Source organism: Undibacterium sp. Ji50W (assembly GCF_049340445.1).
GTDB lineage: Bacteria > Pseudomonadota > Gammaproteobacteria > Burkholderiales > Burkholderiaceae_D > Undibacterium.
On record NZ_JBMPOX010000031.1, the window covers coordinates 1 to 54,293 of the forward strand.

The following is a 54,293-nucleotide window of genomic DNA, read 5'->3' on the forward strand; positions in this document are numbered from 1 at the left end:
TCTCAATCCAGAGAAGGCTCGTGTAGAAGAAAAGGCGTACATGAAGGCTGCTTAATTTAAATTGAGGCGACAACTACCTTGACACACACCGCTTCGCCAAAGAACGTATTCAAAGAAAGGCGACCGCGGACTCGCCCTTCGGGTGCTTACGCTGCGCTTCAGCATAATTTGTGCATCACAAAAAATGGGAAGATCCGCAACTCGCTTCGCTCAAACATCGGATCTTCTTTTTCCATTTTCTGTGACGCACAAATTACATCGTCCCGAGCGGATTGAAGTCAAGAACAGAAGCAACAGCAACGTCAATGCAACCGAAACTTAAACTGCGTTGAATACCGTTAATTAACCTGGGTTTTGGGGTTGTCGTTGTTTTTGATGTTGCAGTTGTTTTTGACTTTTGTAGTTCCGCTGTGGCGATGCCGTTTGTGCGGTACAGAAAATGGAAAAAGAAGGGCCGATGTTTGAGCCGCAGGCGAGTTTCGGACCTTCCCATTTTTTGTACCGCACAAACGGGAACCCGAAGGGCATCGACGCCGCGGGCGCCTTCTTTGGCTTACTTTTCTTGGCAAGACCCTCCATGTCAGGATAGATGTCGGGCTACCCCGACCAGCAATCGTAATGCAGTGACAGAAGTGAATAAATGGGTTAGCGTACAAACACGAAAATCATACCGTAATGATGAAAGCTTGATTTAACTAGCGCAAACCTTTAAACCACTATTTCTGACACCCAACCCGGAGCTCCCCATGTTATCCATGCAAACCCTCTGCCCCCACCCCATCATCCAGGCCCCCATGGCCGGTGGTGCCACCACGCCCGAACTGGTGGCCGCAGTGTCGAATGCAGGCGGGCTGGGCTCCCTCGCGGCTCCCTTGCTGACCCCACTGGCCATCATAGAACAGGCCGAGCATATTCGTCGCCTGACGGACAAACCCTTTGCCATCAACCTGTTTGTACAAACCCGGCCACAAATCGATTTTGCAGCACTGGAAGCGGCCAAGCTGTTATTGCAGCCGGTGTGCCAGGAACTGGGCTGGGATAACCTGCCGACACCGACACGCTGGTGTGAAGATTTTGAAGCACAGCTGGATGCCCTGATCACGGCGCGGCCGGCGGTGGCCAGCTTTACCTTTGATGTATTGCATGGCAGCCAGCTACAACGTCTGCATGATGCCGGCATCCTGGTGGTCGGTACGGCCACCAATCTGCAGGAAGCCATCGTCTGGCAAGCTATGGGGGCGGATGCGGTATGCCTGCAAGGGGTGGAAGCAGGCGGGCACCGCGGGACTTTCATCGGCGCACAAAAGGATTCGACTCTGGGTCTGTTCGCCTTGTTGGAAGCCTGTAAGCCGCATATCGAGGTGCCATTGATTGCCGCTGGCGGCATCATGGATGGCAGGCAGATCAAACAGGCTTTGCAGGCGGGCGCGCAGTTGGTGCAGATGGGGACGGCGTTTTTGACGAGCAGGGAATCGGCCATCCACCCTGCCTATAAACAACGCCTGCTGGAAAGCAGCAGCGACACCACACGCCAGACCCGTGCTTTTTCCGGGCGTATTGCGCGTGGTCTGGATAATCATTACATGCAGGCCATGGCGGCAGTGGCCGACAAGGTGCCGGCTTACCCGATACAGAATGCACTCACTGGTGCCATACGGGCAGCAGCGGCAAAAGCCGGCAATACCGGCCTGATGTCTATGTGGGCCGGGCAGGGCGTGGCAGCAGCAAGGGATTTGACGGTCAGTGAGTTGATGGCCGTACTCGTCGCAGAAATGCAGGATTCATGAACCATAAGGAAAACGGTATGGAAGCAGCAGGACAATATGATTACATCGTTATCGGTGCCGGTACGGCGGGCTGCGTACTGGCGAACCGTCTTAGCAAGAACCCTGACAACAGGGTCTTGCTGATCGAGGCGGGTGGCAAGGATGACTATGTGTGGATACATATCCCGGTTGGCTACCTGTACTGCATCAACAACCCGCGTACCGACTGGATGTTACGTACCGAGGCAGAAGCCGGCCTGAATGGACGCAGCCTGATTTATCCGCGTGGCAAGGTGCTGGGCGGCAGTTCATCCATCAATGGCATGATCTACATGCGTGGCCAGGACAGGGATTACCAGCAATGGGCGGACCTGACAGGTGATGACAGTTGGCGCTGGGATCAGGTCTTGCCCTTGTTTAAGCAAAGCGAAGACCACTACAGCGGCAATACAGAATTCCATGGCAGCGGTGGTGAATGGCGGGTGGAAAAACAAAGACTGTCATGGGAAATCCTGGATGCTTTCCGTGAGGCGGCGGCTGAAGTCGGCATACCCAAGAGCGATGATTTCAACCGTGGCAATAATGAAGGCTGTGGTTATTTCGACGTTAACCAGAAACGCGGTGTACGCTGGAATGCCTCCAAGGCTTTTTTGAAACCGGCAGCAGCCCGGCCCAACCTGACCATCATGACCGGCTGCCAGGTGCAAAAGCTGTGCATCAAGGATACCGGACAGGGCAAGCGTTGTATGGGGGTGGAATTTATCGGTGGTGGCCGCAGTTGGTTTGCCGAATCCATGAAAGAAACGGTGCTGGCGGCAGGGGCGATCGGTTCTCCGCAGATACTGCAATTGTCAGGCATAGGGGATGGGGCACATTTACAACAGGCCGGTGTTGCTGTGGTGCATGACCTGTCGGGTGTCGGTGGCAATCTGCAAGACCATTTGCAGATCCGTTCAGCGTTTAAAATCAGCGGTGCCAAGACCCTCAACAAGATGGCCAATAGCTTGCTGGGCAAGGCGCGCATAGGTTTGGAATATGCGTTGTTCCAGAGCGGCCCGATGTCGATGGCACCATCGCAACTGGGGGCGTTTACCCGTTCGGATGCCAGCCAGGTGACACCTAACCTGCAATACCATGTACAACCTTTGTCACTGGAAAAATTTGGTGACCCCCTGCATGATTTCCCGGCCTTCACCGCCAGTGTGTGCAATTTGCGCCCGACTTCACGCGGCCATGTGCGCATCGCCAGCAATGATGCCTCTGCGGCACCGAAAATCGTACCTAACTACCTGACCACGCCGGAAGACCGCAAGATAGCAGCAGATTCGCTGACGCTGACGCGCAAGATCATCGCTGCACCCTCCCTGCAAAAATATAGGCCTGAAGAAATGAAACCAGGTGCACAGTTCCAGACGGAAGAAGAACTGGCCAGGGCGGCTGGTGACATAGGCACGACGATTTTCCACCCGGTAGGTACTTGCAAAATGGGCCGTATCAACGATACTGGGGCGGTAGTCGACAGTGCTTTACGCGTAATAGGCATCGCTGGCCTACGCGTGGCGGATGCTTCTATCATGCCGACTATAACCTCAGGTAATACCAACTCACCTACTCTGATGATTGCAGAGAAGGCGGCCAGGAGTATATTGGGCATTTAAGGGGTAAGAATGCTTGCAAACCGGTAAGTAATTTTCTGCGTGGAATTACTTACAGTAGTTATACCGTATTGTTTAGAAATTGATTTGCTGGTTACTATAAAAAGCTAATATAAAAACTTCCACTTAAATAAAGGAAGCGTTGTCGCATTGGACGTAGTGGATTAAACACCATAAGCCAGACAATAAGGAGAAGAGATGACCGACGTCATCCTGGAGACAAAGCGCTTGACCAAAGAGTTCAAGGGCTTCACTGCTGTAAGCGATGTGAATTTGCAGGTGCAGCGTGGGCATATCCACGCCCTGATCGGCCCCAATGGTGCCGGCAAGACCACCTGTTTTAATTTGCTGACCAAATTTCTTGTCCCGACTTCGGGACAAATCCTGTTCAATGGCCGCGATATCACCTCGGCCAAACCAGCCCAGATTGCCCGGCAGGGCATCATACGTTCATTCCAGATTTCTGCCGTGTTCCCGCACCTGACGGTAATGGAAAACGTGCGCATAGGCTTGCAAAGGAAGCTGGGCACGTCCTTTCATTTCTGGAAAAGCGAACAATCGCTGAACCAGTTGAATGCGCGCGCCATGGAATTGCTGGCCGAAGTTGATCTGACTGCTTTCGCCGATACCGTCACCGTGGATTTGCCATATGGCCGCAAGCGCGCGCTGGAAATCGCCACTACGCTGGCCATGCAACCCGAGATGATGTTGCTGGATGAACCCACGCAAGGCATGGGGCATGAAGATGTGCACAGGGTGACCGAACTCATCAAGAAGGTATCGGCTGGCCGCACTATCCTCATGGTGGAACACAATATGAATGTGGTGTCGGGTATCTGCGACAAGATTTCGGTCTTGCAGCGTGGTGCCATGTTGGCCGAAGGTACTTATAAAGAAGTATCCACCAATCCCAAAGTTATGGAAGCCTATATGGGCAGCACCAGCGGCGAACTGGAAGGAGCGCACGCATGAGCGCTGCAAATGCTGCTACAAATATTGCTGCACTGGAAATTACTGGCCTGCAAGCCTGGTATGGTGAATCCCATATCCTGCATGACGTGAACCTGAAGGTGAACCAGGGCGAAGTCGTAACCATACTCGGGCGCAATGGCGCTGGCCGCACCACCACCATGCGTGCCATTGTTGGCCTGACAGGTGCACGCAAGGGCTCGATCAAGATCAACGGGCAAGAGGCCATCCACCTGCCTACCCACAAGGTGGCGCATCTGGGCGTTGGCTATTGCCCGGAAGAGCGGGGGATATTTTCATCCTTGTCCACAGAAGAAAACCTGATGCTGCCGCCTGTGGTATCGAAAGACCACAAGGGCATGTCAGTTGCCGAGATTTACCAGATGTTCCCCAATCTGGCCGAACGTAAAAACAGCCAGGGCACGCGTCTGTCCGGTGGTGAACAGCAGATGCTGGCCGTGGCGCGCATCTTGCGCACGGGTGCCCGTCTGTTGCTGCTGGATGAAATTTCCGAAGGCCTGGCACCGGTCATCGTGCAGGCCCTGGCACGCATGATCATGACCCTGAAAGCCAAGGGCTATACCATCGTTATGGTGGAACAGAATTTCCGCTTTGCTGCTCCGCTGGCGGACAGGTTTTACGTCATGGAGCACGGACAGATCGTAGAGAATTTTGCGGCTGCCCAATTGCAGGAAAAAATGCCGGTCTTGAATGAGTTGTTGGGTGTGTAGTCAAACCGTAGAGAAGCTGAAAACCTGTAGTGCCGTCCCGGTGCCGCAGATCAAATAATAAGTGATTGGAGAAGACGCATGAAGATAAAATTCGCAAGCTCAGCAAAATTGAAAGTGACAAGTCTTGCTGTATCCGCCGCACTGGCCGGCTTTGCGCTGAATGCCAATGCGCAGGTTTCTGGTGATGTGGTCAAAATCGGTTTCATCACCGATATTTCTGGCCTGTATTCTGATATCGATGGCAAAGGCGGTGCCGAAGCCATACGCATGGCGATTGCCGATTTTGGCGGTACGGTACTGGGCAAAAAAATTGAACTGGTCACTGCTGATCATCAAAACAAATCGGATATCGCTTCTGCCAAAGCACAGGAATGGTTTGACCGCGATGGCGTTGATATGCTGATAGGCGGTACCAATTCTGGTACGTCTTTATCCATGTCCAAAGTGGCCAATGATAAGAAGAAAGTTTTTATCTCGATCGGTGCCGGCTCTGCTCGCCTCACCAATGAAGAGTGCACGCCCCATACTCTTCACTATGCATATGATACGGTGGCGCTGGCCAAGGGCACCGGTTCTGCGGTTGTCAAACAGGGCGGCAAGAGCTGGTATTTCCTGACTGCCGATTACGCGTTTGGCGCATCGCTGGAAAGTGATACCGCCAATGTGGTGAAAGCCAATGGTGGTACGGTGGCAGGTTCGGTCAAACATCCTTTGTCGGCATCTGATTTTTCTTCTTTCCTGTTGCAGGCGCAGGCATCCAAGGCGCAGATTCTGGGTCTGGCCAATGCCGGTGGTGACACCATCAATGCAGTCAAGGCGGCGAATGAATTCGGTATCACCAAGACCATGAAGCTGGCTGGCTTGCTGATGTTTATCAATGACATCCATTCCCTGGGTTTGAACGCTACCCAAGGCATGTACCTGACCGATAGCTGGTACTGGAACCAGAGCGAAGAAGCACGCAAATGGTCACGCCGCTATTTCGAAAAAATGAAGAAAATGCCTTCCAGCCTGCAGGCGGCAGATTATTCAGCCACCCTGACTTACCTGAATGCAGTCAAGGCTGCCGGTACTGACGACACCAACAAAGTGCTGGCACAACTGAAGAGCATGAAGATCAATGACATGTATGCCAAAAACGGCTACATCCGTGGCGACGGCAGCATGATTCATGACATGTATCTGATGCAGGTGAAGTCGAATGCCGAATCCAAAGAACCTTGGGATTACTACAAAGTGGCGCAGACTATTCCGGGTGAACAGGCATTCACCACCAAATCAGAATCCAAATGCGTCCTCTGGAAATAAAATTCAATTGCCGGGCGCTTAGCTGCGTTGCAAAGCCTCGCAATACTAAAGTATTGCTGTGTTTTGCGCCTTGCTCTGCATCCCGGTAATTGAATTTTATGATTGCCGTTGGTTTACGTTAAGCATCCTTTAAAAAGGATGCTTCAACTTTGTAGAAATTACAGTTCTCTTAGCCAGATGGACAGGAAGAATGAACAGAGTTTGCCAATAAGATTTGCTCTTCTCTTTGACTTTCTCTGTGCCTCCGTGTCTCTGTGTTGAGAGGTCTTAGTCCTTTTCACCCACCCGCGCATCATCGGGTCATTTTATTTAGAGTGCCATGGAAATATTTGGTATTCCGCTACAGGCGATGCTAAGCCAGCTTTTGCTGGGCTTGGTCAACGGCTCGTTTTACGCGATGCTGTCTCTGGGGCTGGCTGTGATTTTCGGCTTGCTGAATGTGATTAACTTTGCCCATGGTGCGCTGTACATGATGGGGGCCTTCCTCGCATGGATGGGCATGAATTATTTCGGCATCAATTACTGGGTGATGCTGATCGCTGCGCCTGTGCTGGTCGGCCTGTTTGGCATCATCATAGAAAAGACCATGCTGCGCTGGCTGTACAAGCTGGATCACCTGTATGGCTTGTTGTTGACTTTTGGTATCACCCTGTTGCTGGAAGGCTTGTTTCGCTCGGTGTATGGCGTATCTGGCCAGCAGTATTCAGTACCTGAAGCCTTGTCCGGTGCAACCGACCTTGGTTTCATGATCTTGCCGAATTACCGTGCCTGGGTAGTGCTGGCATCGCTGGTGGTCTGTTTTGCGACCTGGTTTGTGATTGAAAAAACCAAGCTCGGTGCCTACCTGCGTGCCGGCACCGAGAACCCCAAACTAGTGGAAGCCTTTGGTGTCAATGTGCCCCTGATGGTGACCCTGACTTATGGCTTTGGTGTGGCGCTGGCAGCCTTTGCCGGCGTGTTGGCAGCACCAGTGATACAGGTGTCGCCACTGATGGGGTCCAACCTCATCATCACTGTCTTTGCCGTGGTGGTGATCGGTGGCATGGGGTCGATTCTGGGTTCTATCCTGACTGGTCTTGGCCTGGGCATTATCGAAGGGCTGACGCGGGTGTTTTATCCTGAACTGTCGGCCACTGTGGTGTTTATCGTCATGACGATCGTGCTCATGATCCGCCCTGCCGGATTATTCGGTAAAGAAAAATAAGGGAGCACCTATGATGAATAGAAAAATTGGATACGGTATCGTTTTTGCCCTGCTGCTGGCAGCGCCGTTTGTGGTGTATCCCGTGTTTTTGATGAAGCTATTGTGCTTCGCCCTGTTTGCCTGCGCCTTTAATTTACTGATTGGTTTTACCGGCCTGCTGTCGTTTGGCCATGCAGCGTTTTTTGGTGGTGCCGGGTACATCACCGGCTGGGCATTGCGTGATGCTGGTTTGCCGACCGAACTGGGCATCCTGCTGGGGGTAGGGGCGGCAGCGCTGATCGGTTGGGTGATGGGTATGCTGGCGATACGGCGTCAGGGTATTTACTTCACCATGATCACGCTGGCACTGGCGCAGATGCTGTACTTCGTATTTTTACAGGCCAAGTTCACCGGTGGCGAAGATGGCTTGCAAGGCATACCGCGTGGCAAGCTGCTGGGCATGATCGATCTGAGCGTGGACCTGAATCTGTATTACCTGGTGCTGGCCATTGCCATTGCCGGTTTCGCTATCATCATGCGCACCGTGCAGTCACCGTTTGGCCAGGTATTGAAGGCGGTCAAGGAAAATGAACCGCGTGCCATCTCGCTTGGTTATGACGTCGATAAATACAAATTGCTTGCCTTTGTCTTGTCAGCCGCGCTGGCCGGTTTGGCAGGTGCCACCAAAACGCTGATATTTAGCTCAGAGACGTTGACCGACGCGCACTGGTCCATGTCTGGCCTGGTGGTGTTGATGACCCTGGTGGGTGGTCTCGGTACACTGGTGGGCCCTATCGTCGGTGCCGTCATCATCATCGCCCTGGAAAACAAGCTGGGCGAACTGGGTAACCTGCTGGCTGATATGACGTCGGTAGAATGGTTCCGCGGTATTGGTGATTCTGTCACTATCGTCACCGGCCTGATTTTCATCGTCTGCGTACTGGCTTTCCGACGCGGCATCGTGGGTGAACTGATTGCCTTTGTTGGACGTTCGGGTAAGGTCAAAGCCGGTTAATCGTTGCGCTTTGCGAACAAGCCCCGTAGCTGATGCTGCGGGGCTTTTTGTTTTTTGCGGGCAGTTTGATTTGTGCCAGAATACGCTTTCCCAGCATTCACCTATTTCGACTATGAACCAAGCTACGTGGTCTGCTGTTGATAATTATTTCTGTGACACCCTGATCCCCACCGACACTGCTCTGACGCAGGCGCTGCTGGACAGTGATGCTGCCGGTTTGCCACAACACCATGTTGCACCTAACCAGGGTAAGTTTTTGCACCTGCTGGTAAAGATGCAGGGCGCACGCAAGATACTGGAGTTTGGTACCCTGGGTGGCTACAGCACCATCTGGTTGGCGCGTGCCTTGCCTGAAGGCGGACGTGTCATCACGCTGGAAGCGAATCCGCAAGCAGCCGCAATTGCTGCGGCAAATATCGCCAGGGCAGAGGTGTCGCATCTGGTGGATATCCGTATTGGCAAGGCGCTTGATACCTTGCCCTTGCTGGAACAGGAAGGCCTTGGCCCTTTCGACTTTATTTTTATTGATGCCGACAAACCGAATAATCCACATTATCTGGAATGGTCGCTGAAACTGTCACGCCCCGGTACCGTCATCATCGGTGACAACGTGGTGCGCAATGGCGCGGTGGCAGATGCTGATAGCGAGGATGCGAATGTCCAAGGCGTGCGTCTTTTCTTTGAACTGATATCGGCTAACCCGCGTTTGTCAGCGACCGCTATACAGACCGTTGGCAGCAAAGGGTTTGATGGTTTTTCCATGGTGCTTGTTACGGCCTGAACTAGTAGCTAGCGAAAGTCTATATTGCAAAATTATTCCTATCTCCTTGCCCTGCAAATTTGGCATCCCAACATCGACCCTTCATTCATCACCAAGCGCTTGGGTATTACGCCCAAACACGCCAAAATGTTTGGGATGCAGCGCCAGACTCTCAAGGGGCAATTATTGGATGGTACCTATTCTGAAAGCTATTGGTCAGCTGATCCATTTGAGCGTGGTGAATATCTTTCGACCGATGAATTGCTGGAAGACGCCATGGCAGAGGTATTCGATGTGCTGACGCCACATACGCAATTCTTATTGATGCTGAGAGAGCAGGGCGCACGCATACATTTGAAAGCCAGTTCATATGGCAGTCGCAATTATGCTCTGGAACTGAGCCCACAGTTCATGCTGCGTTGTGCCGGATTGGGCATAAGTTTTGTGATGGATATTTATCCACATGCATAAACCTGACAAATCTATTTTATTGTTGCACCTGGAAATTGCAGTGTGAAACAGATGGTATTTTCCTGCGCAAGATAAGTCACACTGGCCGTGCCATGATGCAGATGCATGATGGCGCGGACGATGGATAAACCCAAGCCATTCGATTCTGTGTACGCGCTGCGCGAGGCGTCACATTGATTGATGACAGAGATGTGCGGCCAACTGACGGCAAATGCCGTGTTGCTTGATTGAGAAATTGAAATCGTTGTGAAATCGTCGGCAGATAAATACTGATCCCAGTTTTTGGGGCAGACTTTCTTTTTACAATTTGGGCAGAATGACTGGAGCGATGTATGTATCGGTCATTCGCATGGCAATCTTTGTTGTAACCGGGAGCGCCTTCCCCTTCAAGGGGAAGGTTGGGATGGGGATAGGTTTCCCGCGTAAAGTCATTTATCGTTAATTGACCGAAACCCATCCCCACCCTGTCCCTCCCCTTGAAAGGGAGGGGATTTAAAAGTTATTCTGTTTTAAGCAAATTATTCTGGTCGCTATGCGTAGCATATTGTATTTTCAATTATGTTGATTTACAAAGCCGCTGCGTAAATTGCCCGCGCATCTTCCTTCGTCACTTCACGTGGATTATTCCCCAGCAGGCGCGTTTGCAACATGGCGTCGCTGGCGAGTTGATCCAGGTCTTTTTCGGCGATGCCTACCTGGCTCAGGCGGGTTTCTATTCCTACCCGCACTGCCAGGTCTTCCATGGCTTTGATCAGGGAATGGCAACGCTGGGCTGCTGTGCCTGTGGCTTCTGGTGCAATGATGGCAGCCAGTTCGGCATACAGGTCTGCTGCGTGGCTGGCATTGAAGCGCAGTACGTGCGGCAAGACCAGCGAGTTCGACAAACCATGCGGTACATGGAAAATGCCGCCTACCGGATAGGCCAGTGCATGCGCGGCGGCACAAGGCGCATTGGCAAAGGATTGTCCAGCCAGCATGGCACCCAGCAACATGGCTTGTCTTGCTGCCAGGTTATTGCCATTGGTGCAGGCTTCATCGATGTTGTTCCACAGTAATTTCAGAGCTTGCACCGCCAGCATGTCAGACAGTGGATTCTTTTTATGCTTTGTCGTATAGGCTTCTATCGCATGCACCATGGCGTCGATGCCGGTCGCTGCGGTGACCTTGGGCGGCAGGCCTGTGGTCAGTTGCGCATCGAGGATGGCGATGTCGGCATACAGTTGTGGCGCGACTACGCCCATCTTGGTGGTGGCACCAGTGGTGACGATGGAGATAGGCGTCACTTCGGAACCTGTGCCTGCCGTGGTCGGGATTTGTATCAGTGGCAAACGCTGGCCTTTGACATTGCCTATGCCATACATGGTGGACAGGTTTTGCTCACTGCCGGCCAGGATGGCGATGAGTTTGGCCACATCCATGGAACTGCCACCACCCAGGCCGACCACCAGTTCGACCTGCAAGTCACGGGCATTACCCACCGCTTGCAAGACAATCGCTTCTGGTGGGTCGGCAATCACGTCGGAGAAAATGCTGACTTTGAGTTGTTCCGTTTCCAGGCTGTCAATCACGGGCTGTACCAGACCAGTCCGCAGGAAACCGGCATCGGTCACCAACAGGACGTGCTGAATCGCTGGAAATTCCTGGCGTATGATTTTGCCCAGGCGCGTTGCTGCACCGGTTTGGCTGATCAGGCTGGGGACGGTTCTGAATTCAAAGTCGTTCATCTTTATCTCATTTTCACTTAGCTAGTTGTAGGGATGTCTACCTTAGCACATGCTGGCATTTTCTATTTATCCAGTAGCTTGAGATCACGCATCCAGTCTGCGTACAGACTGGTCCAGTTGCGTACGCTACCGCTGGTGGGCGTCATGCCAAAGCCATGGTCGCCGCGACGGAAGGCATGCAACTCAGCCGGGGCACTGGCTTCCAGCAATTGCTGATAGATTTTGGCGGCAACCACCGGCACTGCCTTGGGGTCATCCGATGCATGGACAATAAATACGGGAGGTGTGTTCTTGCTCATCTTTGGCATTTTATTGCCAGGCAGGCCGGTGTAGACCAGGGCGATAAAGTCAGCCCGGTTACCCAATTTTTCTGCGGCGTCGGCAGCGCTTGAGTCACCTTCATCCTGATCCATCAACAATTGCAGGGCCATGATGCCACCGGCTGAAAAGCCGAGTATGCCTATCTTCTTGCTGTCGATTTTCAATTCACTCGCATGCTGGCGCAGCTGGTGTCCACCGTCAGCGGCCGGATTTGCATGTTGTCTGATTTGTAGCTGCTAGTCAAACAGGCGGCGTGGCTTTGCAACTGTTATGGCATGGGCTGTACCTTGTTGACTACAGCAGGCTTCTGTATAACTTATCTGTGCTGCATTTACTCATCTTGTCTTGCTTGTCTGCAATGGTGCAATCTCTAAAACAAATCAAATAAACTCAATATGGATATTTTTCTGTTGGCACTGGCAGCTTTTTTTGCTGGTTTTGTGGATTCTATAGTCGGTGGTGGTGGCTTGATACAGGTACCAGCCTTGTTCTCTTTCATGCCGGGAACCGTACCTGCGACACTATTGGGCACCAATAAAATGGCCGGTATCTGGGGGACGACGGTAGCGGCAGCGCGCTATATGAGGACAGTCAGTCTGCGCTGGAGCATGGTTGGTCCGGCTGCCTTAATGGCGTTTACGTTTTCTTTCGCCGGGGCTTTCCTGGTGACACATATCCCACCTACCTATTTGCGCAAGGCTTTGCCTTTGATCTTGCTGGGTGTCGCCATCTATACCTTCAAGAAAAAAGAATTCGGTGCAGATAATAGGCCGGTGTTTGCTGGCAGCAAAGAGACTTATATGGCCATGTTGGTAGGCGTGGGGATAGGTTTTTACGATGGTTTCTTTGGCCCAGGGACTGGTAGCTTCTTCATGTTTTTGTTTGTACGCTTCTTTGGGTATGACTTCCTGCGAGCTTCTGCCGTTGCCAAGGTATTGAATGTGGCATGCAATACTGCGGCCCTGATCTGGTTTGGATATAGCGGCCATGTACTCTGGATGCTGGGTTTGACGATGGCGGTATGTGGCGTAGGCGGTTCGATTTTAGGTAGTCATTTAGCAATAAAGCACGGCACCTCCTTTGTCCGCAAAATGTTCCTTGGCGTGGTTGTGGCCTTGATCTGCAAGACTACTTATGACGGTTTTTTCAAATGAACTGTTTCACGTGAAACAATCCGGTAGGTAAGAATGGGACTTCGGTCCCATTTTTTATGCCTTGATGTCTACGTTTCACGTGAAACATAGATCTAAATAAAAAGAGAATCTTTAGTCGGCTAAAGCTTTGCCCGCAAAACAAACTATAATCGTGCCTCCCAGATTCAAGTTTCTCAGAAATCCACCATGTTTTATCCTAAAGAATTCGATGTTATCGTCGTCGGCGGCGGTCATGCCGGTACCGAAGCTGCCCTGGCTGCCGCCCGTATGGGGCAAACCACCCTATTGTTGACCCACAATATTGAGACCCTGGGTCAGATGTCCTGCAACCCATCCATAGGTGGGATAGGCAAGGGTCATCTGGTTAAAGAGGTCGATGCCATGGGCGGTGCCATGGCGATTGCCACGGATGAAGCTGGCATACAATTCCGCATCCTGAATTCATCCAAGGGGCCGGCAGTACGCGCTACCCGGGCCCAGGCTGACCGTATCTTGTATAAGCAAGCGATACGCAGTCGTCTGGAAAATCAGCCTAATCTGTGGTTGTTCCAGCAGGCCGTTGACGATTTGCTGGTCGAGGGTAATCGCGTGGTCGGGGCTGTCACCCAGGTTGGTATCAAGTTTCGCGCCCGCGCAGTGGTGCTGACTGCGGGTACTTTCCTGGACGGGAAGATCCATGTTGGCCTGAATAATTATTCGGCGGGCCGTGCCGGTGACCCGCCAGCGATATCCCTGTCTGCCCGTTTGAAGGAATTGGCGCTGCCACAAGGCAGGTTGAAGACCGGTACGCCACCACGTATTGATGGTCGCAGCATTGATTTTTCAATGATGCAAGAGCAGCCTGGTGATCTGGACCCGGTGCCGGTATTCTCATACATGGGTAATACCAGCATGCATCCAAGGCAGTTGCCATGCTGGATTACCCATACCAATGAAAAAACCCACGATATTATTCGTGCCGGTCTGGACCGCAGCCCCATGTACACCGGTGTCATTGAAGGGGTAGGGCCACGTTATTGCCCTTCGATAGAAGACAAGATACATCGCTTCGCCAGCAAGGAATCGCACCAGATTTTCCTGGAGCCAGAAGGCCTGACCACAAACGAGTTTTACCCCAACGGTATCTCCACCAGCCTGCCATTTGATGTGCAGTTAGACCTGGTGCGTTCCATGCGCGGCATGGAAAACGCCTACATCCTGCGCCCTGGCTATGCGATTGAATATGATTATTTCGACCCGCGTGGTTTGAAGTCTTCGCTGGAAACCCGCCAGATCGAAGGCCTGTTTTTTGCCGGCCAGATCAATGGTACGACCGGCTACGAAGAAGCGGCAGCACAAGGCATGCTGGCTGGCCTGAATGCGGCACTGAAAACCCAGGGCAAAGAAGCCTGGGTGCCACGCCGTGACGAAGCTTATCTGGGTGTGCTGGTAGATGACCTGATCACCAAGGGGGTACAGGAACCTTATCGTATGTTCACCAGCCGTGCTGAATTCCGCCTCAGTCTGCGTGAAGACAATGCCGATATGCGACTGACAGAGATAGGCCGCAAGCTGGGGGGTGTCAGCGATGCGCAGTGGCAGCAGTTTGAAACAAAGCGCGAAAGTGTTTCACGTGAAATGGAAAGGCTGCGCTCGACCTGGGTCAACCCGCGCATTTTGGCCGATGTTGAAGCAGAGCGTGTGATAGGCAAGGCTTTGGAGCGTGAATATTCCCTGGCCGATTTATTGCGTCGCCCGCAGGTGACCTACGAAAGCTTGATGAGTTTGCAGGGTGTAGAAGGACAGGCACTGGCCGGGCCAGGTGTGGTCGATCCGCATGTGCGCGAGCAGGTAGAGATACAGGTCAAATACGCAGGCTATATCGACAGGCAGGCCAAAGAGGTTGAGCGCCATGTGCATTTTGAAAACCTCAAAATGCCAGTCGCTTTTGACTATATGGAAGTGAATGGTCTTTCCATCGAAGTCAGGCAAAAACTGAATAAACACCAGCCCGAAAGTCTGGGTCAGTGTGGCCGTATTTCGGGTGTGACACCCGCAGCGATTTCCCTGCTTTTGGTACACCTAAAAAAACGTGGCTTTAAAGAGTTCATGGTAAATACCGATGTGGTAGTCGAGGGCCAGGCAGAATGATTCACGTGGAACATGCACTGACAGACATGCTTAAAAACGGTATCCAGGAATTACCGCTGGATATCTCAGACGCCCAGATAGATAAGATGATTGCATATTTAACATTATTATCAAAATGGAACTATGTTTATAATTTAACATCGATCCGTGACCCCAGGGAAATGGTCAGGCAACATCTGCTGGATTCGCTGTCAGCAGCTCCAGCCTTCAAGGATGCCAGGAATGTGCTGGATGTCGGGGCCGGTGGTGGTTTGCCAGGTATGATGCTGGCCATCACTTATCCGGATATCAAGATTTCCATGATCGATACCGTCAGCAAAAAGACGGCTTTCCTGACTCAGGCCAAAACCGAGCTGGGCCTGAAAAACGTGACCGTGCATACCGGCAGGGTCGAAGCGCTGCAGGTGAAAACAGCTTTTGATGTCATCACTTCGCGGGCTTTTTCTGAGCTCTGTAATTTCATCAACTGGTCGGGTCATTTGCTGGCAGATGGCGGCCAGTTTATTGCCATGAAAGGCGTGGCCCCGAATCAGGAAATTGAACGTCTGCCGACAGGCTGGCAGGTAGAAAAAATACAACCCTTGACGGTGCCCGGCTTGCAGGCCGAACGCCACCTCATCTTTATCAAGAAAACCCTGGCCCCGGCTTGAATCCACGGAAACCCCTATGGCAAAAATCTTTTGTATTGCAAATCAAAAAGGTGGCGTTGGCAAAACCACGACCACTGTCAATCTCGCCGCAGGGCTGGCGCAACTCGATAAACGTGTCTTATTGGTTGATCTGGATCCCCAGGGGAATGCCACCATGGGGACTGGCATTAACAAGTCAAAATTGACTGCTTCGATTTATGAAGTTTTGCTCGGTCTGTCTGACGTGACAACGGCTAAATTGCGTTCCGAATCGGGTGGTTTCGATGTCTTGCCAGCCAACCGTGAGCTGGCTGGTGCCGAAGTTGAAATGGTGTCCCTGGATAACCGCGATAAACGCCTGCGTGAAGCACTGTCCAAGGTGGATGCAGACTATGACTTCATTCTCATTGATTGTCCGCCGGCCCTGTCCTTGCTGACACTGAATGGCTTGTGCGCTGCGCATGGCGTGATTATTCCCATGCAGTGTGAATACTATGCGCTGGAGGGCTTGTCCGACCTCGCCAATACCATCAAGAAAGTCTCGGCCAACCTCAACCCTGACCTGAAAATCGTTGGTCTGCTGCGCGTGATGTTTGACCCGCGCATGACCTTGTCGCAGCAAGTGTCTGACCAGCTCGAACAACATTTCGGCGACAAGGTTTTCAAGACCCTGATCCCGCGCAATGTCCGTCTGGCGGAAGCACCATCTTACGGTATCCCTGGCGTGGTGTTTGACGCGACATCCAAGGGGGCACAAGCGTATATCGCCTTCGGTGCAGAGATGGTAGAAAAAATTAAAGAACTGGAACTGGGAAAATAAGTATGTCGACCAAAAAACAAAAAGGCCTGGGCCGTGGCCTGGACGCCTTGCTCGGCGGTGCAGCCGACTTTGCAGAAGCCGTACCAACCGTGACTGGTGCACCCACCAGCCTGAACGTGGCCCACATGCAGGCCGGTAAATACCAGCCCCGTACCCGTATGGACGAAGGTGCGCTGGCTGAACTGGCCGCCTCCATTCGGGCCCAGGGCTTGATGCAACCGATCCTGGTCAGGCCGGTCGGGCAGAACAATGGCGTCACCCGTTACGAAATCATTGCCGGTGAACGCCGTTTCCGCGCATCACAGATGGCAGGTCTGGAAGAAGTGCCGGTACTGGTCAAGGATGTCGATGACCAGGCCGCCGCCGCCATGGCACTGATTGAAAACATCCAGCGCGAAGATCTGAATCCGCTGGAAGAAGCCCAGGGCATACACCGCCTGATCACGGATTTTTCTTTCACCCATGAACAGGCGGCCAATGCAGTGGGCCGTTCACGCAGTGCGGTGTCGAACCTGCTGCGTTTGCTGAACCTGGCGAAACCAGTGCAGACCATGCTGATGGCAGGTGACATCGACATGGGCCATGCACGTTCGCTGCTGGTGACGGATGCTGCCACCCAGATACAACTGGCCAACCAGATCGTTGCCAGGCGCATGTCGGTGCGTGAAGCAGAAAAGCTGGTGGCAAAAACCACGGCAGAAATGAGTGCCACCGGCAAACCGCGCGACAAGGCAGAAAAATCACGCGACATCACCCGTCTGGAAGAAGAGTTGTCCGATTTGCTGGCCACCCAGGTCAGCCTGAAGTTGGGCAGCAAGGGCAGGGGACAGATGCTGATCGATTTTGCCGATTTGGATAGTCTTGACGGCATCATCCTGAAAATACGCGGACAATAGACTGACGCAAAACCGCCTCAAAGCATTGCGACTCCCGCATTAAAGTACTGTCTTCGTCGTCGCACCTTGTTGGGACAATTTTGCGTCAGTCTAAAATAATGTGAATTTGACCCATGCAGATATTGACTTTACCTGGCCTGTATAACTCCGGTCCCGGCCACTGGCAAACGCGCTGGGAGGCTGAATTGCCGCATGTAAAAAGAGTAGAACAGCAAGACTGGGAGCATCCGGTCAAGGATGCATGGGTTGCCACTTTGTCAGTTGCCGTGAATGCAGCCACTGACGAGGTGGTGCTGGTTGCCCATAGCCTGGGTTGCGCATTGACCGCCTGGTGGCTGGCTTCCGGCATGCCGGGGGTGTTGGATAAAAGCAAGGTCAAGGCAGCGTTGCTGGTGGCACCGCCGGATGTGGGCCGGACAGATTTTCCTGCGGCCAGCTTTAGTCCCATGCCACTAATCCGTTTTCCTTGCCCTGTCGCGGTGGTGGCATCCAGTGATGATCCCTGGTGCGATTTGTCAGTTGCACAAGACCTGGCAAGGGCCTGGGGTGCAGAGCTGCACCTGATTGGTGCGAAGGGTCATATCAATGGCGAATCTGGTCTGGGTAGCTGGAAGCAAGGCCAGGATTGGCTAAGCACATTAGTTGCAAAAGCGGCAAAAACAGTACAATAATAAAAAAGCACCAAAATAATGCATTTTTACGCGATGCACCAAACGCTTGAGCTTATGCATCAAACGTTTGACGTTATAACGCACTACCACGTATAATTCCGGGGTTTTGATCGGCGAGGATTTGCGCTGCCCGGTTATATCGTGGCAAGCCAGACAAATTCAACAGCCATCTTGGTAAATAGTAGGATTTACGCAAAATTGTCCCCCGCAAGGCCAGACAAAGGCGACTGTAGCTAAGTCGGGCCTGTGGCTTGATAGCTGCCGGAGAGGTTTTGCGTCAGTCCCGGATAAATGAGGGAAGCATGACACGCATCATACTGCTGCAGTTGGTGGCAGCGCTGGTCGCGGGCTTGCTGGCTGGAATTTTTGGCAATATTTCTTACGGATTGTCCGCCCTGTTTGGTGGATTGTCTTGTGCGATTCCAAATGCCTTGTTCGCGTTGCGCCTGACCATGAGCGCCCGGAGGCCCGGAGGAGCAAATCCGATGAGTTTTTTCATCGGGGAATTTTTCAAAGTTATATCGACAGTCGCGCTGATGGCAGCGGTTGTCTTCTGGTACCCCGATGTCAACTGGCCGGCCTTTTTGATCGCCTTCATCGTCGTACTGAAAAGTTATTTCATTTTACTCTTTAGGCACTGATCATGAGCTCAGCTGAACAAGTCACTCCGTCAGAATATATAGCCCATCACCTTGGGCATTTGACTAACCATGGCCACCATGCGCAAACCTCCTTGTGGGACATGTCGTATGTCAATATTGATACGGTTATCTGGTCCGTCGTTTGCGGCTTGCTGGGCACTATCATTATGTATATGGCAGCACGCAAGGCAACATCTGGCGTACCTGGCCGTTTCCAGTGTGCAGTTGAAATGCTCATCGAAATGGTGGACAACAACGCGAAAAGCATAGTTCACGGCAACACCAGCTTCATCGCCCCTATGGCTTTGGCGGTATTTGTCTGGGTCGTATTGATGAATTCCCTGGATTTCCTGCCAGTTGATTTGTTCTCTCAATGGTTGTTCCCAGTGCTTGGCCTGGATCATGAAATGCCACACCGTGTCGTTCCTACGGCAGACTTGAACGGTACTCTGGGCATCTCCATTGGTATCTTCGGCCTGATGATGTATTACAGCCTCAAGATCAAAGGCGTGGGCGGCTTCATCAAGGAATTGTTCAGCGCACCGTTTGGCCCAATGATGTTCCCGTTCAATTTTTTGTTGAACGTAGTTGAATACGCAGCGAAAACTTTCTCGCTCGGTATGCGGCTGTTCGGCAATATGTTTGCCGGCGAATTGTTGTTCTTGCTGATCGCTGCTTTGCTGGGTGCTTCCGATTCTATCTTCGGCGGTATTGGTCATCTGGTCCTGGGTTCTGCCTGGTCCATCTTCCATATCCTGATCGTGCCTCTGCAAGCGTTCATTTTCATGATGTTGACTCTGGTGTACATGGGTCAGGCTCACGAAGCGCATTAATTTTAAGTTTGGTTTTTTGGTTTTAGTTTTTTGGTTTTGGTATTTTAATTTTAACTTTCAAGGAGTTTTCTCATGACTAACGTCGCTTTCGTTGCATTGGCTTGTGGTTTGATCATCGGTTTGGGCGCTTTGGGTGCTTGTATCGGTATCGCTATGATGGGTGGTAAATATCTGGAAGCGTCTGCTCGTCAACCAGAATTGATGGAAAAACTGCAAGGTAAAATGTTGTTGCTGGCTGGTCTGATCGATGCTGCGTTCATTATCGGTGTTGGTATCGCCATGTTCTTCGCAACTGCAAATCCATTCAAAGGCTAATAGCTTTCCTTTTTCTACCGCAGGTCTCTGGCCTGCGGAACGATTAATTTGATAAGGAAACTAAAGTGAATCTGAATCTATCCATGTGGTACCAGGCTGGGGTGTTTTTCATCCTGGCTTTGGTGACTGCGAAATTCATCTGGCCACCAGTGATTGGTGCGATCGATGAGCGCATGAAGCGCATTGCAGACGGTTTGGCTGCAGGTGACAAAGGCAAGAAAGAGTTGGAAGAAATGCAAAAACTCGTTCAAGCTAAATTGGCTGCTGCTGGTGAAGAAGGCCAGAAACGTGTCAGCGACGCAGAAAAACGCGCTGCTCTGATCATTGAAGAAGCCCGCAACACTGCTGCTGCTGAAGCTGCCCGTATCATCGCTGCTGCAAAAGCGGATGCTGATAATCAAGTGACTAAAGCACGCGAAGAATTGCGCGACCAGGTTGCCACGCTGGCAGTCAAAGGCGCAGAACAAATTCTTAAACGTGAAGTTAACGCATCTGCTCACGCTGATCTGTTGACCCAACTGAAAACCGAGCTGTAATCATGGCCGAACTCGCAACGATCGCTCGTCCTTACGCAGAAGCGCTGTTTCGTGTTGCCCAATCCGGTAACCTGTCCGCCTGGTCGGAACTGGTTGCCGAAATGGCACAGGTAGGTGCGCATTCCGATGTACAAGCTCTTGCACACAACCCCAAAGTCTCGGCTGATAAAAAAGCTGAGATTTTCTTGTCTGCGCTCAAATCTCCAGTGACTGCTGAAGCGAAAAACTTCATCAACACACTTGCTGACTATGACCGTCTGACTTTGTTGCCTGAAATCGCTTTCCAGTTTCATGCTCTGAAAAACGCCCTCGAAGGCGCTGCAGATGCAGAAGTGACTAGCGCATTTGATATGTCGGCAGCTCAGTTGAGCGAGCTCTCAGTGCTCTTGGAAAAGAAATTTGGCCGCAAGTTGCACCCTACCGTCAAAGTGGATTCCACTCTGATCGGTGGTGTACGCATCGTGGTTGGTGATCAGGTGCTCGACACGTCGGTACGCGCGAAGCTGCAGAAAATGCACGTCGCCCTGACCGCGTAAGAACGTAATAAATATTAGGAGTTAGTATGCAACTCAACCCATCTGAAATCAGCGAGCTGATCAAGAGCCGGATTCAAGGCCTTGGCGACACTGCTGAGATTCGCAATCAAGGTACGGTTATCTCCGTTACCGACGGTATCTGCCGCATTCACGGTCTGTCTGACGCGATGCAAGGCGAGATGCTGGAATTCCCAGGCAACACATTTGGTCTGGCATTGAACCTGGAACGTGATTCCGTCGGTGCCGTTATCCTGGGTGACTACGAACACATTTCCGAAGGCGATACAGTCAAATGTACCGGCCGTATTCTGGAAGTGCCTATCGGTCCTGAACTGCGCGGTCGTGTGGTTAACGCGCTGGGTCAGCCTATCGATGGCAAAGGTCCTATCAATGCAAAACTGTCCGCGCCGATCGAAAAAATCGCGCCTGGCGTTATTGCACGTCAATCCGTTTCTGAACCTATGCAAACTGGCCTGAAGTCTATCGACTCCATGGTTCCGGTTGGTCGTGGTCAGCGCGAATTGATCATTGGCGATCGTCAAACTGGTAAAACAGCTGTTGCGATCGATGCCGTGATCAATCAAAAAGGTCAAAACGTTACCTGTATCTATGTAGCGATTGGTCAAAAAGCATCTTCCGTCAAAAACGTTGTGCGCGCTCTCGAAGCCCACGGCGCCATGGAATACACCATCGTTGTTGCTGCAACTGCTGCTGAATCCGCAGCGATGCAATATGTATCCGCTTACTCCGGTTGCGCGATGGGTGAATATTTCCGTGACCGCGGTCAAGATGCACTGATCATTTATGATGATCTGTCCAAGCAAGCTGTGGCTTACCGTCAGGTATCCCTGTTGCTGCGCCGCCCACCAGGCCGCGAAGCTTACCCAGGTGACGTATTCTATTTGCACAGCCGTTTGCTGGAACGTGCAGCACGCGTGAATCCAGACTACGTTGAAGCTTTCACCAAAGGTGAAGTGAAAGGTAAAACAGGTTCTTTGACAGCATTGCCTATCATTGAAACCCAGGCTGGTGACGTTTCTGCTTTCGTTCCTACCAACGTAATTTCGATTACTGACGGTCAGATCTTCCTGGAAACATCCCTGTTCAATGCCGGTATCCGTCCAGCGATTAATGCTGGTATCTCGGTGTCCCGCGTTGGTGGTGCTGCGCAGACTAAAGTCATCAAAAACTTGTCCGGCGGTATCCGTAATGACTTGGCACAGTATCGTGAATTGGCAGCGTTTGCCCAGTTCGCTTCTGACCTCGACGAAGTAACCCGCAAGCAGCTCGATCGTGGTGCCCGCGTTACTGAATTGTTGAAGCAAGCTCAATATGCTCCACTGTCTATCTCCCTGATGGCCGTTACCTTGTTCTCCGTGAACAAAGGCTTCCTGGATGATGTACCGGTCAAGCAAGTGCTGGCATTCGAAGCAGGCGTGCACAATTTCATGAAAACGAGCCATGCAGCATTGCTGCAGAAGATCGAAGAAACCAAGCAACTGGACAAAGATGGCGAAGCTGCCATGGCTGCTGCCATTGCTGATTTCAAAAAATCCGGCGCCTATTAATTTACTGTAGCTAGAAGGAGTCAATACTCATGGCTGCAGGCAAAGAGATACGTGGCAAGATCAAAAGCGTAGAAAATACGAAGAAGATCACGAAGGCGATGGAAATGGTCGCCGCATCCAAAATGCGCAAGGCGCAAGACCGGATGCGTGCGGCTCGTCCGTACAGTGAAAAGATTCGTACGATTACGGCTAACTTGTCACAGGCCAACCCAGAGTACACGCATCCTTTTATGGTGCAACAAGATCTGTCCAAGAAAATTGGCGTGATCGTTGTAACGACAGATAAAGGTTTGTGTGGCGGCCTCAACACCAACGTGTTGCGTTTGGTCACCAGCAAAATGCGTGAATTCGAGGGCAAGGGTTCAAAGATAGAAGCGGTCGCAATTGGTAATAAAGGTCTCGGCTTCCTGAATCGCGTAGGTGCAAAAGTCGTATCGCATGTAACCCAATTGGGCGATACACCTCACCTCGACAAACTGATAGGTCCAGTCAAAGTTTTGCTGGATGCGTATCAGGAAGGCAAGCTGGACGCGGTTTACCTGAGTTATACCAGGTTCATCAACACCATGAAGCAAGAGCCGGTGATGGAGCAGTTATTGCCCCTGACAGCGGACAAACTGGCGACAGATAAGCATGCCCATTCCTGGGATTATCTGTACGAACCAGATGCAGCTACCGTGATTGATGAATTGTTGATTCGTTATGTAGAAGCATTGATTTTCCAGGCAGTAGCGGAAAACATGGCTTCTGAACAGTCGGCCCGTATGGTGGCGATGAAATCAGCAACTGATAACGCAGGTAACGTGATTGGCGAACTGAAACTGGTTTATAACAAAACCCGTCAAGCCGCCATTACCAAAGAGCTCTCCGAGATCGTCGCCGGCGCGGCAGCGGTCTAAACTGAATTTAAATTACTGAAGGAACGAACATGGCTAATGGCAAAATCGTTCAGTGTATCGGCGCTGTTGTGGACGTTGAATTTCCACGCGACGCGATGCCTAAGATTTATGACGCCTTGAAAATGGAAGGCTCCGAACTGACATTGGAAGTTCAGCAGCAATTGGGTGACGGCATTGTCCGTACCATTGCGCTGGGTACTTCTGATGGTCTGCGTCGCGGCATGATTATTTCCAACACTGGCAAACCTATCATGGTACCAACCGGCAAAGCAACGCTGGGCCGTATCATGGACGTACTGGGTAACCCTATCGATGAATGTGGTCCTGTCAGCCGTGAGCAGACAGCATCCATCCACCGTAAGGCTCCTGCCTACGACGAACTGTCCCCATCCCAGGAATTGCTGGAAACCGGTATCAAAGTTATTGATCTGGTTTGCCCATTCGCTAAAGGTGGTAAGGTCGGTCTGTTCGGTGGTGCGGGTGTGGGCAAGACCGTCAACATGATGGAACTGATTAACAACATCGCCAAGGCACACAGCGGTTTGTCCGTGTTTGCCGGTGTGGGTGAGCGTACTCGTGAGGGTAATGACTTCTACCACGAAATGGCTGACGCCAAAGTGGTTGATCTGGAAAATCCAGAAAACTCCAAAGTGGCGATGGTGTACGGTCAGATGAATGAACCACCAGGTAACCGTCTGCGCGTTGCGCTGACTGGTTTGACGATTGCTGAAGGTTTCCGTGACGAAGGCAAAGACGTTTTGTTCTTCGTGGATAACATCTATCGTTACACACTGGCCGGTACGGAAGTATCCGCTTTGCTGGGTCGTATGCCTTCCGCCGTGGGTTATCAACCTACGCTGGCTGAAGAAATGGGCCGCCTGCAAGAGCGTATTACCTCCACTAAAACTGGTTCGATCACGTCGATCCAGGCCGTGTATGTTCCAGCGGATGACTTGACCGATCCATCTCCAGCAACCACATTTGCTCACTTGGATTCCACCGTTGTTCTGTCCCGTGACATCGCTTCCCTGGGTATCTACCCTGCGGTTGATCCACTGGATTCGACATCCCGTCAGCTGGACCCACAAGTGGTTGGTGTAGAGCACTATGAAACAGCTCGCGCTGTTCAAGGTACTTTGCAGCGCTACAAAGAATTGCGCGATATTATCGCGATTCTGGGTATGGACGAATTGGCTCCTGAAGACAAACTGCTGGTCGCACGTGCACGTAAGATGCAGCGTTTCCTGTCTCAGCCTTTCCACGTTGCTGAAGTGTTTACCGGTGCTCCTGGTAAATACGTTTCCTTGAAAGAAACGATCCGTGGTTTCAAAATGATCGCTTCCGGCGAACTCGATCACCTGCCAGAACAAGCGTTCTACATGGTAGGTACTATCGACGAAGCAATCGAAAAAGCGAAAAAACTGGCTGCTGCTTAATACTAATTAAGCGCACTGGCGGTGCGGCTGAACTGGTCGCACCATAGCTTTTTTGAGCGAATACAAAGGGTCCAACATGGCACACACTATTCACGTTGACGTGGTTTCCGCAGAAGAGCTGATCTTCTCCGGTGAAGCCGAATTCGTCGCGTTGCCGGGTGAGGCTGGTGAATTGGGTATCTATCCGAAACATACACCACTGATTACCCGCATCAAGCCGGGTGCGGTGCGCATCAAGGTTCCAGGCAAGGCCGAAGACGAATTCGTTTTCGTCGCCGGTGGCCTGCTTGAAGTGCAACCGAATGCAGTGACAGTTTTGGCCGATACCGCGATTCGCGGTCAAGACCTGGACGAAGCCAAAGCCAATGAAGCCAAGAAACTGGCAGAGCAGGCTTTGGTTAATCGTGATTCCAAAATTGACTATGCGCAAGCACAGGCAGAATTGGCTTCCGCGATCGCCCAATTGGCAGCGATACAAAGATTGCGTCATAAGCGTTAATTTCGCTGCGAAAATTTTTCGCGACGAAAGCAGTACAATGGAAAGGCAGCTCAGGCTGCCTTTTTGTTTTTCCACGATTGAAATTGCCGAGCTGCCCATGCCCATGGAACAAGACCTGATTGCCGAGATACTAAGCGAAAGTAAAACCATCGCTGTCGTCGGCCTTTCTTCAAAAGCTTCACGTCCCAGCCATGGCGTTGCGGCCTATATGCAGGCGAGTGGCTATCGCATCATCCCGGTCAATCCACGCGAGGCAGGGGCCACGATATTAGGCGAGATCTGCTATCCCGATTTGTTGCAGGCTGCGGCGCATCATCAGATTGATATTGTTGATTGTTTTCGCAATGCTGTAGACATTCCCCCGATAGTCGAGCAGGCCATCGCCATCCGTGCCCCTTACCTGTGGATGCAATCCGGTATCATCAATCAAGAGGCCGCGCAGCGCGCCAGGCAAGCCGGGATCAAGGTGGTGATGGACAGATGCATCAAGATTGAGCACGGCTACCGAAGCTGAGTCTTCTGTCTTTGTTCTCTTAATCCCTGAATATAGCTCAGCTCACTGGTCGCAAGCTTATTGCCAGGTTCGATTTGCAATGATTCCTGGAAGGCCTTCTCCGCCTCATCCAGTTGCTTGAGTTCTATCAGCGAAAAACCTATGCCACGCAGCGCAATTGCAAGGTAGGGCCGCTGTGACAGATAGCGTGTACTCAGTTCCTGTGCATGCCGATAGGCCTGCAAAGCTGAAGCTGGCTTACCCTGCTGATTCAGGATATAGCCAATTTCAGTCGAGGTGCCGGCTGATACAGGTGCCAGCGCTTCCACTCTTCTAAGCATCGCCAATGCGCGCTCTAAATCCCGCTTTTCAACGGCGACAAAAGCCTGGGTTTGCAGACAGGTTTTGTAGCCCCAGTCTATCCACTCAAAATCCAGCTGGTTTGATGTATTGAATTCTCGAAACTCTTCGTCAGACTGGAATGAAAACTGTTTCTTGCTGCGGTCAAAAATAGATTCGTAAGAAGCACAGTTTAGCTTTGCCCTTTTATCTGCTTCTTCAAACTGCCTGGTCTTGATGAACTGGTGCAAGGCCTCAGAATCAGCAGAAAATTCCACTCCTTTGGCATGGGCAACCGCCAGTTTGACATTACTGATCACGGTAATAGTCGGTTCTTCAGCGAAAGCAGAAACGCTACATAAGGTCGCCAAAACGAATGCGGAAAATCTGCGCACCATAATCCCCCAGGTTGGAATTGGACATCTATTCAAGCTCGGCCAGCGCTCACTTTACAAATTTGGACTTAAGCAAAACCGCCCCAGCTGCGTTGCAGCTCCTAGCCGTACGGGTTCGTACTGTCTTCGTCGCTACGCCTTGCTGGGACAGTTTTGCATAAGCCTTATAAATGAACGCTATAATTTTCCCGTTACTGCACGGTTGATGATGTAGTCTGCATACTTGCTATGAGATAAAGCACTTTCCATACTATCATCAAAATATGCGCTTTGATCATGGTGACATTTGCTTTATTAACCAAACTATATTGACGGGAGACTTGAATGACAGTTGCGGACATGTTTCGTATAGCCAAGGCTTATCAGGTCAGGGATGCAGATGCCAACGATAAACGCCTGGGTACTGCCGCTACTGAAAAGAACGGGGACAAAGCGGCCGACAGATTGACGACGCTGAAGCTGGCAGAAGAAATTTCTGACCTGCAAAACCTCTTATATGCCGGGCATGACCGCAAGCTGTTAATCATTTTGCAGGGCATGGATACTGCCGGCAAGGATGGTACGGTGAAAGGTGTGTTCGGGCAAATCAACCCGCTGGGTGCGCGCACGGTGGCCTTCAAAGCTCCTAGTGTGGAAGAGAAGAACCATGATTACCTGTGGCGTGTGCACAAAGAAGTGCCGGGCAAGGGCGAAATCACTATCTTCAATCGCAGCCATTATGAAGATGTGCTGATTACCCGTGTGCATGACTGGATCGATGCCGCCGAATGCAAGCGCCGCTATGCACAGATTCGTGACTTTGAACGCATGCTGGCCGAAACCGGCACGGTGATCATGAAGTTTTTCCTGCACATTTCCAAGGCCGAACAAAAGCTAAGGCTGGAAGAGCGCCTGGCCGACCCAGAGAAACATTGGAAATTCGACCCCCAGGACTTGGCAGAACGTAAATACTGGGATGCCTATCAACAGGCATATGAAAATGCCTTGCTGGCTACCGATGCCGATCATGCCCCCTGGTATGCTGTCCCGGCAGATTCCAAGACCCAGCGCAACCTGGTGATCGCCAGTATCGTGCACGAAAAAATGCAGGCCATGAAACTCAAATACCCGCCGGGCAACCCCGATTACACCAAGCTCAAGGTGGAATGAAGATCGTTGATGTGCCGGAACTGCTGGCAGTCGCGTTGTACCCGTTGCGGGCTTTGGCGCAGTCTCTGCAACTGGTATTAGACGTGAAAGCGCGTGTCCCGGATCAGATCCAGGCGCAGATCGCTGCATCCAGGGCCGATGTCCTGGATGTTCCCCTGGTCGGGGATTTTGAAGATGAGCGCCTGATGGCCGAAGATGAGTACCATCCGTCGGCACTTGGCGTCAGTTTTTGGGCAAGGGAATTAGCAAAAATAATTATTGAAAATCCTCATGAAAAATAGTACTGGTCTGCTACTTATGCACAATTTCAGCTTTATCCTATTTATCCACAAAAACCGATTATTTTAAGAAATCAGGCTTTCAAACCAATAAAATCAATGACTTACATAACATTCCTGTTAACCGGATTTAAAAATAATCAGTAAACCAGCATTCTGTCATTTCTATCCACAAAGTTATCCACAGTTTATCAAAGGAAAATTTTGCTGAAAATATGTCCTTTGTTTCAGATCAGATGCCGATCTCGCCTGCATAGGCGATAATGACGCCTGAATAGAAATTGGCTGTGCCGAAAGATGGTTTGCGCGGCGCGGTATTACTGAAAGCACTTATGTCCACGAATTTTGCTCCACTCAAGAACGACACCTTCCTCAAAGCCTTGTTGCGCCAGGAAACCGATTACACCCCCTTATGGTTGATGCGCCAGGCGGGCCGTTATTTGCCGGAGTATCGCGCCACCCGTAAAGGTGCGGGGTCGTTCATGAGTCTGGCCAAAAACCCTGGTTTTGCTACCGAAGTGACGTTGCAACCGATAGACCGCTATGGCCTGGATGCGGCCATCCTGTTCTCGGATATTTTGACGGTGCCAGACGCTATGGGCCTGGGCCTGTATTTTGAAGAAGGCGAAGGCCCGAAGTTTGAGCGCCCGCTGAAAGAAGAAAAAGACATCCTTGCACTGAAAGTGCCGCAAGCAGGTAGCCTTCAATATGTATTCGATGCCGTTACCCAGATCCGTACCGCGCTGGATGGCCGTGTACCGCTGATCGGTTTTTCCGGCAGTCCGTGGACACTGGCCTGTTATATGGTCGAAGGCCAGGGCTCGCGTGAATTCCATACCGTCAAGACCATGATGTACAAGCGCCCCGACCTCATGCATCACATCCTGCGCACCAATGCCGATGCGGTTGCTGCCTATTTAAATGCGCAAATTGATGCCGGTGCCCAGGCTGTGATGATTTTTGACAGCTGGGGTGGGGCGCTGGCAGACGGGGCTTATCAAGAATTTTCGCTGTCATATATGCGCGATATCGTCAGTCAGTTGCAAAGAGAAAAAGATGGCAAGCGTATTCCTGCCATCGTCTTTACCAAAGGCGGTGGCCTGTGGCTGGAACAGCTTGCCGATATCGGTGCCGATGCCCTTGGCCTGGACTGGACCATGAACCTGGGCCAGGCCCGCGCCAAAGTCGGTAACAAGGTCGCCTTGCAGGGCAATCTCGATCCGGCCGTGTTGTTTGCAGAGCCTGAGCAAATCCGCAAGCAAGTCATCGCTGCGCTTGACAGTTATGGCAAGCCTGCAGCCGGGCATGGTCATGTATTTAACCTGGGCCACGGTATTTCGCAATTTACACCGGTAGAGTCAGTCAGCGTGTTGGTCGAAACGGTGCATGAATACAGCCGCAAACAACGTCAGGCAGGCTGAAATCGGCGCTGGAAATTGCTTGCAGACAATGAAAATCGGGTGCTGATAAAGTAATAAATCGTTGACCCATTGCAACAAGGCCCTGGCATGCCTGCCAGGTCGTCATGTTGCTATGCAAAACATAGAATTGCTGCGGTTCTCCGGCCAAAAAGCTGTGGAAAATGAATGGATTAGCCGCACGCCATTTTTTGCATTTTCATGCACGTTTTCTGTCACTTATGCACAAAATCGGGGCAACAAAAAATAATTTGAAAAATATTTTTTTGTCGCTGAGCATTTTTTCTAAGTGATTGATTTTAAAGGATTAAATTCTGTGCTGTCAGAACAGGCATTTGGCTGAAAGCCGCGTAAACGCTAGCGCAGACCGTTGTCAAGAGACCTTTCTCCACAAAGTTATCCACAGGATCTGTGGATATGTCAAAAAGCCTTATGAAATCAATAGTTAGCGTTAAACTTCAGGCCTTACATTAGATCGTGACACAAATTTATCTACGCGTTGCGCTCGATACGCCACTTGACACCAGCTTCGATTATCGATGGCCAGAACACGAAGCGGGAGCCGATCCGGGGGCCGATTCGGGAGCCGATCCGGCAGTCATGCCCCAGGTTGGGCAACTGGTCGCCTTGCCCTTTGGCCGGCAAGAAGTGGTGGGCATGATTCTTGAAATCTTGACCGAAACCGATGTGCCCCAGGCCAAGCTGCGCGATGTACTGGCCGTCAGGCATGACTTGCCACCGCTGAACGAGGAATGGCTGGCCCTGTGCCAGTTCGCCGCCGAATATTATCAGCGTCCCCTGGGTGAGGTGGCCTTGCCCGCCTTGCCAAAAAACCTCAAGGCCATCAAAACAGTTTCTTTGCAGCGCGCCATGAAGAAACTCGACAAATTGCCGCAACAGACTTATGTCAGTCCAAGCGATGAACCAATATTAAATGCTGAACAACAGGCCGCGGTGGATGCCGTGGTCCAGTCCCAGGGCTTTGCCCCGCATCTCTTATTCGGGGTGACAGGCAGCGGCAAGACCGAAGTCTATTTGCAGACAGCGGCCCGGATACTGGCGCAATCGGCAGATGCCCAGGTCTTGATCCTGGTGCCGGAAATCAATCTGACACCGCAGCTCGAAGCCCATATCCGCGCCCGTTTCCCCGGCCTGATGCTGTCGACTTTGCATAGCGGTATGGCAGAGGGTGAGCGCTTGCTTCACTGGCTGGCAGCACATACCGGGCGTGCCCGCATTATCCTGGGTACGCGGCTGGCGATGCTGGCGTCCTTGCCCAAGCTGAAATTGCTGATCGTCGATGAAGAGCATGACCCATCCTACAAGCAGCAGGAAGGCTTGCGCTATTCCGCGCGTGACCTGGCAGTCTGGCGGGGTTGGCAATTGTCCATCCCGGTCTTGCTGGGTTCCGCCACCCCCTCGCTGGAAAGCTGGCAGGGCGCACAGACCAGTCGCTACCGCTTGCTGGAATTGCGTGAACGGGCGGTGAAACTGGCGGTGTTGCCGGTCATTAAACTGATCAACCTGGAACGTGAAAAACCCAGCGAAGGCTTGACACAAAGATTGATTGCCTCGATCAAACTGCGTCTTGAAAAGGGTGAGCAGTCACTACTATTTTTGAACCGGCGTGGTTATGCCCCCGTGTTGGCCTGCGATGCCTGCGGCTGGATCAGCAATTGCACGCGCTGTACCGCGCATCTGGTGTTGCACAAGGGCGACCACCGCCTGCGCTGCCATCATTGCGGGCTGGAACAACGGATACCGCATTCTTGTCCGACTTGCGGCAATATCGACCTGCAACCACTGGGCCGTGGCACGCAAAGGCTGGAAGAAAGTCTGGCAGCTATTTTCCCAGAGGCAAGAGTATTCCGTATCGATGCCGACTCCACCCGCCTGAAAGGCAGCGCCGCCGCCGCCTTTGAACGCGTGCATGCTGGTGAAGTGGATATTTTGATCGGTACGCAAATGGTGGCCAAGGGCCATGACTTTAAACATCTGACCCTGGTGGCAGCGCTGAATCCGGATGCGGCCCTGTTTTCCCAGGATTATCGCGCCAGCGAACGTCTGTTCGCCCAGTTGATGCAGGTGGCAGGCCGGGCCGGGCGGGCGGCGCAAAAAGAGGGGGGCAATCTTTCTGAAGTGCTGGTGCAGACGCGTTACCCTGACCATCCGCTTTACCATGCCCTGATGGCACACAATTACCCCGACTTTGCCAAAGACTTGCTGGACGAACGCCAGCAAGCCCATATGCCACCCTTCATGTACCAGGCTTTATTGCGGGCAGAAGCCAAAGAGCTGGAAACAGCGATCGCCTTTTTGAAAGAAGCCGCGACCTGTACCGAACACCAGGGCATCATGATCAATGACCCCATCCCCATGACCATGACGCGGGTGGCGAATGTGGACAGGGCGCAATTATTGGTGGAGTCGGTATCGCGCCCTGCCTTGCAGGCTTTCGTCAAAGCCTGGATCGCCGATTTGCGCGCCATGAAAAGCCGGGTCAAATGGTCGGTGGAAATTGATCCTGTGGATATCTGAGTCTAACAATTACATCCTGAAATCTATGTCCCTTAGCCCCTACCTGAACACTTTCCCCCTGATTGTAGACACTGTCTATATCCATCCCAGCGCCCAGATTATCGGTGACGTGCACATAGGCAAGGATAGTTCTGTCTGGTGCAATGCCGTACTGCGCGGAGATGTTAACCATATAGACATCGGACACAGCAGCAATATCCAGGACCTGGCCATGTGTCATGTCTCGCATAAAAATGCCGCCAAACCAAACGGCTCGCCCCTGATCATAGGCAATTACGTCACCATCGCCCATGCCGTGATCCTGCACGGCTGCCAGATCGGTGATGAATGCCTGATAGGCATGGGCAGTATCGTCATGGATGATGTCGTCATCCAGTCCCAGGTCATGCTGGGCGCGGGCAGCCTGGTGCCGCCGGGCAAGGTGCTGGAAAGTGGCTACTTATATCTGGGGCGGCCAGCGATAGCAGTACGCCCGCTGACGCCGGAAGAAATCAGCCACCTGCGTTATTCGGCAGAGCACTACGTACGCATCAAGAATAATTATCAGCAAACACCGGCACAGAACTGAAATCTGAACTCATGCCGGCACACAGTGTCAGACCAACTTACTGAAAGCAACCCAGCAATCAAACAAGCACAGAGAGGAACAACAACATGGAAGACAGGCAGGCGCAACACAGCGAATACCGTATCAGTACTGATGCCAGCGAGGTGGACGTGGATGTTGTGCATCATTTCCTATCCACCCAAAGCGGCTGGGCCACCGGCATCTCGCGTGAATTGGTAGAAGAATCCCTGCGTCATTCCCTGTGCTTCAGTGTTTTCCAGCAAGACCGCATGGTCGGCTTTTGCCGCCTGGTCACTGACATGACCACCTTTGGCTATCTGGTCGATGTCTTTGTGGTGCCCGACATGCGTGGCAAAGGTATCTCGCGTTTGCTGATGGATGCCGTCATGGCACACCCGGCAGTTAAAAAATTCCGTCGCTTCACGCTGGCAACTTCAACTGCCCATGGCTTGTACGAAAAATTCGGCTTTACGCCCTTGAGCAAGCCGGAATCTTTCATGGAAGTCTATAGGCCAAAAATCTACCTCGAAGGATAGAGCCCCAGTTCTGGCGACAGCGGCAGCCAAATTGGCAAGCGCTTATTCGATGTCCGGCACGTCAAAATAGAACATCATTTGGTGATGATCGGGAGGTTTGATCGTGGTTAGCTTTTTTAGCTGTTGATCGATGCGCATGGTTTTTTCGTAAAATATAGCTTCTACTTCATACTGACCGGCAGGCAAGCCCAGGAATAACAATGGACCATCCATGGTGGTAGTCAATACCACCTGGTGGTTTTTGCTGTCACGCACAGTAATTTTCGTATCAGACAGAAATGCACCGCTTTTCTTTGCCGCAGTGCTTATCCACAGGCTGTATTGGCCGGCTTGCTGACGCAATTCCTCGCGCTCTGGCTCGCCTATACCACCAGAAATACAGGTGATGCCCCTGGCAGAACAATTCGATCCGGTAGCGCTTGCCGTAGATGACCAGCCAGCGAATCCCGTTGCAAGCAGGCTCAAGAGCAAGCATTTCCCAATAAGCCGCACTGTTTTCATGTCAAATCCCCCTGGTCAGACATTATTTAACGAGGTCTTCAATATAGTAGTCAGCCACGCCGGGACGTTGACTTGAATCAAAATTGCAACATTTATCCCGTTTCCTTGCGCTTAGCGCTTGTCTGTATGGAAGGTGTTGCGGCATATTGAAGATGTACCAGATTTTGACCATCAACTCACATTTTGATTCCATGCGTATGCCTACCCAACTGGCCAGGCAATGTTCTGCCAGCGTTTTCTTGCAGTACCCGTTGTTCATCTTCGCAGCCCTTGTTATTGCTATGCCGGCCCAGGCGCTGGAATCGGCAATGAAGATGAAAGAGATTTATGAAACTACCGTGGAACAGCAACTGGCTCCCCCCTCAGAAGAGTTGCAAGCCTATATAGACCAGTTGAGTGGTGCCCTGAACAATGCGGGTACCGCCAATTTGCCTTCGCAATTCATCTTGCTGGTGGACCGCAATCCCAAAGTCCAGGCCGCCATGTTGTTCTGGATTGATGAAGAAGGGCAGTATCAGTTCATCGGCGCGTCGCCAGTATCGACTGGACGCGCCATCGGCTTCGAGCATTTTGAAACACCGACGGGTGTTTTCATACATTCCATTACCAATCTTGATTACCGCGCCGAAGGCAGCAAAAACAGCAAGGGAATACGTGGCTATGGTGCCAGGGGCCGCCGGGTGTTTGATTTTGGCTGGCAAAAAGCAAAAAAAGGCTGGGGCGACCGCCAGATTGCCGACATGCGTTTGCAAATGCATGCGACGGATCCCAATTCCCTGGAAAAACGTTTGGGTACAGTGCAATCCAAAGGCTGTGTGCGCATACCGGCTAGCCTGAACGTGCTATTCGACCATTATGGCGTGCTGGATGCCGACTATGATGCCGCGCTGGCGAGCGGTCGCAAATTCTGGGTGCTGGACAAGAACAGGCAAGATAATGCCTGGGCCGGGCGTTACATGGTCGTCATCGATAGTGAACGACAAGAAAAGCCGGAATGGGCAAGCATGGCCGTCCGTAAACAGGGGAAAGTGCAGTAGGCTGTGGTAATTGCATAGCGACGTAGAGCCGGAAAATGTAATACCATGCAATAAAGTATTTTGAGCTTGTTTATTTTCCCCGGGAGTGGTTCATGTCGATGGATACATGGTTATTGTATGTGCTTGCCGTCCTGGTGTTGACGATCACGCCTGGCCCTGCGGTGTTGATGTGTGTGACCAACAGCATCAATTCCAGCGCCCGCATGACCCTGTACCCGGCGTTGGGAAATATCACTTCGCTGATCGCCATCATGAGTTGTTCGGCAATCGGCATCGGTGCCATATTGGCCAGTTCGGCCATGGTGTTTACCGTCATCAAATACCTGGGTGTGCTGTACTTGCTGTACCTGGGTATTTCCAGCCTGCGCTCGAAAGCCAGTGATTTTGAAATGCCGACCGATGGTAATAACAGCAATACCAGCCATACCAATGGCACCCGCCTGCGCCTGTATGTCAAAGGCATGCTGGTTGGTGCCAGCAATCCCAAGGCGTTGTTATTCTTTACCGCGTTTTTCCCACAATTCATCAACCCGGCTGCTGCCAAATTGCCACAATTTCTGGTACTGGGTGTCACCTTTGTGTTTTTTGAATTCAGCGTCCTGATGTTGTATGCCACGTTTGCAGAACGCATGGGGCCGTGGCTGCGTTCCAAAGGCAAGGCCAGGATGTTTAACCAGCTATCCGGAGGCATCTTTGTTGCTGCTGCCATGCTGCTGGCGACAGTCAAACGCGCCAACTAGGGCATACGCAAAACCGCCCCAGCTGCGTTGCAGCTCCTTGCCGTACTAAAGTACTGTCTTCGTCGCTGACGGTGTAGTCGGGGTTTCAGACAATATATTGTCTGCCGACGTAGCGAACCTCCCCCCTTTCAGGGAGGTTTCCTAAAAGCGTTAGCCTTGCTGGGACAATTTTGCGTATGCCCTAATGACTTGCCATATTCCAGTATTTAGATTCAGACTGAGGAACAGTGATGACAGAAACCCACTATAGCGAAAGTGGTTTTTGGGACAAGCTCAAGCACTATGCCCTGGCTGCCGGCAGCAATGTCGTCGAAAAAGCCTTGTGGCTGTATTACGCTGCCCAAAGGCCAGAAACCCCGGCCTGGGCCAAGGCCGTTATTTTCGGCGCGCTGGGCTATTTCATCTTCCCGCTGGATGTCATTCCTGATGCGGTGCCTGTTCTGGGCTACACCGATGACATGGCTACGCTGGCAGCGGCAGTCGCCACCGTCAGCCTGTATATCACCGATGAAGTAAAACAGTTGGCGCAACAGAAAATGCAATCCTGGTTTGGTAGCAAACTGAAATAAACCCACGTCCGGGGCAGGGTGCTCAATGGTAAAAATCATCATGTATTACCATCCGCCAAACGCATTATTTCGGTATGATCTGTGCCTTGTTTGATCAGACAGGCACGACCATGTACACCTCGACTTTTACCTTCCAGAAAAAGCAATACGATGCCGCGTTTTATGCGCTGGATGAACAGATCGCCAGTCTGGCGAAAGCCATCCCCGGTTACCTGGGAGAAGAAAGCTGGGAAAACGCTGATACAGGCCTGATCTCCAACGTCTATTATTGGGACAGCCTGGAAGCCCTGCAGGCTTTGATGGCCAATCCCATACACCAGCAAGCCAAGGCCGCCCAGGCCAACTGGTTGGACGGTTATCAGGTGGTGGTCGCCCAGGTCTTGCGCAGTTATGGCGATGGCAAACTGGCGCATCCCTGTGCGGAATTTCAGTCTATGGCGACAACTACCAAGTGAAAATGGCTATTAGTACACCATCGAACATGAAGCTTTGCCTGATATTTGACTGCGACGGTACCTTGGTGGATAGTGAGGAGTTATGTAATCTGGGTTTGCAAACAGAGCTGTTGTCCTATGGTATCGAAGAAGATACTGCGACATTGACTAGGCGTTTTCGTGGTTGGAAATTGGCAGATATTTGCAGCAACCTGGAGATGCAACATGGTCTGACTTTTAATCCGGATTTTATTACCCGTTACCGGCAAACCGTAGATAAGCTTTTTGAAAGTCATTTACAGGCGTTTCCTGGCGTGGTTGATACTTTGAGCAAACTGAGGCTGCCGGTCTGTGTAGCTTCTGCCGCACCCAGGGGAAAAATCAAAAAGGCACTCAGCTTGACGGGCTTGAGCGAATTCTTTGAAGACCGAATTTATAGCTCGTATGATATTCAGTCATGGAAGCCAGAGCCGGATTTGTTTCTATATGCTGCCAGGCAGATGGATTTCTTACCGCATCAATGCATAGTGATAGAAGACAGCGAAGTCGGTATAGAGGCGGCAAAAAGGGCCGGTATGCCCGCCTTCTGGTTTCGTCCAGATGCACAAGCAAACGCCACCCTTGACGTGCAGGTTTTTACCGATATGCGAGAACTGCCCTTCTTCCTACAACAAAGGGAACAAAAATGAAAACCATCTGGCTGACAGGCAGCATGATTGCGCTCGGGCTAAGTCTAAATGCCGCACCGGTATCTGCCAGCACCACAGATGAACAGGCGTTGATGGCGCGTGTACAGGGTTTTTATGGCTGGGTCTTGAAGAATGGCACGCAGGTAGGCAAGCTTCAGCCTGCCATCAAGGATATCCCCGGCAGCAATACATTCCAGCTCGATACCAAAAATATCCAGGCTTTCAGCGGCAAGTTTATGGCTTCAGGCTTTTTTGCCCCGGAATTTCCCTCGGCGATTGAACATTACTATGACAAATACCAACAGCAGTTTGCCGCCTATACCCCGGCAGAATTTGCGCAAATGGCCAAGGATGGTCGCGGCCCACTGATGGAGTCAGAAGACATGGATATCTTCTTTTGCGCGCAGGAATATGAATACAAAAAATCCTTTATCAGCAAAATGAAGGCCAAGACCGTTAAACTGGATGGCGATAAAGCCAGCATCGTGGTGGTGTCGCCGTATCAGTGGGAAACCGGGTTCCGTTTTGCCCGGATCAATAAGCAGTGGATGATTACCGGTTATTGTGTGTTCCAGTAAGACATCTGGCCCTTGGTTTGGGTCTTGCTTTGGCATGCTATATTACTTCAACTTAATCCCTCAATCACCCGAGCCTGGCTTATGAGCGGTCCTACCACTGTCCTGATTAATGGCGATGTCTTCCTGATCCTCTTGTCGGCAGCAGCAATTCGCGCTGCCCGGGCCGTGGTGGATGCGCGCCAACAGGCGAATGCCTTGCGCCAGTACCAGACTGAGCAACATGCAGCCTTGCTGGATCGCCTGCAAAATGCGCTGGTCGAGGGCCGTCAGGCTTTGCAGGAACAGGTGCGCATTGCAGAACAAGACTTTGCCCAGTTGTTGCTGCTGGCTGAAAAAATCGGTTGCACTGCGCAAGTGACTGCCGTAAGACCTGCCGTGCCTGCAAGTAGTGATGAACAAGACATCATTGAATATTGTCGTTCGCTGCAATTGCTGATCCACGAAATGCGCCCGGTCTTGTTACAAGAATCGACCAGACGGGCTGATGCGCTGTTCGATAAAACCGATGTGGACTTACAGGCTGCCAGTGCGGCTGCCTTGCCACAAGACCGCCTGGCACGCCTGCTGAAACGCCTCGCGCATCTGACACAACTGCCAGAACACATTGCGCAATTGGCGAAAGAACTGGAAAAATCCCTGCCGGGTGAACGCGCTGATTTGCTGGCCGCCGAATTGCGGCTGCAAATTCAAGCCCTGCTGGATGCCGAGAAAAAACGCCAGGTCGAAGAAGCCCAGGCCCTGATACTGGAACAGACATTGCAAGATCTGGGTTACCAGGTCGAAGAAGTGACTCATACCCTGTTTGTGGATGGTGGTGTGGTGCATTTCCGCCGCGCCGGTTGGGACAAATACATGGTGCGCATGCGCATGGATGCCAAGACCGGGCAAGCCAATTTCAATGTGGTACGCGCCGTCAAAGAAGGCGAGAACGAGCGCAGCGTGCTCGATCATCTGGCAGAAGACCGCTGGTGCAGCGAATTCCCGACCTTGCTGGCAGCATTGGAGGCACGCGGCATCCACATGCAGGTCACACGCAGGCTGGAAGCTGGTGAATTGCCGGTGCAACTGGTGCAGGAAGACAAGTTGCCGCAATTTATCGAAGAAGAGCAAGTGGAAAATCAAAGCCGACTAATGTCGAGAAAATTGCCATGAATGTACCCGAAACCCGCTGGTTGCTGGACCTGCAAAGGCTGTTGCCGATACGCTCACATTTTGTGATTTCCGGCAGCATACGTGACAGTTTCCTGGTCGCGCTGGATGCCATCATCATCAACATGGCAGGCAGTGCAGGCAATGGCAGCAGTGCCACAGCCAGCACTACTACCACCACCGCCGTCGCCACCACCACCACCACCAGTGCAACCCTGGTACCCTTGAACCGCGCCTTGTGGGAATCCATGAAGCGCAATGACTATCGCTTCCTGCTTCTGTATGACCCGGTTGATGGCTTGCGTGTGTATCCCGACGAGCCTGCACAACGCGACCTGGCCACGCGCCTGTTTGATTTGAAGCTGGCCGATGGCTGTCAGCAAATCAGTCTGGAAAGCCTGAGCAAGCTGATGAAGAAGCTGAGTGCAGAACGGGAAGCGCGTTGTGCGCTGGTGATCGATTTTGCCTCGCGCATTCCACGCAAGGCAGAACAGTTGAGTGATGCAGAACATCGCTTTTTTGTCGCTGCCGAAAAAATTTCCCTGACTGCCAGTGCAATCGTGCCACGCGAGACGGGTGGTGCGCCACAATACAATCCTGTCTTGTGGCTGGTGAACCGGGCGCAGGATTTACCTTCCTGGTTTACGCTTGACAGTGACCGTGTCGCCAGCCTGGTTGTCAGCAAACCAGATTTTGAAATGCGCCAGGCGGCAGCCTTGCAACTGGCGCCCTTGTTTCTTGGGTATGACAAGGCCGATGCCGCTGTCCGCACCCAGTTTGTCAAAAGTTTTACCGAAGGCACCGAAGGTATGTCCCTGTCTGCCTTGTCGGATATCACCGAATTGGCAGACCGGCAAAAACTCGGTATTGCCGATATAGAAGATGCCGTGCGCTGCTATAAGGTCGGTGCGCTGGACAATCCATGGCGCAAGGATTATCTGCGTAAAAAAATCCGTGATGCCCACGTCTTTATTGAAGAGCGGGTCAAGGGCCAGCATCCGGCAGTCGTCAAGACCCTGGATATTCTGAAGCGCTCTGTCATGAGCATGACCGGTGCGCAGGCGCGTTCAGGCGGCAGCCGCCCGCGGGGCGTCCTGTTCTTTGCCGGCCCCACTGGTGTAGGTAAAACTGAACTCGCCAAGACGCTTACCCAACTGGTGTTTGGTGATGAGCGCGCCTATCTGCGTTTTGACATGAGTGAATTTGCCGAAGAACATACCAGCGCCAGATTGCTCGGCGCACCGCCGGGTTATGTCGGCTTTGATGCCGGTGGCGAGTTGACCAACGCGGTACGGCAAAAACCGTTTTCCGTGGTCTTGTTTGATGAAATTGAAAAAGCCCATCCACGCATACTCGATAAATTCCTGCAGATACTCGAAGATGGTCGCCTGACCGATGGGCGTGGTGACACCGCTTATTTTTCTGAAACCATACTGATTTTTACCTCTAACCTGGGTATTTATGTAGAAGATGCACAGGGCCAGCGCAGCCAGAATGTGAAGCCCGGTGACAGCTATGAGACGGTGGAATTCAAGGTGCGTGAAGCCATAGGCAATTACTTCAAGTTCAAGCTGTCACGGCCAGAATTATTGAATCGCATTGGCGACAATATTGTCGTCTTCAATTTTATCTCTGCCGAAGTGGCAGGCAAGATTTTTGATGGCATGTTACGCAATGTGGCACGCCGCCTGCAGGAAGAATTGAACCTGCAACTGGCCATGCCCGCCAGCGTGCGTGATGAACTGTTGCTGCGTTGTACGCGGGATTTGAGCAATGGCGGACGCGGGGTTGGCAATCAACTGGAATCGAACTTCATCAACCCGCTGTCGCGCGCCCTGTTTGAGCAAGAGCTGGAAGGCAAGCAGCGCGTCACCGTCACCGCCATCAGCGAAACCGATAAAGTCATCAGCCTGACCCTGCAATTAGCATGAAGATAGCCATCAACAAAGCGCACTTCCCGGTCACCGTACTGGGGCCGGGGCGACGCATAGGAATCTGGCTGCAAGGCTGTGGCATAGGCTGTAAGGGCTGTGTGTCGCAAGATACCTGGGCGACGGATGCCGGCAAGGAAATGAGCGTCGCCAGCCTGCTCAACTGGTGCCGCGAAGTCAGCGCCGGACAGGTCGATGGCATCACCATTTCTGGTGGCGAACCGTTTGACCAGCCGCAGGCACTGCATGCCTTGCTGGATGGCTTGCAGCAATGGCGTGCCAGCACGACACAGGATTTTGACATCCTTTGTTATAGCGGCTATCCACTGGCGACGCTGCAAAAAAAGCAGGCTGCCCTGTTGCAAAAACTCGATGCCCTGATCCCCGAACCCTTTATCGACAACAAACCCCTGACCCAGGCATGGCGTGGTTCATCCAACCAGCCGCTGGTGTTATTGTCTGACCGTGGCAGGGCGCGCATGCAGGCCTATGTCGATGCGCCTATTGATGAACAGGACAAACGCATACAAACCATGATAAACGGCCAGCGGGTCTGGTATGTCGGCATACCGGCGCGTGGCGACATGCAAGCCCTGGAACAGCGCTGCGCCGAGCGTGGCCTGAAACTGGACAGTGTCAGCTGGAGGCCCTGAGTGAATCCTGTGTATGTACGCCGCTGCCCCGCATGCGAAACCGAGAATGCACCAGAAGTCATGCGCTGTGCATGCGGTACGCTGCTGTCCGGCATCGATTTGATGGAAAAAAAATCTGCACCTGTGGAGATCAACATTACGCAGGCCAGCACTGATTCAGAGGCAGTGGCGAATGTAGCAAAGACCGCAGCAAAGAATGCAGCAACTGAGGTAGCAACTGAGCCATCTGTCGATCTCATCTGTGGTTATGAAGATTGCGCGCAAAGCAATCCGCCCGCTAGCACACTATGCCTGTATTGCAACCGGCCACTGATGGCGATACAAGGTAAACAAAATACACAAAACCCGCCAAAGACAGTCGATGCCGGGCAAATCCAAAGCCTGGTTGCACTGCCTGTAGCCCTGCGTGAGCGTTACCAGATCGTGCGTCCTTTGCCTACCCAGGGGGCAGAGGCAGAACTCTTGCTGGTACAAGAACGGGCCAGTGACTTGCTGCACGTGGCGAAAATTTATCGTCACGGCATCTACGCCAAATCAGAAGTCAGGGAAAGACTGAAAGCCATCCCGCCAGAGCATTGTGTGATTGTGCTGGAAGCAGGCGTGTCTGAAGGCCATGCGTATGAACTCATGGAATATTGCGAGCTGGGTTCATTGCGGCAACTGGCGCAAAAGGGTAGGCCCACACCTGCCGTGCTGGAAAGCATAGTGCGTGAGCTGGCAACCGCGATTGCCAGCGTGCATGCGGTGGGCTTGATCCATCGTGACCTGAAGCCAGAAAATATCCTGATACGTACGCAAGAACCGCTGGACCTGATACTCACCGATTTTGGCATTTCATCCGTGCTGGACGCCACCCAAAGACTGACCGGCATGGCGCGCACCCTGCCGTATGCCTCGCCAGAAAGCCTGTCCGGCATGATCGATGTCAAGGCCGATTACTGGGCGCTGGGCATGATCTTGCTGGAACTGGCCCTGGGCCAGCATCCATTTGCCGATTTGTCAGAAGCCGTCATCCTGCATCACCTGACCACGCGTGAGATCGAATTGCACGCGGTGAGTGACCCTTACCTGCGCAAGCTCTTGCGTGGCCTGCTGTTGCGCGACCCCAAGGCCAGGTGGGATGAAACGCACACCCTGCGCTGGCTGGCGCATGACCGCAGCCTGCCGGATGCGGTAGAAACCATTGCCATGGGCGGTTTTCGCGAACCGTATCACATAGGCCGCGATATCTGTCATTCCAAGGAACAACTGGCAGTCGGGTTGGCCCGTAACTGGGACGATGGCGTCAGGGATATCTCGAATGCGCAATTGCTGGCCTGGTTCCGTGATGTGCAAAAAGACCAGAATGCCGTGCGGATCTTGCTGGCTTTGCGTGAAGACAAAAAGCTCTCGGTCGACGTGCAATTACTGCGCCTGATTTTGCACCTGGCACCCGGCATACCACCAGTCTGGCGCGGCGAAACCATAGAATTGCCAGGTATCCTGACGTATGCCAACAAGTCCCTGAAGGGGGACGAAGAGGCCGGTAAACGGTTGCACCAGATTTATTCATACAGCGTACTGGAAGCCTATGCCGATGCCGGTAACAAGGAAGTCGCCAGCATCGTGCAGAAATGGCAGGATTGCTGCAGGCAGATTCAGCATGCCTGGCACGATGCCCACAAGCTGATGAAAGAACATGCCAGCAAGCATTTGCCCGGTGAATATTCAAACATAGACAAACTCTTGTACGGCCTGGAAACCAACGACAATGCTCCGATCTACAAGCTGCATGCGCGCGTACTGGCGCTGGCCTATGATGCACGCTGGCCGGAACGCCTGCGCAAGCGTCTGATTGTTGCCTATGCCGGCATGCAGGCCTATTGCCCATGGTTATCCGTGCTGGGAGAGATAGAGCAGATGCCGGTGGCATCCTTACTGGTGCTGGAAGCCATGTTGCCGGATGCACAGAAAGCGGTGGAGCGGCAACAAAAGGCCGAAGCCTGGCAGCGCACCGCAGATCAGGAAGAGGCCGAGGCCATACGACAGGAAGTGCAGGCCAGCATCAGGGCAATACGGTCTGCGGCTACTGGCAACCTGTGGTTAGATACAGCAGCCACCGATTTGCGGGCGGCGATTGAGCACTATGAAGCGTTGCTGGAAAGATTGCACGCCTCTGCCAGCACCGAACTACCATGGCAGGAAGCAAAGAAAGCTGCTACCAGGGTAGAACGCAACGTTGCCAAATTGAGCATGTTGGTAGATACTTTGTTGGTCAGGCGGGTTGAAAATGAAGGCTGGACCGGGACCGAAATGCAGGTGTTGATTGGTATCGCAGCGATAGGTATTCCACTATTTTTCCGTTTTGCGATTGTGTACTGGATGTTGCCGGTAATCGCCGGACTTGCGGCCTGGCGGTTTTTGCCGAATTATTTGATGATGAAAGAAATCCGCATCCTGGGTCAGCAACTATCAATGTAGGAGGGCAACTGCATGTCGGTCATCTTTCAAAAACTCAATCTGAAGACACAAAGCGAAATCCTGGTGTTGCAGGCACCGGATTCGTTTGAGCCTGAAATTGCCGCTTTGACCGGTGTCAAGGTGCTGAGGAAGCTGTCGTCCGCCAAGCAGTGTGAATTTTCACTGGCCTTTGTCAGCAAGCAAAAAGAACTGGACGAGCTGTCGCTGAAGCTGAGCAAGCTCGCCAAAGGCGATGCCCTGTTGTGGTTTGCCTATCCCAAAAAGACCTCCAAACGCTATCAATGTGAATTCAACCGCGACACCGGCTGGGATGTCTTGCGTGCCGCCGGTTTTGATTCTGTGCGCATGGTTGCCATTGATGAAGACTGGTCAGCTTTGCGCTTTCGCCGCGTGGACTATATCAAGGCCTGAATCTGCGGTACCTGTCACCAGAATTGCAGGCGATATACTGATGGCGTCATCGCATACGCAGCCTTGAAGGTGCGACAGAGGTTGGCGTGGCTGGCAAAGCCGCAAGTCAGCGCAATTTCCGAGAGCGGCAATTTACCCTCTCTGAGCAGGCGTGCTGCCAGTTCCACTCTGGCGCGTCGCTGATAATCACCGATGGTCAAGCCGTAATGACGCTTGAATTCCCGTGCAAGATGTACCGGATGGTGCCTGACTTCATGTGCCAGTTGTTCCAGAGTGATGTTTTGCTCATAATGCGCATTGATATAGTCGCGTGCAGTTTTCAGCCATGCTGGTACACCTGACTGAGTGCTGTTTTCATTTGCGCGTGCAAACGCGGCAATCAGCTCAAGCACCAGACCTTCCCTGGCCAGGTTGGTGTAAGGGTCGTCATTCTGCAATTCATGCATGAGCCTGGTACCCAGTTGCAAAAAATGCCCGGCGCGCGAAAAAGGGGCCTGGTCCAGTCGTATGCCATGTCCGGCCAGGTATTCGAGGGACATCTGGGCAGGTGCAAAAATCAATTTGCGGGCACCCATATTGCCTATCTGTTGCGCGTGCGGTGTGGCATGCGGGCACACCAGCAAGTCGCCCTGCCCATGTACAGAAACCCGGGAACGTATGGTTTCCTGATAGCTTCCACCTATGACCAGACAAAACAGGGTTTCGTCGTGTACGTGCTCTTTCAGACAGAGACCAGCATGGTAATTGGAAAGATGGAGATTAAGCCCGGTGTGCATATCAGGTCTCGCAAAAAGAGTATAGACGCTAAGCCAAGGAAAAACGCTCATTGCAGGAAAGACAGACAGGCATTTTACGTTTAAAGTTCCGTTACTTTCTGAAGGATATTTGATAGGACGATTGCCATGTGGACGAACAGTTTTCTGAAAAATGATAAAACCCGTAATCTGGTTTTGGTCGTGACCTTGATGGCCTGTGGCCTTTCTCTCGCGCATGCTGCCGAGGTAAGCGTGACAACAGTTGAACCTCCTTTGGTGACAGGTTTTGATGCCAGGGCCTGGCAGGCTGACTATGCATTCTTGAAGCAGCAGTTGCAGACGCAGTATGCAAATCTGGCATGGTTTGCCAGCCCGCAGGGTAAAGTCAATCTGCCTCAGCTGGATACTTATACACGCAAGGCTTTGGCGTTGGCAGAAAACGATGAGCAGGCGAAAGCTGTGCTGCGCAATTTTATCGACGCCTTTCATGACGGGCATTTGCGCCTGATTGCACGTCCGAATGCTTCTGTTGGTATAACGGAAAGCGAACCGCCTGCTGTCGCTATTGAAAACATGGACATGGAAAACGCCTGCGCAGCCATTGGTGTCGGATCAACAAGTCGCCTGCAGTTTTCATTGCCGTTTGAAAGCTTGCCTGGCTTTACCCTGTTTTCGGATGGGGTGACACAGGCGTTCCGGGCAGGGATCATTACCACTGAGCGGGGCAACAAGCTCGGTATGCTACGTATTCCGCGTTTTCGCGAGGTAGAATATCCGGGCCTGTGTGCACAGGCATGGAAGATGCTGGCATCCGGCAAACAGGGCATTAATACAAAACAGCTCAAGAAAGCGATGACAGACGCCTGGTTTGAGGTTTTGGCGGCGCATCTGGCCCGTATGAAAACCGCCGGAGCGCAGGCGGTGCTGGTTGACGTGGGCGGAAATGGTGGTGGCAATGATTCTGGCGACTGGAGCGCCAGGCTGCTTACGTCCCGTGCCGTGCGTTCTGCTCCCTTGTTGATGGCCGCAGGCCCGATCGCGCAGGCATATCTGGACGAAGAGTTGCAAAGCATGCGCAAGTCCTATGACGACCCTGATTTTGCCAATACCACTCAGCGCAGCACTATGCAGGCTGCAATCACCATGTTTGAAAAAGCCCTGGCCAGCATGTCCGCCAGTTCATGCGACCTGTCCTGGGTATGGCAAGAGCAAAGACCGTGGCAAGTGGGTGGATGTTCCAATCTGGCGAAAGTTGGCTTTGCCAGTGGCCCGTATGCCTACCTGCCAGTATCGGACTATGCAGAAACCAGCTATGTCAGCAGCATGTACTGGGCCGCCAATGCGGATAAGTACAGAGGTAGCTGGACTGGTCCGGTATATGTGATGACCGATAGGGGTGTCGGTTCCGCTGCCGAAGCTTTTGTCGCCATCCTGAAAGACAATGCAGTGATAAAAACCATGGGCACGCTCACTGGCGGGTCTGGCTGTGGCAATATGCAAGCCATCAGACCTATCGTGTTACCCCATTCAAAACTGAGTTTCCAGGCTCCAGACTGTGTACGCCTGCGCGCCGACGGCAGTGATGAAGTCATGGGTATCACACCCGATTTACCACTTGACGCTGTGACTGGCGAAAGTGACCGCGCCCGCGCTGCCCGTGCCATCAAAACCATGGAAAGGGACATGTCCGGCATCAATCTTGCACCTTGAATACAGGCATGCTTTAGCTGCTTCAGAATGGGGAAAGTGTTGGCCTGTACTTGTTGAAACGGTAAAAAATGCCGCTTTTGGACGAAGACTGGCAAACTGCCTATACTGATAACTGAGTAATAACTGAATTACAGCTTAACGGTGGCTGCCCCCCGGGCTTGGCGCTCATATTTTTGGGCGTGGATAGTCAACATCATGCTGTACGTATAGGATTCAGCACCACGGATGCTAACCTCATTGCATAAGAATTTCATTCTGGAGCATTCATGTCTGATCCCATCCGTTTTTATTTCCAGGGCCAAATCCAGCAGGTTGAGGATGCGGCACCAACCCGCACGCTCTTGCAGCATTTGCGCGAAGACCGTCATTGCACCGGCACCAAGGAAGGTTGTGCCGAAGGGGATTGCGGTGCCTGTACTGTGGTCATCGGTGAATTGAAACAGGGCAAGCTGGAATTGCAGTCTGTCAATTCCTGCATACAGTTCTTGCCCACGCTGGATGGCAAGGCTGTGTTTACCGTCGAAGACCTGCAGCAAAAAAATGGGAATCTGCATCCGGTTCAGCAAGCCCTGGTCGAATGCCACGGCTCGCAATGCGGCTTTTGCACGCCCGGGTTTGCCATGTCGCTGTGGAGCCTGTACCTGAAAAAAGAAGCTGGTACGGCCCCGCCATGCCGCAAGGAAATCGACGAAACCCTGTCCGGCAACCTGTGTCGTTGCACTGGCTACCGCCCCATCATTGACGCCGCCAAACGCATGGGTGAATTGCCCGCGGCTGAATTTGATCGCGCCGCTGTCAGCAACAGCCTGCAAGGTCTGCAACGTGGCGAGATGTTCACCTACAGCGCAGATGGCCAAACCTTTTATGCACCGCGCACGCTGCAACAATTGGTGCAGGTGCGTGCCGACCACCCACAGGCAAGCATACTTGCCGGGTCCACCGACGTTGGCCTGTGGGTCACCAAGCAAATGCGCGATCTGGGCGATATTATTTATGTGCGTGAAGTGGACGACTTACAGCACATCAGCGTAAGGGATGGCAAGCTCGAGATCGGTGCAGCCGTATCGCTGAATGATGCGTATGCCGCAGTCTGCCAGCATTATCCGGATGAGCTGACCGAGATGTGGCAACGTTTTGCCTCACAACCGATACGCAATACCGGTACCCTGGGGGGCAGTGTCGCCAATGGTTCACCTATCGGTGATTCGGCACCGTGGATGATTGCCCTGGGCTCAGAAATTGTCTTGCGCGGTGTGCATGGCCAGCGTGTGCTTTTGCTGGAAAATTTTTACCTCGACTACATGAAAAAGGATATGCAGCCAGGCGAGTTTGTCGAAGCCCTGCGTATTCCCCTGCCAAAAGCCGGACAGCAATTCCGCACGTATAAACTGGCGAAACGCTATGACCAGGATATCTCTGCTGTCTGTGCTGCGTTTGCCATCACGCTGGATGGCGACATCGTGCGCAATGCGCATATCGCTTTTGGTGGCATGGCCGCGACATCACGCCGCGCGCCACTGGCAGAAGCGGCATTGAATGGCCAGGTCTGGAATGAAGCCACCTTGAAGCAGGCCATGGCCTTGCTGGCACAGGATTACACACCGCTGACCGATATGCGCGCCAGCAATACCTATCGCATGCAGACTGCACAAAATCTCTTGCGTCGCTTCTGGCTGGAAACCAGGACCACGGCCCCTTTGACATTGCAGGCCGTGAACGTGTTTGCATCTGTCACTGCATAAGCTCAGGAGAAAACATGAATACCCAAACTGAAGCTTTTCTGACGGATAAAAACCAGGCCCAGGTGGAAGCAGGCTGGGCCGAAGTTGGCAAATCACATCCGCATGAATCAGCAATTTTGCATGTACTCGGTGAAGCGCGGTATACCGATGACATTCCTGAACTGCAAGGTACTTTGCATGCCGCATTGGGACTGTCATCGAAGGCGCATGCACGTATCCTGTCCATGAATTTTGATGCAGTAAAAAATGCATGCGGCGTAGTCGCGGTCTACACCGCCAAAGATATACCCGGCACCAATGATTGTGGCCCCATCATTCACGACGACCCGATTTTGTCCGCAGGGCTGGTGGAATATGTAGGGCAGCCCATTTTCATCGTGGTGGCAGATACCCATGACAATGCCCGCCGCGCTGTACGCAAGGCCGAGATCGTCTATGAAGAATTGCCAGCGATACTGACGCCGCAAGAAGCCAAAAAAGCCCAGTCTTTCGTCGTGCCGCCCATGCATTTGCAGCGTGGCGATGCACAGCAGGCGTTTGAAAGATCAGCGCACCGCGTCAAAGGTGAACTGTATGTGGGCGGACAAGAACAGTTTTATCTCGAAGGCCAGATTTCCTACGCCATTCCCAAAGAAGACCGGGGCATGCTGGTCTTGTGTTCCACCCAGCACCCCAGTGAAATGCAGCACGTGGTTGCCCATGCATTAGGTGTGCACAGCCATAACATCGTGGTGGAATGTCGCCGTATGGGCGGTGGTTTTGGCGGCAAGGAATCACAGTCTGCATTGTGGGCAGCGGCAGCGGCCATTTCTGCTGCTCACCTGAAGCGGCCAGTCAAACTGCGTGCCGACCGGGATGACGACATGATGGTCACCGGCAAGCGTCATTGCTTCCACTATGAATATGAAGTTGGCCATGACGATCAGGGCCGCATCATTGCCGCCAAAGTCGAGATGGTGTCGCGTGCCGGTTTTTCTGCCGATTTGTCGGCCCCGGTAGCAACCCGTGCGGTCTGCCATTTCGACAATACTTACTACCTTGGTGATGTCGATATCCTGGCCATGTGCGGCAAGACCAATACCCAGTCGAATACAGCTTTCCGTGGCTTTGGCGGCCCGCAAGGTGCGATTGCGATTGAATACATCATTGATGAAATCGCCCGTAACCTGAATCAGGATGCGCTCGATATACGCAAAATCAATTTCTATGGCCGCAACGATGCCGAAGGCCGCAATATCACCCAGTATGGCCAGAAAGTCGTCGATAACATTATTCATGAACTGGTGGCCGAGCTGGAAGTCAGCAGCGATTACCAACAACGCCGGGCCGACATCAAAGCCTTCAATGCCCATAGCCCGGTATTGAAGAAAGGTCTGGCTTTTACGCCGGTGAAGTTTGGTATTGCCTTCAACGTCACCCATCTGAACCAGGCGGGTGCACTGGTGCATATCTACACCGATGGTTCGGTGCTGGTGAATCACGGCGGTTGCGAAATGGGGCAGGGTGTGAATACCAAGGTGTGCCAGGTGGTGGCGCATGAACTGGGCCTGAACCTGGACCAGGTGCGCGCCACCGCCACCGATACCAGCAAGGTCGCAAATACCTCGGCCACCGCAGCCTCTACCGGCGCTGATTTGAACGGCAAGGCGGCGCAAAATGCCGCGCATACCCTGCGCCAGCGTTTGGCAGAATTTGCAGTAAAGACCTATGGCGGTGAACAGGAAGCCGTGCGCTTTGCGGCAGACCTGGTCAGCGTCAATGGCCTGGATATCCCGTTTGAAGCACTGGTGCAAAAAGCCTACCTGGCCAGGGTGCAATTATGGTCCGATGGTTTTTATGCGACGCCCGGCTTGCATTGGGATCCAAAGACCATGAGTGGTAATCCGTTTTCTTATTTTGCCTATGGGGCTTCAGTATCTGAAGTGATTGTCGATACCCTGACCGGTGAATGGAAACTCTTGCGTGCCGATGCCCTGTACGATGCCGGTAATTCGCTCAATCCGGCGATTGATATCGGCCAGGTCGAAGGTGCCTTCATCCAGGGCATGGGCTGGCTGACAACCGAAGAATTGTGGTGGAACAAGGGCGGCAAGCTGATGACGCATGCCCCTTCGACTTACAAGATACCGGCGATATCGGATTGTCCTGAAGATTTCCGTGTCAGTCTGTACCAGAATAGTAATGTGCAGGACAGCATACACAGGTCCAAGGCGGTTGGTGAACCACCTTTGCTGTTGCCATTCTCGGTTTTCTTTGCGATAAGGGATGCCATTGCCAGTGTCGGCGATTATCGTTACAATCCGCCACTTAACGCCCCTGCAACCAGCGAAGCGATTTTGTTGGCCATCAATGCAGTGGAAGACCTGGCTGCTGCCGATATTGCCAGTGGACTGTAACAGCCATCTAGTACTGCCCCCTGATCAACTAAGTGAACCTGTCATGAAGCTTTGGTTAAACGCTGTCGTCAGCCACCCGGCACCAAAGATACTGGTGACGGTTGCGACGGTATTGGGTTCAGGCCCGCGTGAACCGGGGGCCAAGATGTTGGTCACGGCAGATGAGTTATTCGATACCATAGGTGGCGGTCACCTCGAAATGAAGGCGATAGAGATCGCCCGCAGCATGCTGGCCATGCCGGAAGCAGAACTTGCCGCACAACGCAGGCGTGAACGCTTCCCGCTAGGCCCCAGCCTGGGTCAGTGCTGCGGCGGCGTCGTGCACCTGGTGTTTGAACGGGTGCAACCAGATGCGGCGGCCTTCCATCACTTGAACCAGCGTTGGCGTGCAGGCCAGGATAGTTGGCGCTTACTGGCACTGGATAGCGTGCGCACACCGACTTTGTGCGATGTCGATGGCCGGTATCTGAGTGGTTCGGCCTGGCCCGTCACATTGCCCATGCAGATAGACACACAAAATCCCTGTCAGGTACTGACAGATACGATAGGGCGGCGCTGGTTGCTTGAGGCCTGCCTCGCTTATCGTGCACACCTGATGTTGTTTGGTGCTGGCCATGTCGGTGCCGCCATCGTGCACGCCCTGGCTGATTTGCCTTGCCGCATTACCTGGGTGGATGAGCGTGAAGACATGTTCCCGACCAGACTGGCGGACAATGTCACAGTGGAAGCTACGGATAGTCCAGAGGCCCTGATTGATACTGCCGCGCCGCATACATCCTTTCTGGTGATGACGCATAGTCATGCACTCGACCAGAACCTGTCCGAACATATTCTGCGACGCCACGATGTGTGCTGGTTTGGCCTCATCGGCTCACAAACCAAGCGTGCGCAGTTTGAACGCCGTTTGTGTGAACGTGGCATACCAGCCACGCGCTTGCATGACATGGTGTGCCCCATAGGTTTAGCCGGTATCAATGGCAAACAACCGGCCGTGATTGCGGCATCCGTTGTTGCGCAACTCTTGCAGGTATGGGAAGAGCATGAACTGCATCAGCAAAAGCAACTTGCGCGCGTGCTTGCAAGGATAGGGGCACCGGCAGGTCAGCATCAGTCTGTAAGCGATACAGAAAACCAGGCCTTAGATGCGTGCCACTCGCTGGCTAAGCGTTAAACTTTTTCGGTTTGCTTGCGCCCGCAAGACAGACTTTCACGAAAGACCCTAGTATGACTGCCATTTCATCAGGCAATTTGAACCAAACTGGCTTGCAGGCTTATCGCGCCAGTGTGCTGCATTTCAAACACGACCCGGCGTTTCATGATCAGGCCTATGCCTGGCATGAAGATGGCCTGTTAATTGTGAATGAGGGAAAAATTCAGGCGGCCGGCGACTATGCGCAATTGCACGGCAGCCTGCCAGCCGGGACTGAAGTCATCGATTACCGTGGCAAACTGATACTGCCGGGTTTTATCGATACCCATATCCATTATCCACAAACCGACATGATCGCCTCGCCAGCGCCGGGTTTGCTGCCGTGGCTGGAGACCTATACCTTCCCGACCGAACGTCAGTTTGGCGACATCCATCACAGTGCCGACGTCGCAGCTTTCTTCATTGATGAACTGCTGCGTTGTGGCACGACGACAGCCATGGTGTATTGCACCGTGCATCCGGAATCGGTGGAAGCCTTCTTCACCGAAAGTGAAGCACGCAATCTGCGCATGGTGGCCGGCAAGGTCTTGATGGACAGGAACTGCCCTGAATTTTTGCGCGATACCGCAGAAGGCGGTATACGCGACAGCGAAACACTGATCAGGAAATGGCACAAGCGTGGCCGCCAGCTATATGCCATTACGCCGCGCTTTGCACCGACTTCCAGCGATGCGCAAATGCAGCTGGCCGGTGAACTGGCGCAAGCCTATCCCGACACCTACTTGCAGACCCATGTGGCAGAAAATACCGATGAAGTGGCCTGGGTCAAAGCGCTATACCCCAAGGCCCGCAGTTATCTGGATGTGTACGACCAATACGGCATGCTGCGCCCACGCGCCATGTACGGGCATTGCATCTGGCTCGATGATGCAGATCGCGCGCGCATGGCAGAAACCCAGTCTGCAGCAGCTCTATGCCCGACCTCGAATCTTTTTCTTGGCAGTGGCCTGTTCAATTTCGAACGCGCCGATGCCCAGCAGGTCAGTCTGTCACTGGCAACAGATGTCGGCGGCGGCACTTCATTCTCTATGCTGCGCACCATGAATGAAGCCTACAAAATGGCACGCCTGGGTGGCAGCTACTTGCCCGCCTTTCGCATGTTTTATCTGGCCACCCTGGGTGGTGCACGCAGCATGCAGCTGGAAGGTACGATAGGCAATTTCGTCAAGGATGCCGAAGCCGATTTCATCGTACTCGACCCGCAAGCCACTCCCTTGCTGGCACGCCGTACCAGTCACACAGAAAGCCTGGATGAATTATTGTTTGCACTGGCCATGCTGGGCGACGACCGCACTGTGGCGGCAACCTATGCGGCCGGCAAATGCGTGCATCAACGCCAGGCGTGAAATTCTGCAGTAACTGACTTATGATGCTGGCTGCTCCATCAATTTGAAGCCCCCGTATTTTCATAAGGACACACCATGCCTACCATCAATGTACAAATGTTTGAAGGCCGCACGCTGGAACAAAAACGTGCCTTTGTCAAAGCAGTAACCGAAGTCAGTTGCCAGACCCTGGGCTGTTCGGCAGAGGCGGTGGATATTATTATCCAGGAAGTGAAGCGGGAGGATTGGGCGTCAGGGGGGACTTTGTGGTCTGATAAGAAGTAAGAGGTGGTTTCTTTTCCTTGATCCAAAGGCGCTTGTTTTTGAGTCACGGCCATCATATTAACGTCATTCCTGCGAAGGCAGGAAGCTACCGGGCTGGCGCTCCAGTGTCGTAGTTTGGGCCGGACCTCTGATTAAGGTATTCGTTAATTAAGGTCGAATTCAAGACCTTTCACCACAGAGACACGGAGACACAGAGGAAAAAACGGAGATTGTTTTGGCTCCTTCCCCTTCAAGGGGAAGGTTGGGATGGGGATGGGTTTCGGTAGAACAACAGCAATAATAAAAACATCGCTCCTGCGCAGGCAGGAGTCCGGCGGTGTTCGTTGCATTGCCGTACTTTGACTAAAACGATTGCCCTTCGTGGATACAAGCCGGGTCTCGGCCCGGCGGCCGAAATACTTTCTTTGCTTCCCCTCCATGTCAGGATAGATGTCGCGTCATCAGAAACATAACTCAATGGAGAGCGAAAGGCAGAGTAAGATGAAACGAGTACGCTATACGGCAGAACAAAAGGAATGGGTAATTCAACAAATGATAC

At 52.6% G+C, this 54,293-nt stretch carries 53 protein-coding genes and 1 pseudogene; 48 read left to right on the forward strand and 6 right to left on the reverse strand.

Annotation, left to right across the window (positions count from 1 at the left end; genetic code table 11):
• Positions 1–746: 746 nt before the first annotated feature.
• The 9 genes from ACO0K9_RS26330 (at position 747) to ACO0K9_RS26370 (ending at position 9,858) form a co-directional block, all read left to right on the forward strand.
• Positions 747–1,787, forward strand: coding sequence for an NAD(P)H-dependent flavin oxidoreductase (locus ACO0K9_RS26330; RefSeq protein WP_422990067.1), 1,041 nt, complete (start codon positions 747–749; stop codon positions 1,785–1,787).
• Between the two features lie 17 nt (positions 1,788–1,804).
• Entirely contained in the window at positions 1,805–3,424 is a 1,620-nt protein-coding gene (locus tag ACO0K9_RS26335; RefSeq protein WP_422990159.1) for a GMC family oxidoreductase, read from the forward strand.
• A gap of 195 nt (positions 3,425–3,619) precedes the next feature.
• Positions 3,620–4,393: an ABC transporter ATP-binding protein gene (locus ACO0K9_RS26340; RefSeq protein WP_422990069.1), complete on the forward strand. Its 774-nt coding sequence runs from the start codon at positions 3,620–3,622 to the stop codon at positions 4,391–4,393.
• Complete coding sequence (locus tag ACO0K9_RS26345) at positions 4,390–5,121, forward strand: ABC transporter ATP-binding protein (protein ID WP_422990071.1); 732 nt, start codon at positions 4,390–4,392, stop codon at positions 5,119–5,121. The genes ACO0K9_RS26340 and ACO0K9_RS26345 overlap by 4 nt, the downstream gene beginning before the upstream one ends.
• A gap of 78 nt (positions 5,122–5,199) precedes the next feature.
• Positions 5,200–6,429 carry an ABC transporter substrate-binding protein gene (locus ACO0K9_RS26350; protein ID WP_422990073.1) on the forward strand — a complete coding sequence of 410 codons (1,230 nt, stop codon included), beginning with the start codon at positions 5,200–5,202 and terminating at the stop codon, positions 6,427–6,429.
• Positions 6,430–6,748: 319 nt separating this feature from the next.
• On the forward strand, positions 6,749–7,633 hold the full coding sequence (locus ACO0K9_RS26355; RefSeq protein ID WP_422990075.1) for a branched-chain amino acid ABC transporter permease: 885 nt from the start codon (positions 6,749–6,751) through the stop codon (positions 7,631–7,633).
• Between the two features lie 13 nt (positions 7,634–7,646).
• Positions 7,647–8,627, forward strand: coding sequence for a branched-chain amino acid ABC transporter permease (locus tag ACO0K9_RS26360; protein WP_422990077.1), 981 nt, complete (start codon positions 7,647–7,649; stop codon positions 8,625–8,627).
• A gap of 112 nt (positions 8,628–8,739) precedes the next feature.
• Entirely contained in the window at positions 8,740–9,408 is a 669-nt protein-coding gene (locus tag ACO0K9_RS26365; protein ID WP_422990079.1) for an O-methyltransferase, read from the forward strand.
• A gap of 24 nt (positions 9,409–9,432) precedes the next feature.
• Positions 9,433–9,858 (forward strand): DUF4279 domain-containing protein, encoded by a 426-nt coding sequence (locus ACO0K9_RS26370; RefSeq protein WP_422990081.1) that lies wholly within the window; start codon positions 9,433–9,435, stop codon positions 9,856–9,858.
• Positions 9,859–9,869: 11 nt separating this feature from the next.
• Here the strand turns inward: ACO0K9_RS26370 and ACO0K9_RS26375 are convergent.
• From ACO0K9_RS26375 to ACO0K9_RS26385, 3 genes and pseudogenes are all read right to left on the reverse strand, one after another.
• Positions 9,870–10,028: pseudogene (locus ACO0K9_RS26375) on the reverse strand (two-component sensor histidine kinase); the annotation flags it as partial.
• Between the two features lie 396 nt (positions 10,029–10,424).
• A complete protein-coding gene (locus ACO0K9_RS26380; RefSeq protein WP_422990083.1) occupies positions 10,425–11,582 on the reverse strand; it encodes an iron-containing alcohol dehydrogenase in 1,158 nt (385 codons plus the stop codon).
• A gap of 62 nt (positions 11,583–11,644) precedes the next feature.
• A complete protein-coding gene (locus tag ACO0K9_RS26385; RefSeq protein ID WP_422990085.1) occupies positions 11,645–12,067 on the reverse strand; it encodes an alpha/beta hydrolase in 423 nt (140 codons plus the stop codon).
• A 231-nt stretch (positions 12,068–12,298) separates the two neighbouring features.
• Between ACO0K9_RS26385 and ACO0K9_RS26390 the strand changes: the two genes are divergently transcribed.
• The 16 genes from ACO0K9_RS26390 to ACO0K9_RS26465 all read left to right on the forward strand — a co-directional run bounded on the left by ACO0K9_RS26390 (position 12,299) and on the right by ACO0K9_RS26465 (position 25,980).
• On the forward strand, positions 12,299–13,057 hold the full coding sequence (locus ACO0K9_RS26390) for a TSUP family transporter (RefSeq protein ID WP_422990087.1): 759 nt from the start codon (positions 12,299–12,301) through the stop codon (positions 13,055–13,057).
• A 186-nt stretch (positions 13,058–13,243) separates the two neighbouring features.
• Entirely contained in the window at positions 13,244–15,187 is a 1,944-nt protein-coding gene (mnmG, locus tag ACO0K9_RS26395; RefSeq protein WP_422990089.1) for a tRNA uridine-5-carboxymethylaminomethyl(34) synthesis enzyme MnmG, read from the forward strand.
• Entirely contained in the window at positions 15,184–15,837 is a 654-nt protein-coding gene (gene rsmG / locus ACO0K9_RS26400; RefSeq protein ID WP_422990091.1) for a 16S rRNA (guanine(527)-N(7))-methyltransferase RsmG, read from the forward strand. Before mnmG ends, rsmG begins: the two co-directional genes overlap by 4 nt.
• 16 nt (positions 15,838–15,853) lie before the next feature.
• Positions 15,854–16,636: a ParA family protein gene (locus ACO0K9_RS26405; RefSeq protein WP_422990093.1), complete on the forward strand. Its 783-nt coding sequence runs from the start codon at positions 15,854–15,856 to the stop codon at positions 16,634–16,636.
• 2 nt (positions 16,637–16,638) lie between these two features.
• Positions 16,639–17,532: a ParB/RepB/Spo0J family partition protein gene (locus ACO0K9_RS26410; protein ID WP_422990095.1), complete on the forward strand. Its 894-nt coding sequence runs from the start codon at positions 16,639–16,641 to the stop codon at positions 17,530–17,532.
• A 113-nt stretch (positions 17,533–17,645) separates the two neighbouring features.
• Positions 17,646–18,203, forward strand: coding sequence for an RBBP9/YdeN family alpha/beta hydrolase (locus ACO0K9_RS26415; protein ID WP_422990097.1), 558 nt, complete (start codon positions 17,646–17,648; stop codon positions 18,201–18,203).
• A 302-nt stretch (positions 18,204–18,505) separates the two neighbouring features.
• Positions 18,506–18,844, forward strand: a complete 339-nt coding sequence (locus ACO0K9_RS26420; protein ID WP_186945792.1) for an ATP synthase subunit I — start codon at positions 18,506–18,508, stop codon at positions 18,842–18,844.
• A 2-nt stretch (positions 18,845–18,846) separates the two neighbouring features.
• The gene (gene atpB, locus ACO0K9_RS26425; protein WP_422990100.1) at positions 18,847–19,677 is read left to right on the forward strand and encodes a F0F1 ATP synthase subunit A; all 831 of its coding nucleotides are present in this window, start codon (positions 18,847–18,849) and stop codon (positions 19,675–19,677) included.
• A 72-nt stretch (positions 19,678–19,749) separates the two neighbouring features.
• A complete protein-coding gene (atpE, locus tag ACO0K9_RS26430) occupies positions 19,750–19,992 on the forward strand; it encodes a F0F1 ATP synthase subunit C (RefSeq protein ID WP_110254369.1) in 243 nt (80 codons plus the stop codon).
• A gap of 65 nt (positions 19,993–20,057) precedes the next feature.
• Positions 20,058–20,528, forward strand: coding sequence for a F0F1 ATP synthase subunit B (locus tag ACO0K9_RS26435; protein WP_422990102.1), 471 nt, complete (start codon positions 20,058–20,060; stop codon positions 20,526–20,528).
• 2 nt (positions 20,529–20,530) lie between these two features.
• Positions 20,531–21,064, forward strand: coding sequence for a F0F1 ATP synthase subunit delta (locus ACO0K9_RS26440; protein WP_422990103.1), 534 nt, complete (start codon positions 20,531–20,533; stop codon positions 21,062–21,064).
• A 26-nt stretch (positions 21,065–21,090) separates the two neighbouring features.
• Complete coding sequence (atpA, locus tag ACO0K9_RS26445; protein ID WP_162044016.1) at positions 21,091–22,632, forward strand: F0F1 ATP synthase subunit alpha; 1,542 nt, start codon at positions 21,091–21,093, stop codon at positions 22,630–22,632.
• Positions 22,633–22,661: 29 nt separating this feature from the next.
• The gene (gene atpG / locus ACO0K9_RS26450) at positions 22,662–23,531 is read left to right on the forward strand and encodes a F0F1 ATP synthase subunit gamma (RefSeq protein ID WP_422990105.1); all 870 of its coding nucleotides are present in this window, start codon (positions 22,662–22,664) and stop codon (positions 23,529–23,531) included.
• Between the two features lie 29 nt (positions 23,532–23,560).
• Positions 23,561–24,967, forward strand: coding sequence for a F0F1 ATP synthase subunit beta (atpD, locus tag ACO0K9_RS26455; protein WP_422951669.1), 1,407 nt, complete (start codon positions 23,561–23,563; stop codon positions 24,965–24,967).
• A 76-nt stretch (positions 24,968–25,043) separates the two neighbouring features.
• Positions 25,044–25,466 carry a F0F1 ATP synthase subunit epsilon gene (locus ACO0K9_RS26460; RefSeq protein ID WP_422990107.1) on the forward strand — a complete coding sequence of 141 codons (423 nt, stop codon included), beginning with the start codon at positions 25,044–25,046 and terminating at the stop codon, positions 25,464–25,466.
• 97 nt (positions 25,467–25,563) lie between these two features.
• Entirely contained in the window at positions 25,564–25,980 is a 417-nt protein-coding gene (locus ACO0K9_RS26465) for a CoA-binding protein (protein ID WP_422990161.1), read from the forward strand.
• On the opposite strand, the gene ACO0K9_RS26470 is transcribed toward ACO0K9_RS26465, so the two are convergent.
• Positions 25,968–26,693, reverse strand: a complete 726-nt coding sequence (locus ACO0K9_RS26470) for a tetratricopeptide repeat protein (RefSeq protein ID WP_422990109.1) — start codon at positions 26,691–26,693, stop codon at positions 25,968–25,970. The genes ACO0K9_RS26465 and ACO0K9_RS26470 overlap by 13 nt on opposite strands.
• Positions 26,694–27,017: 324 nt before the next feature.
• On the opposite strand from ACO0K9_RS26470, the gene ACO0K9_RS26475 reads away from it, so the two are divergent.
• From ACO0K9_RS26475 to ACO0K9_RS26500, 6 genes are all read left to right on the forward strand, one after another.
• Positions 27,018–27,842, forward strand: a complete 825-nt coding sequence (locus ACO0K9_RS26475) for a PPK2 family polyphosphate kinase (protein ID WP_422990111.1) — start codon at positions 27,018–27,020, stop codon at positions 27,840–27,842.
• A complete protein-coding gene (locus ACO0K9_RS26480) occupies positions 27,839–28,123 on the forward strand; it encodes a hypothetical protein (RefSeq protein WP_422990113.1) in 285 nt (94 codons plus the stop codon). Before ACO0K9_RS26475 ends, ACO0K9_RS26480 begins: the two co-directional genes overlap by 4 nt.
• Before the next feature lie 329 nt (positions 28,124–28,452).
• Positions 28,453–29,541 (forward strand): uroporphyrinogen decarboxylase, encoded by a 1,089-nt coding sequence (gene hemE, locus ACO0K9_RS26485; protein WP_422990115.1) that lies wholly within the window; start codon positions 28,453–28,455, stop codon positions 29,539–29,541.
• Positions 29,542–30,015: 474 nt separating this feature from the next.
• On the forward strand, positions 30,016–32,076 hold the full coding sequence (locus ACO0K9_RS26490; protein ID WP_422990117.1) for a primosomal protein N': 2,061 nt from the start codon (positions 30,016–30,018) through the stop codon (positions 32,074–32,076).
• A gap of 25 nt (positions 32,077–32,101) precedes the next feature.
• Positions 32,102–32,644: a gamma carbonic anhydrase family protein gene (locus ACO0K9_RS26495; RefSeq protein WP_422990119.1), complete on the forward strand. Its 543-nt coding sequence runs from the start codon at positions 32,102–32,104 to the stop codon at positions 32,642–32,644.
• A gap of 86 nt (positions 32,645–32,730) precedes the next feature.
• Positions 32,731–33,180: a GNAT family N-acetyltransferase gene (locus ACO0K9_RS26500; protein WP_422990121.1), complete on the forward strand. Its 450-nt coding sequence runs from the start codon at positions 32,731–32,733 to the stop codon at positions 33,178–33,180.
• Positions 33,181–33,222: 42 nt separating this feature from the next.
• Here the strand turns inward: ACO0K9_RS26500 and ACO0K9_RS26505 are convergent, their stop codons facing one another.
• Positions 33,223–33,645 carry a hypothetical protein gene (locus tag ACO0K9_RS26505; RefSeq protein ID WP_422990123.1) on the reverse strand — a complete coding sequence of 141 codons (423 nt, stop codon included), beginning with the start codon at positions 33,643–33,645 and terminating at the stop codon, positions 33,223–33,225.
• 227 nt (positions 33,646–33,872) lie between these two features.
• Here ACO0K9_RS26505 and ACO0K9_RS26510 point away from each other — a divergent pair, with 227 nt between their 5' ends.
• The 11 genes from ACO0K9_RS26510 (at position 33,873) to ACO0K9_RS26560 (ending at position 44,332) form a co-directional block, all read left to right on the forward strand.
• On the forward strand, positions 33,873–34,718 hold the full coding sequence (locus ACO0K9_RS26510; RefSeq protein WP_422990125.1) for a L,D-transpeptidase: 846 nt from the start codon (positions 33,873–33,875) through the stop codon (positions 34,716–34,718).
• A 92-nt stretch (positions 34,719–34,810) separates the two neighbouring features.
• Positions 34,811–35,458 carry a LysE family translocator gene (locus tag ACO0K9_RS26515; RefSeq protein ID WP_422990127.1) on the forward strand — a complete coding sequence of 216 codons (648 nt, stop codon included), beginning with the start codon at positions 34,811–34,813 and terminating at the stop codon, positions 35,456–35,458.
• Positions 35,459–35,688: 230 nt separating this feature from the next.
• Positions 35,689–36,027, forward strand: coding sequence for a YkvA family protein (locus ACO0K9_RS26520; protein WP_422990129.1), 339 nt, complete (start codon positions 35,689–35,691; stop codon positions 36,025–36,027).
• A 110-nt stretch (positions 36,028–36,137) separates the two neighbouring features.
• Positions 36,138–36,482 (forward strand): antibiotic biosynthesis monooxygenase family protein, encoded by a 345-nt coding sequence (locus ACO0K9_RS26525; protein WP_422990131.1) that lies wholly within the window; start codon positions 36,138–36,140, stop codon positions 36,480–36,482.
• Between the two features lie 2 nt (positions 36,483–36,484).
• The gene (locus ACO0K9_RS26530) at positions 36,485–37,150 is read left to right on the forward strand and encodes an HAD-IA family hydrolase (RefSeq protein WP_422990163.1); all 666 of its coding nucleotides are present in this window, start codon (positions 36,485–36,487) and stop codon (positions 37,148–37,150) included.
• Positions 37,147–37,728, forward strand: coding sequence for a hypothetical protein (locus ACO0K9_RS26535; RefSeq protein WP_422990133.1), 582 nt, complete (start codon positions 37,147–37,149; stop codon positions 37,726–37,728). The genes ACO0K9_RS26530 and ACO0K9_RS26535 overlap by 4 nt, the downstream gene beginning before the upstream one ends.
• Before the next feature lie 81 nt (positions 37,729–37,809).
• The gene (locus ACO0K9_RS26540) at positions 37,810–38,880 is read left to right on the forward strand and encodes a hypothetical protein (RefSeq protein ID WP_422990135.1); all 1,071 of its coding nucleotides are present in this window, start codon (positions 37,810–37,812) and stop codon (positions 38,878–38,880) included.
• Positions 38,877–40,808, forward strand: a complete 1,932-nt coding sequence (locus tag ACO0K9_RS26545; protein ID WP_422990137.1) for an AAA family ATPase — start codon at positions 38,877–38,879, stop codon at positions 40,806–40,808. The genes ACO0K9_RS26540 and ACO0K9_RS26545 overlap by 4 nt, the downstream gene beginning before the upstream one ends.
• Positions 40,805–41,461, forward strand: a complete 657-nt coding sequence (locus ACO0K9_RS26550) for a 4Fe-4S single cluster domain-containing protein (protein WP_422990139.1) — start codon at positions 40,805–40,807, stop codon at positions 41,459–41,461. Before ACO0K9_RS26545 ends, ACO0K9_RS26550 begins: the two co-directional genes overlap by 4 nt.
• On the forward strand, positions 41,462–43,921 hold the full coding sequence (locus ACO0K9_RS26555) for a protein kinase domain-containing protein (protein WP_422990141.1): 2,460 nt from the start codon (positions 41,462–41,464) through the stop codon (positions 43,919–43,921).
• A gap of 12 nt (positions 43,922–43,933) precedes the next feature.
• On the forward strand, positions 43,934–44,332 hold the full coding sequence (locus ACO0K9_RS26560; RefSeq protein WP_422990143.1) for a hypothetical protein: 399 nt from the start codon (positions 43,934–43,936) through the stop codon (positions 44,330–44,332).
• 14 nt (positions 44,333–44,346) lie between these two features.
• Here the strand turns inward: ACO0K9_RS26560 and ACO0K9_RS26565 are convergent, their stop codons facing one another.
• The gene (locus ACO0K9_RS26565) at positions 44,347–45,108 is read right to left on the reverse strand and encodes a helix-turn-helix transcriptional regulator (RefSeq protein WP_422990145.1); all 762 of its coding nucleotides are present in this window, start codon (positions 45,106–45,108) and stop codon (positions 44,347–44,349) included.
• A gap of 126 nt (positions 45,109–45,234) precedes the next feature.
• Here ACO0K9_RS26565 and ACO0K9_RS26570 point away from each other — a divergent pair, with 126 nt between their 5' ends.
• From ACO0K9_RS26570 to ACO0K9_RS26595, 6 genes are all read left to right on the forward strand, one after another.
• On the forward strand, positions 45,235–46,797 hold the full coding sequence (locus tag ACO0K9_RS26570; RefSeq protein ID WP_422990147.1) for a S41 family peptidase: 1,563 nt from the start codon (positions 45,235–45,237) through the stop codon (positions 46,795–46,797).
• Positions 46,798–47,063: 266 nt separating this feature from the next.
• A complete protein-coding gene (xdhA, locus tag ACO0K9_RS26575; protein WP_422990149.1) occupies positions 47,064–48,539 on the forward strand; it encodes a xanthine dehydrogenase small subunit in 1,476 nt (491 codons plus the stop codon).
• A gap of 14 nt (positions 48,540–48,553) precedes the next feature.
• A complete protein-coding gene (gene xdhB / locus ACO0K9_RS26580; RefSeq protein WP_422990151.1) occupies positions 48,554–50,935 on the forward strand; it encodes a xanthine dehydrogenase molybdopterin binding subunit in 2,382 nt (793 codons plus the stop codon).
• 43 nt (positions 50,936–50,978) lie between these two features.
• Positions 50,979–52,106, forward strand: coding sequence for a xanthine dehydrogenase accessory protein XdhC (gene xdhC, locus ACO0K9_RS26585; protein WP_422990153.1), 1,128 nt, complete (start codon positions 50,979–50,981; stop codon positions 52,104–52,106).
• Between the two features lie 53 nt (positions 52,107–52,159).
• Entirely contained in the window at positions 52,160–53,491 is a 1,332-nt protein-coding gene (guaD, locus tag ACO0K9_RS26590; RefSeq protein ID WP_422990155.1) for a guanine deaminase, read from the forward strand.
• A gap of 75 nt (positions 53,492–53,566) precedes the next feature.
• Entirely contained in the window at positions 53,567–53,755 is a 189-nt protein-coding gene (locus ACO0K9_RS26595; protein ID WP_422990157.1) for a 4-oxalocrotonate tautomerase, read from the forward strand.
• Positions 53,756–54,293: the final 538 nt, after the last annotated feature.

Excerpts from the sequence above, each read along its gene's own strand:
- ACO0K9_RS26335 (WP_422990159.1), top strand. The coding sequence starts at position 1,805 with ATGGAAGCAGCAGGACAATATGATTACATCGTTATCGGTGCCGGTACG.
- xdhB (WP_422990151.1), top strand. The coding sequence starts at position 48,554 with ATGAATACCCAAACTGAAGCTTTTCTGACGGATAAAAACCAGGCCCAG.
- ACO0K9_RS26465 (WP_422990161.1), top strand. The coding sequence starts at position 25,564 with ATGCCCATGGAACAAGACCTGATTGCCGAGATACTAAGCGAAAGTAAA.
- ACO0K9_RS26350 (WP_422990073.1), top strand. The coding sequence starts at position 5,200 with ATGAAGATAAAATTCGCAAGCTCAGCAAAATTGAAAGTGACAAGTCTT.
- ACO0K9_RS26520 (WP_422990129.1), top strand. The coding sequence starts at position 35,689 with ATGACAGAAACCCACTATAGCGAAAGTGGTTTTTGGGACAAGCTCAAG.
- atpA (WP_162044016.1), top strand. The coding sequence starts at position 21,091 with ATGCAACTCAACCCATCTGAAATCAGCGAGCTGATCAAGAGCCGGATT.
- ACO0K9_RS26355 (WP_422990075.1), top strand. The coding sequence starts at position 6,749 with ATGGAAATATTTGGTATTCCGCTACAGGCGATGCTAAGCCAGCTTTTG.
- ACO0K9_RS26405 (WP_422990093.1), top strand. The coding sequence starts at position 15,854 with ATGGCAAAAATCTTTTGTATTGCAAATCAAAAAGGTGGCGTTGGCAAA.
- ACO0K9_RS26480 (WP_422990113.1), top strand. The coding sequence starts at position 27,839 with ATGAAGATCGTTGATGTGCCGGAACTGCTGGCAGTCGCGTTGTACCCG.
- ACO0K9_RS26495 (WP_422990119.1), top strand. The coding sequence starts at position 32,102 with ATGTCCCTTAGCCCCTACCTGAACACTTTCCCCCTGATTGTAGACACT.
- ACO0K9_RS26595 (WP_422990157.1), top strand. The coding sequence starts at position 53,567 with ATGCCTACCATCAATGTACAAATGTTTGAAGGCCGCACGCTGGAACAA.
- ACO0K9_RS26360 (WP_422990077.1), top strand. The coding sequence starts at position 7,647 with ATGAATAGAAAAATTGGATACGGTATCGTTTTTGCCCTGCTGCTGGCA.
- xdhC (WP_422990153.1), top strand. The coding sequence starts at position 50,979 with ATGAAGCTTTGGTTAAACGCTGTCGTCAGCCACCCGGCACCAAAGATA.
- mnmG (WP_422990089.1), top strand. The coding sequence starts at position 13,244 with ATGTTTTATCCTAAAGAATTCGATGTTATCGTCGTCGGCGGCGGTCAT.
- atpB (WP_422990100.1), top strand. The coding sequence starts at position 18,847 with ATGAGCTCAGCTGAACAAGTCACTCCGTCAGAATATATAGCCCATCAC.
- ACO0K9_RS26515 (WP_422990127.1), top strand. The coding sequence starts at position 34,811 with ATGTCGATGGATACATGGTTATTGTATGTGCTTGCCGTCCTGGTGTTG.
- ACO0K9_RS26545 (WP_422990137.1), top strand. The coding sequence starts at position 38,877 with ATGAATGTACCCGAAACCCGCTGGTTGCTGGACCTGCAAAGGCTGTTG.
- ACO0K9_RS26540 (WP_422990135.1), top strand. The coding sequence starts at position 37,810 with ATGAGCGGTCCTACCACTGTCCTGATTAATGGCGATGTCTTCCTGATC.
- ACO0K9_RS26440 (WP_422990103.1), top strand. The coding sequence starts at position 20,531 with ATGGCCGAACTCGCAACGATCGCTCGTCCTTACGCAGAAGCGCTGTTT.
- ACO0K9_RS26420 (WP_186945792.1), top strand. The coding sequence starts at position 18,506 with ATGACACGCATCATACTGCTGCAGTTGGTGGCAGCGCTGGTCGCGGGC.
- atpD (WP_422951669.1), top strand. The coding sequence starts at position 23,561 with ATGGCTAATGGCAAAATCGTTCAGTGTATCGGCGCTGTTGTGGACGTT.
- ACO0K9_RS26535 (WP_422990133.1), top strand. The coding sequence starts at position 37,147 with ATGAAAACCATCTGGCTGACAGGCAGCATGATTGCGCTCGGGCTAAGT.
- atpG (WP_422990105.1), top strand. The coding sequence starts at position 22,662 with ATGGCTGCAGGCAAAGAGATACGTGGCAAGATCAAAAGCGTAGAAAAT.
- ACO0K9_RS26570 (WP_422990147.1), top strand. The coding sequence starts at position 45,235 with ATGTGGACGAACAGTTTTCTGAAAAATGATAAAACCCGTAATCTGGTT.
- ACO0K9_RS26475 (WP_422990111.1), top strand. The coding sequence starts at position 27,018 with ATGACAGTTGCGGACATGTTTCGTATAGCCAAGGCTTATCAGGTCAGG.
- ACO0K9_RS26565 (WP_422990145.1), bottom strand. The coding sequence starts at position 45,108 with ATGCACACCGGGCTTAATCTCCATCTTTCCAATTACCATGCTGGTCTC.
- xdhA (WP_422990149.1), top strand. The coding sequence starts at position 47,064 with ATGTCTGATCCCATCCGTTTTTATTTCCAGGGCCAAATCCAGCAGGTT.
- ACO0K9_RS26365 (WP_422990079.1), top strand. The coding sequence starts at position 8,740 with ATGAACCAAGCTACGTGGTCTGCTGTTGATAATTATTTCTGTGACACC.
- guaD (WP_422990155.1), top strand. The coding sequence starts at position 52,160 with ATGACTGCCATTTCATCAGGCAATTTGAACCAAACTGGCTTGCAGGCT.
- ACO0K9_RS26525 (WP_422990131.1), top strand. The coding sequence starts at position 36,138 with ATGTACACCTCGACTTTTACCTTCCAGAAAAAGCAATACGATGCCGCG.
- ACO0K9_RS26415 (WP_422990097.1), top strand. The coding sequence starts at position 17,646 with ATGCAGATATTGACTTTACCTGGCCTGTATAACTCCGGTCCCGGCCAC.
- hemE (WP_422990115.1), top strand. The coding sequence starts at position 28,453 with ATGTCCACGAATTTTGCTCCACTCAAGAACGACACCTTCCTCAAAGCC.
- ACO0K9_RS26390 (WP_422990087.1), top strand. The coding sequence starts at position 12,299 with ATGGATATTTTTCTGTTGGCACTGGCAGCTTTTTTTGCTGGTTTTGTG.
- ACO0K9_RS26340 (WP_422990069.1), top strand. The coding sequence starts at position 3,620 with ATGACCGACGTCATCCTGGAGACAAAGCGCTTGACCAAAGAGTTCAAG.
- ACO0K9_RS26560 (WP_422990143.1), top strand. The coding sequence starts at position 43,934 with ATGTCGGTCATCTTTCAAAAACTCAATCTGAAGACACAAAGCGAAATC.
- atpE (WP_110254369.1), top strand. The coding sequence starts at position 19,750 with ATGACTAACGTCGCTTTCGTTGCATTGGCTTGTGGTTTGATCATCGGT.
- ACO0K9_RS26510 (WP_422990125.1), top strand. The coding sequence starts at position 33,873 with ATGCGTATGCCTACCCAACTGGCCAGGCAATGTTCTGCCAGCGTTTTC.
- rsmG (WP_422990091.1), top strand. The coding sequence starts at position 15,184 with ATGATTCACGTGGAACATGCACTGACAGACATGCTTAAAAACGGTATC.
- ACO0K9_RS26380 (WP_422990083.1), bottom strand. The coding sequence starts at position 11,582 with ATGAACGACTTTGAATTCAGAACCGTCCCCAGCCTGATCAGCCAAACC.
- ACO0K9_RS26500 (WP_422990121.1), top strand. The coding sequence starts at position 32,731 with ATGGAAGACAGGCAGGCGCAACACAGCGAATACCGTATCAGTACTGAT.
- ACO0K9_RS26330 (WP_422990067.1), top strand. The coding sequence starts at position 747 with ATGTTATCCATGCAAACCCTCTGCCCCCACCCCATCATCCAGGCCCCC.
- ACO0K9_RS26460 (WP_422990107.1), top strand. The coding sequence starts at position 25,044 with ATGGCACACACTATTCACGTTGACGTGGTTTCCGCAGAAGAGCTGATC.
- ACO0K9_RS26410 (WP_422990095.1), top strand. The coding sequence starts at position 16,639 with ATGTCGACCAAAAAACAAAAAGGCCTGGGCCGTGGCCTGGACGCCTTG.
- ACO0K9_RS26345 (WP_422990071.1), top strand. The coding sequence starts at position 4,390 with ATGAGCGCTGCAAATGCTGCTACAAATATTGCTGCACTGGAAATTACT.
- ACO0K9_RS26530 (WP_422990163.1), top strand. The coding sequence starts at position 36,485 with ATGGCTATTAGTACACCATCGAACATGAAGCTTTGCCTGATATTTGAC.
- ACO0K9_RS26550 (WP_422990139.1), top strand. The coding sequence starts at position 40,805 with ATGAAGATAGCCATCAACAAAGCGCACTTCCCGGTCACCGTACTGGGG.